This is a genomic window from Synechococcus sp. BO 8801 (assembly GCF_002252675.1).
Taxonomy (GTDB): domain Bacteria; phylum Cyanobacteriota; class Cyanobacteriia; order PCC-6307; family Cyanobiaceae; genus Cyanobium.
The window spans coordinates 1-55,162 of record NZ_NQKY01000009.1 but is presented as its reverse complement, the minus strand read 5'-3'; the positions used below and the strand labels follow the sequence as shown (position 1 = coordinate 55,162).

Annotated in this window: 56 protein-coding genes and 1 pseudogene (1 of these 57 cut by a window edge); 26 read left to right on the top strand and 31 right to left on the bottom strand. The window is 67.9% G+C overall.

Annotated features, from left to right (window positions below; all coding sequences use genetic code 11):
• From apcA to CJZ86_RS08695, 6 genes are all read left to right on the top strand, one after another.
• On the top strand, positions 1–275 hold the 3' portion of the coding sequence (apcA, locus tag CJZ86_RS08720) for an allophycocyanin subunit alpha (protein ID WP_015110589.1). The gene continues 211 nt to the left of window position 1, outside the view; the window shows 275 of its 486 coding nt (coding positions 212–486); its start codon lies beyond the left edge, outside the window; it ends in the stop codon at positions 273–275.
• 43 nt (positions 276–318) lie between these two features.
• Positions 319–807 carry an allophycocyanin subunit beta gene (gene apcB / locus CJZ86_RS08715; RefSeq protein ID WP_094585562.1) on the top strand — a complete coding sequence of 163 codons (489 nt, stop codon included), beginning with the start codon at positions 319–321 and terminating at the stop codon, positions 805–807.
• Between the two features lie 46 nt (positions 808–853).
• A complete protein-coding gene (locus CJZ86_RS08710; protein ID WP_015110587.1) occupies positions 854–1,054 on the top strand; it encodes a rod-capping linker protein CpcD domain-containing protein in 201 nt (66 codons plus the stop codon).
• Positions 1,055–1,184: 130 nt separating this feature from the next.
• A complete protein-coding gene (locus tag CJZ86_RS08705) occupies positions 1,185–2,411 on the top strand; it encodes an FtsW/RodA/SpoVE family cell cycle protein (protein WP_094585561.1) in 1,227 nt (408 codons plus the stop codon).
• 25 nt (positions 2,412–2,436) lie between these two features.
• Complete coding sequence (locus CJZ86_RS08700) at positions 2,437–3,165, top strand: cytochrome c biogenesis CcdA family protein (RefSeq protein WP_094585560.1); 729 nt, start codon at positions 2,437–2,439, stop codon at positions 3,163–3,165.
• Positions 3,162–4,481, top strand: a complete 1,320-nt coding sequence (locus CJZ86_RS08695) for a cytochrome c biogenesis ResB family protein (RefSeq protein WP_094585559.1) — start codon at positions 3,162–3,164, stop codon at positions 4,479–4,481. Before CJZ86_RS08700 ends, CJZ86_RS08695 begins: the two co-directional genes overlap by 4 nt.
• A 1-nt stretch (position 4,482) precedes the next feature.
• On the opposite strand, the gene queF is transcribed toward CJZ86_RS08695, so the two are convergent.
• Positions 4,483–4,899, bottom strand: a complete 417-nt coding sequence (queF, locus tag CJZ86_RS08690; protein WP_094585558.1) for a preQ(1) synthase — start codon at positions 4,897–4,899, stop codon at positions 4,483–4,485.
• 215 nt (positions 4,900–5,114) lie between these two features.
• Here queF and CJZ86_RS08685 point away from each other — a divergent pair, with 215 nt between their 5' ends.
• Positions 5,115–5,453 (top strand): P-II family nitrogen regulator, encoded by a 339-nt coding sequence (locus CJZ86_RS08685; RefSeq protein ID WP_015110582.1) that lies wholly within the window; start codon positions 5,115–5,117, stop codon positions 5,451–5,453.
• A gap of 39 nt (positions 5,454–5,492) precedes the next feature.
• Here the strand turns inward: CJZ86_RS08685 and CJZ86_RS08680 are convergent, their stop codons facing one another.
• Positions 5,493–6,323 carry a TlyA family RNA methyltransferase gene (locus tag CJZ86_RS08680; RefSeq protein WP_094585645.1) on the bottom strand — a complete coding sequence of 277 codons (831 nt, stop codon included), beginning with the start codon at positions 6,321–6,323 and terminating at the stop codon, positions 5,493–5,495.
• Between the two features lie 159 nt (positions 6,324–6,482).
• On the opposite strand from CJZ86_RS08680, the gene CJZ86_RS08675 reads away from it, so the two are divergent.
• Positions 6,483–6,677, top strand: a complete 195-nt coding sequence (locus CJZ86_RS08675) for a hypothetical protein (RefSeq protein ID WP_233133925.1) — start codon at positions 6,483–6,485, stop codon at positions 6,675–6,677.
• A gap of 52 nt (positions 6,678–6,729) precedes the next feature.
• Entirely contained in the window at positions 6,730–8,025 is a 1,296-nt protein-coding gene (gene purB, locus CJZ86_RS08670; RefSeq protein ID WP_094585556.1) for an adenylosuccinate lyase, read from the top strand.
• A gap of 93 nt (positions 8,026–8,118) precedes the next feature.
• Here purB and CJZ86_RS08665 read toward each other — a convergent pair whose 3' ends face one another.
• Both CJZ86_RS08665 and CJZ86_RS08660 read right to left on the bottom strand, forming a co-directional pair.
• A complete protein-coding gene (locus tag CJZ86_RS08665; protein ID WP_094585555.1) occupies positions 8,119–9,387 on the bottom strand; it encodes an ATP-binding protein in 1,269 nt (422 codons plus the stop codon).
• A gap of 121 nt (positions 9,388–9,508) precedes the next feature.
• Positions 9,509–12,298: a DEAD/DEAH box helicase gene (locus tag CJZ86_RS08660; protein ID WP_233133924.1), complete on the bottom strand. Its 2,790-nt coding sequence runs from the start codon at positions 12,296–12,298 to the stop codon at positions 9,509–9,511.
• Between the two features lie 251 nt (positions 12,299–12,549).
• Here CJZ86_RS08660 and CJZ86_RS08655 point away from each other — a divergent pair, with 251 nt between their 5' ends.
• Both CJZ86_RS08655 and CJZ86_RS08650 read left to right on the top strand, forming a co-directional pair.
• Positions 12,550–12,777, top strand: a complete 228-nt coding sequence (locus CJZ86_RS08655) for a hypothetical protein (protein WP_094585554.1) — start codon at positions 12,550–12,552, stop codon at positions 12,775–12,777.
• An 8-nt stretch (positions 12,778–12,785) separates the two neighbouring features.
• A complete protein-coding gene (locus CJZ86_RS08650) occupies positions 12,786–13,139 on the top strand; it encodes a hypothetical protein (RefSeq protein ID WP_143594109.1) in 354 nt (117 codons plus the stop codon).
• 298 nt (positions 13,140–13,437) lie between these two features.
• On the opposite strand, the gene CJZ86_RS16730 is transcribed toward CJZ86_RS08650, so the two are convergent.
• The 6 genes from CJZ86_RS16730 to CJZ86_RS16715 form a co-directional block, all read right to left on the bottom strand.
• Complete coding sequence (locus tag CJZ86_RS16730) at positions 13,438–14,583, bottom strand: hypothetical protein (RefSeq protein WP_233133923.1); 1,146 nt, start codon at positions 14,581–14,583, stop codon at positions 13,438–13,440.
• Entirely contained in the window at positions 14,580–15,098 is a 519-nt protein-coding gene (locus CJZ86_RS17620) for a DUF4365 domain-containing protein (RefSeq protein WP_094585551.1), read from the bottom strand. The genes CJZ86_RS16730 and CJZ86_RS17620 overlap by 4 nt, the downstream gene beginning before the upstream one ends.
• Positions 15,099–15,619: 521 nt before the next feature.
• Positions 15,620–16,588, bottom strand: a complete 969-nt coding sequence (locus tag CJZ86_RS16725; RefSeq protein ID WP_143594107.1) for a tetratricopeptide repeat protein — start codon at positions 16,586–16,588, stop codon at positions 15,620–15,622.
• An 89-nt stretch (positions 16,589–16,677) separates the two neighbouring features.
• Positions 16,678–17,637 carry a S1 family peptidase gene (locus CJZ86_RS08635; RefSeq protein WP_158219532.1) on the bottom strand — a complete coding sequence of 320 codons (960 nt, stop codon included), beginning with the start codon at positions 17,635–17,637 and terminating at the stop codon, positions 16,678–16,680.
• A 186-nt stretch (positions 17,638–17,823) separates the two neighbouring features.
• Positions 17,824–18,981: an AAA family ATPase gene (locus tag CJZ86_RS16720; RefSeq protein WP_143594106.1), complete on the bottom strand. Its 1,158-nt coding sequence runs from the start codon at positions 18,979–18,981 to the stop codon at positions 17,824–17,826.
• A 90-nt stretch (positions 18,982–19,071) separates the two neighbouring features.
• Complete coding sequence (locus CJZ86_RS16715) at positions 19,072–19,575, bottom strand: hypothetical protein (protein WP_143594105.1); 504 nt, start codon at positions 19,573–19,575, stop codon at positions 19,072–19,074.
• A 1,070-nt stretch (positions 19,576–20,645) separates the two neighbouring features.
• Here CJZ86_RS16715 and CJZ86_RS08625 point away from each other — a divergent pair.
• The 7 genes from CJZ86_RS08625 to bioA are packed head-to-tail and all read left to right on the top strand — an operon-like array spanning position 20,646 to position 25,345.
• On the top strand, positions 20,646–21,821 hold the full coding sequence (locus tag CJZ86_RS08625; protein ID WP_198960107.1) for an aminotransferase class I/II-fold pyridoxal phosphate-dependent enzyme: 1,176 nt from the start codon (positions 20,646–20,648) through the stop codon (positions 21,819–21,821).
• Positions 21,805–22,551: an alpha/beta fold hydrolase gene (locus CJZ86_RS08620; protein WP_094585547.1), complete on the top strand. Its 747-nt coding sequence runs from the start codon at positions 21,805–21,807 to the stop codon at positions 22,549–22,551. Before CJZ86_RS08625 ends, CJZ86_RS08620 begins: the two co-directional genes overlap by 17 nt.
• Positions 22,548–23,057 (top strand): methyltransferase domain-containing protein, encoded by a 510-nt coding sequence (locus CJZ86_RS08615; RefSeq protein WP_094585546.1) that lies wholly within the window; start codon positions 22,548–22,550, stop codon positions 23,055–23,057. The genes CJZ86_RS08620 and CJZ86_RS08615 overlap by 4 nt, the downstream gene beginning before the upstream one ends.
• Positions 23,015–23,290, top strand: a complete 276-nt coding sequence (locus CJZ86_RS08610; protein ID WP_094585545.1) for a hypothetical protein — start codon at positions 23,015–23,017, stop codon at positions 23,288–23,290. Before CJZ86_RS08615 ends, CJZ86_RS08610 begins: the two co-directional genes overlap by 43 nt.
• Positions 23,287–23,910, top strand: a complete 624-nt coding sequence (gene bioD, locus CJZ86_RS08605) for a dethiobiotin synthase (protein ID WP_094585544.1) — start codon at positions 23,287–23,289, stop codon at positions 23,908–23,910. The genes CJZ86_RS08610 and bioD overlap by 4 nt, the downstream gene beginning before the upstream one ends.
• Positions 23,907–24,062 (top strand): hypothetical protein, encoded by a 156-nt coding sequence (locus CJZ86_RS17120; RefSeq protein WP_181280039.1) that lies wholly within the window; start codon positions 23,907–23,909, stop codon positions 24,060–24,062. The genes bioD and CJZ86_RS17120 overlap by 4 nt, the downstream gene beginning before the upstream one ends.
• Before the next feature lie 8 nt (positions 24,063–24,070).
• Positions 24,071–25,345, top strand: a complete 1,275-nt coding sequence (bioA, locus tag CJZ86_RS08600) for an adenosylmethionine--8-amino-7-oxononanoate transaminase (protein ID WP_094585543.1) — start codon at positions 24,071–24,073, stop codon at positions 25,343–25,345.
• Between the two features lie 40 nt (positions 25,346–25,385).
• On the opposite strand, the gene CJZ86_RS08595 is transcribed toward bioA, so the two are convergent.
• The gene (locus tag CJZ86_RS08595; RefSeq protein ID WP_094585542.1) at positions 25,386–25,655 is read right to left on the bottom strand and encodes a DUF3143 domain-containing protein; all 270 of its coding nucleotides are present in this window, start codon (positions 25,653–25,655) and stop codon (positions 25,386–25,388) included.
• A gap of 23 nt (positions 25,656–25,678) precedes the next feature.
• Positions 25,679–26,218: a J domain-containing protein gene (locus CJZ86_RS08590; protein ID WP_094585541.1), complete on the bottom strand. Its 540-nt coding sequence runs from the start codon at positions 26,216–26,218 to the stop codon at positions 25,679–25,681.
• A 71-nt stretch (positions 26,219–26,289) separates the two neighbouring features.
• Here CJZ86_RS08590 and CJZ86_RS08585 point away from each other — a divergent pair, with 71 nt between their 5' ends.
• Positions 26,290–27,066 carry a 16S rRNA (guanine(527)-N(7))-methyltransferase RsmG gene (locus tag CJZ86_RS08585; protein ID WP_094585540.1) on the top strand — a complete coding sequence of 259 codons (777 nt, stop codon included), beginning with the start codon at positions 26,290–26,292 and terminating at the stop codon, positions 27,064–27,066.
• Here CJZ86_RS08585 and CJZ86_RS08580 read toward each other — a convergent pair.
• The 6 genes from CJZ86_RS08580 to CJZ86_RS17515 form a co-directional block, all read right to left on the bottom strand.
• Positions 27,063–28,250, bottom strand: coding sequence for an aldo/keto reductase (locus CJZ86_RS08580; protein ID WP_198960106.1), 1,188 nt, complete (start codon positions 28,248–28,250; stop codon positions 27,063–27,065). The genes CJZ86_RS08585 and CJZ86_RS08580 overlap by 4 nt on opposite strands.
• Before the next feature lie 38 nt (positions 28,251–28,288).
• Positions 28,289–28,711, bottom strand: a complete 423-nt coding sequence (locus CJZ86_RS08575) for a ferredoxin (RefSeq protein WP_094585538.1) — start codon at positions 28,709–28,711, stop codon at positions 28,289–28,291.
• Between the two features lie 4 nt (positions 28,712–28,715).
• Positions 28,716–29,108: a DUF1257 domain-containing protein gene (locus tag CJZ86_RS08570; protein WP_094585537.1), complete on the bottom strand. Its 393-nt coding sequence runs from the start codon at positions 29,106–29,108 to the stop codon at positions 28,716–28,718.
• Positions 29,109–29,136: 28 nt separating this feature from the next.
• Positions 29,137–29,352, bottom strand: coding sequence for a DUF2997 domain-containing protein (locus CJZ86_RS08565; protein ID WP_015110555.1), 216 nt, complete (start codon positions 29,350–29,352; stop codon positions 29,137–29,139).
• Between the two features lie 85 nt (positions 29,353–29,437).
• Positions 29,438–30,238: a HEAT repeat domain-containing protein gene (locus CJZ86_RS08560; RefSeq protein ID WP_094585536.1), complete on the bottom strand. Its 801-nt coding sequence runs from the start codon at positions 30,236–30,238 to the stop codon at positions 29,438–29,440.
• A 64-nt stretch (positions 30,239–30,302) separates the two neighbouring features.
• On the bottom strand, positions 30,303–30,428 hold the full coding sequence (locus CJZ86_RS17515; protein ID WP_254944288.1) for a DUF8624 family small hydrophobic protein: 126 nt from the start codon (positions 30,426–30,428) through the stop codon (positions 30,303–30,305).
• Positions 30,429–30,505: 77 nt separating this feature from the next.
• On the opposite strand from CJZ86_RS17515, the gene CJZ86_RS08555 reads away from it, so the two are divergent.
• Positions 30,506–31,786 carry an AmpG family muropeptide MFS transporter gene (locus CJZ86_RS08555; RefSeq protein WP_094585535.1) on the top strand — a complete coding sequence of 427 codons (1,281 nt, stop codon included), beginning with the start codon at positions 30,506–30,508 and terminating at the stop codon, positions 31,784–31,786.
• 28 nt (positions 31,787–31,814) lie between these two features.
• Here the strand turns inward: CJZ86_RS08555 and CJZ86_RS08550 are convergent, their stop codons facing one another.
• The 9 genes from CJZ86_RS08550 to rpsT form a co-directional block, all read right to left on the bottom strand.
• A complete protein-coding gene (locus CJZ86_RS08550; RefSeq protein WP_094585534.1) occupies positions 31,815–32,540 on the bottom strand; it encodes an AIM24 family protein in 726 nt (241 codons plus the stop codon).
• A 191-nt stretch (positions 32,541–32,731) separates the two neighbouring features.
• The gene (locus CJZ86_RS08545) at positions 32,732–33,517 is read right to left on the bottom strand and encodes an alpha/beta hydrolase (protein WP_094585643.1); all 786 of its coding nucleotides are present in this window, start codon (positions 33,515–33,517) and stop codon (positions 32,732–32,734) included.
• A gap of 11 nt (positions 33,518–33,528) precedes the next feature.
• Positions 33,529–34,587: a dual-specificity RNA methyltransferase RlmN gene (gene rlmN / locus CJZ86_RS08540; RefSeq protein WP_094585533.1), complete on the bottom strand. Its 1,059-nt coding sequence runs from the start codon at positions 34,585–34,587 to the stop codon at positions 33,529–33,531.
• Positions 34,587–34,775: a CAB/ELIP/HLIP family chlorophyll-binding protein gene (locus CJZ86_RS08535; RefSeq protein ID WP_094585532.1), complete on the bottom strand. Its 189-nt coding sequence runs from the start codon at positions 34,773–34,775 to the stop codon at positions 34,587–34,589. The genes rlmN and CJZ86_RS08535 overlap by 1 nt, the downstream gene beginning before the upstream one ends.
• The gene (locus tag CJZ86_RS08530; RefSeq protein ID WP_094585531.1) at positions 34,768–38,883 is read right to left on the bottom strand and encodes a DNA-directed RNA polymerase subunit beta'; all 4,116 of its coding nucleotides are present in this window, start codon (positions 38,881–38,883) and stop codon (positions 34,768–34,770) included. Before CJZ86_RS08530 ends, CJZ86_RS08535 begins: the two co-directional genes overlap by 8 nt.
• Positions 38,884–38,956: 73 nt before the next feature.
• A complete protein-coding gene (locus CJZ86_RS08525; protein ID WP_094585530.1) occupies positions 38,957–40,861 on the bottom strand; it encodes a DNA-directed RNA polymerase subunit gamma in 1,905 nt (634 codons plus the stop codon).
• Positions 40,862–40,919: 58 nt separating this feature from the next.
• Positions 40,920–44,210, bottom strand: coding sequence for a DNA-directed RNA polymerase subunit beta (gene rpoB, locus CJZ86_RS08520; protein ID WP_094585529.1), 3,291 nt, complete (start codon positions 44,208–44,210; stop codon positions 40,920–40,922).
• 215 nt (positions 44,211–44,425) lie between these two features.
• Positions 44,426–45,241: a TatD family hydrolase gene (locus tag CJZ86_RS08515; RefSeq protein ID WP_094585528.1), complete on the bottom strand. Its 816-nt coding sequence runs from the start codon at positions 45,239–45,241 to the stop codon at positions 44,426–44,428.
• 10 nt (positions 45,242–45,251) lie between these two features.
• Positions 45,252–45,563, bottom strand: a complete 312-nt coding sequence (rpsT, locus tag CJZ86_RS08510; protein WP_094585527.1) for a 30S ribosomal protein S20 — start codon at positions 45,561–45,563, stop codon at positions 45,252–45,254.
• Between the two features lie 205 nt (positions 45,564–45,768).
• Here rpsT and hisD point away from each other — a divergent pair, with 205 nt between their 5' ends.
• Entirely contained in the window at positions 45,769–47,070 is a 1,302-nt protein-coding gene (hisD, locus tag CJZ86_RS08505; protein ID WP_094585642.1) for a histidinol dehydrogenase, read from the top strand.
• A 12-nt stretch (positions 47,071–47,082) separates the two neighbouring features.
• Here the strand turns inward: hisD and CJZ86_RS08500 are convergent, their stop codons facing one another.
• The 4 genes from CJZ86_RS08500 to CJZ86_RS08485 form a co-directional block, all read right to left on the bottom strand.
• Complete coding sequence (locus tag CJZ86_RS08500; protein WP_094585526.1) at positions 47,083–48,930, bottom strand: putative bifunctional diguanylate cyclase/phosphodiesterase; 1,848 nt, start codon at positions 48,928–48,930, stop codon at positions 47,083–47,085.
• Positions 48,931–49,001: 71 nt separating this feature from the next.
• A complete protein-coding gene (gene rpiA, locus CJZ86_RS08495; protein ID WP_094585525.1) occupies positions 49,002–49,715 on the bottom strand; it encodes a ribose-5-phosphate isomerase RpiA in 714 nt (237 codons plus the stop codon).
• A gap of 61 nt (positions 49,716–49,776) precedes the next feature.
• A complete protein-coding gene (locus CJZ86_RS08490) occupies positions 49,777–50,925 on the bottom strand; it encodes a trypsin-like peptidase domain-containing protein (protein WP_094585524.1) in 1,149 nt (382 codons plus the stop codon).
• Complete coding sequence (locus CJZ86_RS08485; protein WP_094585523.1) at positions 50,925–51,722, bottom strand: metallophosphoesterase; 798 nt, start codon at positions 51,720–51,722, stop codon at positions 50,925–50,927. Before CJZ86_RS08485 ends, CJZ86_RS08490 begins: the two co-directional genes overlap by 1 nt.
• A gap of 80 nt (positions 51,723–51,802) precedes the next feature.
• Between CJZ86_RS08485 and nblD the strand changes: the two genes are divergently transcribed.
• The 5 genes and pseudogenes from nblD to CJZ86_RS08460 form a co-directional block, all read left to right on the top strand.
• The gene (gene nblD, locus CJZ86_RS08480; RefSeq protein WP_094585522.1) at positions 51,803–52,087 is read left to right on the top strand and encodes an NblD family protein; all 285 of its coding nucleotides are present in this window, start codon (positions 51,803–51,805) and stop codon (positions 52,085–52,087) included.
• A gap of 141 nt (positions 52,088–52,228) precedes the next feature.
• A complete protein-coding gene (locus CJZ86_RS08475) occupies positions 52,229–52,702 on the top strand; it encodes an LSm family protein (RefSeq protein WP_094585521.1) in 474 nt (157 codons plus the stop codon).
• A 52-nt stretch (positions 52,703–52,754) separates the two neighbouring features.
• Positions 52,755–54,194, top strand: coding sequence for a transcription termination factor NusA (gene nusA / locus CJZ86_RS08470; protein WP_094585520.1), 1,440 nt, complete (start codon positions 52,755–52,757; stop codon positions 54,192–54,194).
• Positions 54,191–54,442: pseudogene (locus tag CJZ86_RS08465) on the top strand (YlxR family protein); the annotation flags it as partial. The gene nusA and the pseudogene CJZ86_RS08465, both read left to right, overlap by 4 nt.
• 101 nt (positions 54,443–54,543) lie before the next feature.
• Positions 54,544–55,162, top strand: a 619-nt coding sequence (locus tag CJZ86_RS08460) for a translation initiation factor IF-2 N-terminal domain-containing protein (protein WP_198960103.1), incomplete at its 3' end; no start/stop codon positions are given.

The window sequence follows — 55,162 nt, the reverse complement described above, 5'->3', positions numbered from 1 at the left end:
ACGCCTACGGGGAAGAGATGACGGCTTCCTGCCTGCGCGACATGGACTACTACCTCCGCCTGGTCACCTACGGCGTGGTCGCCGGGGATGTGACCCCGATCGAAGAGATCGGCGTCATCGGGGCCCGCGAGATGTATCGCGCCCTCGGCACTCCCCTCGAAGCCATGGCGGAAGCCGTGCGCGAGATGAAGACCGCAGCCACGGGCCTCCTCACCGGCTCCGATGCCGAAGAGGCCGGCTTCTACTTCGACTACGTGGTCGGCGCCCTCTCCTGAGGTTTCACCTCCCTATCGTCCAAAGCCATCAAACCCAGGATCCATGCAAGACGCCATCACCAACGTCATCAACCAGGCCGACGTCCAGGGGCTCTATCTCGACGGAGGCTCCATGGGCCGCCTCGAGCAGTACTTCGCCAGCGGTGAGCTGCGGGTGCGTGCCGCCGCCACCATCAGCGCCAACGCTTCGGCCATCATCAAAGAAGCCGTCGCCAAGGCCCTGCTGTACTCGGACATCACCCGTCCGGGCGGCAACATGTACACCACCCGTCGTTACGCGGCCTGCATCCGCGACCTCGACTACTACCTGCGCTATGCCACCTACGCCATGCTGGCCGGTGACACGTCGATCCTCGACGAGCGTGTGCTGAACGGCCTCAAGGAGACCTACAACTCCCTGGGTGTGCCCATCGGCGCCACGGTGCAGTCGATCCAGGCCATGAAAGAAGCCACCGCCTCCCTCGTCGGCCCCGATGCCGGTCGTGAGATGGGCGTCTACTTCGACTACATCAGCTCCGGCCTGGGCAACTGATCCCCAGCAACGCCCTCAACACGGCACGTTTTCCGAGGATCAACCCATGCGCCTGTTCAAGATCACGGCCTGCATCCCCTGCCCCGAGAAGGTGCGCAGTCAGAGGGAGCTGCAGAACACCTACTTCACCAAGTGGGTGCCCTATCACAGCTGGTTCGCCGAGCAGCAGCGGATCATGAAGCAGGGCGGCAGGATCCTGAAGGTGGAACTGGCCACCGGCCGTCGTCAGCAGAATTGCGGCAACTGAGGACGCCACGGCGTTCCCACCCACTCGCCCGGCCCATGGCCGGGCTTTTTTGTTGCCCTCGAGCGAAGCCAGCGGCGCAGGCGGCGAATTGTTCACCGCGGCTCGACAAACCCACCCCGGTCACGGCTGAATGGGCCATTCCCGGAACCCTCCCGCGGCCTTGTCCACCCCAGCACCCCGCCTGCTCCACGGCCGTCCCGGCGCCGGCTTCCTGCCGCTGCCCTGGCAGCAGTGGCCCGCGGAAGCCCGCCTTCTGCTCGGCCTTGTGGCCCTCTGGAGCCTGGTGGGCCTGCTGGTGCTCACGTCCGCCAGCTGGTGGGTGGCCGAGCGGGAGATGGGGGACGGGGCCTATTACGTCAAGCGCCAGGCCATCTGGCTGGTGGCCAGCTGGGGGCTCCTCTGGCTGGGCATGCGCACCTCCATGCGCCGCTGGCTGCACCTGGCCGCGCCGGCCCTTCTGGTCGGGGCCCTGATGGTGGCCGCCACCCTGGTGGTGGGCACCACCGTCAACGGGGCCAGCCGCTGGCTGGTGCTCGGCCCGGTGCAGCTGCAGCCCTCGGAACTGATCAAGCCCTTCATCGTGCTGCAGGGGGCCGTGATCTTCTCCCACTGGCGCCGCATCGCCCTCGACCAGAAACTGCTCTGGCTCGGCATCTTCGGGGTGGTGATCCTGCTGATCCTCAAGCAGCCCAACCTCAGCACCGCCGCCCTGCTGGGCCTGCTGCTGTGGCTGATGGCCCTGGCCGGCGGCCTGCCCCTGACGCTGCTGCTGGGGGCCGCGGGCGGCGGGATCGTGCTGGGCAGCATCAGCATCATGATCAACCCCTACCAGCTCGACCGGGTCACCTCCTTCCTCAACCCCTGGCGCGTCGCCCAGGGGGACGGCTACCAGCTGGTGCAGAGCCTGCTGGCCATCGGTTCGGGGGGCGTGCTCGGCTCGGGCTTCGGGCTCTCCACCCAGAAGCTCCAGTACCTGCCGATCCAGACCACCGACTTCATCTTCGCGGTCTTCGCCGAGGAGTTCGGCTACGTCGGCTCGGTGATGCTGCTGATGTTCCTGATGATCTTCGGGTTCGTGGGCCTGCGGGTGGCCATGGCCTGCCGGAGCAATCAGCACCGCCTGGTGGCCATCGGCTGCACCACCCTTCTGGTGGGCCAGTCGATCCTCAACATCGCCGTGGCCAGCGGCTCGATGCCCACCACCGGCCTTCCCCTGCCGATGATCAGCTACGGCGGCAACTCCCTGCTCAGCAGCCTGTTCCTGGCGGGCCTGCTGCTGCGCTGCTCCCTGGAGTCCTCCGGACTCGAGCCGGTCCGGCCCCGCCGGCGGGCCCCCCGGCCTGCCCCGATAGGCTGAGCCCTGCTGAAAATCTGGATCGGCCATGTTCAGCCCCGGGCTGCCGTTCGCCGACTGGGCCCGCAGCAGCGAACTGCTGCTCCAGGGTTCCCTGGCCCACCCCGGCCCCCTGACCCTGGCGGTGGTGTTCAGCGGCGGCCTGCTCACCAGCCTCGGCCCCTGCTCCCTCTCGCTGCTGCCCGTCACCCTGGCCTACCTGGCCGGCTTCGGCACTGAGGACCAGGGGCGTCCCCCCTGGCAGCGCAGCGCCAGCTTCGCGGCCGGCATCGTGGCGGCCCTGGTGCTGCTCGGCCTGGCCAGTGGCCTGATGGGCCGCCTCTACGGCCGCATCCCCGGCCAGCTGCCGCTGCTGGTGGCCGTCGTGGCCGTGGTCATGGGCCTCAACCTGCTGGGCCTGCTGCGGTTGCCGTTGCCGGCCGGGCCCGACCCCGAGCGCTGGCGGCGGCGGGTGCCGGCTCCTCTGGCCCCGCTGGCGGCCGGCCTGGCCTTCGGCCTGGCCGCCACCCCCTGCACCACCCCGGTGCTGGCCGTGCTGCTGGCCTGGATGGCCCAGGCCGGCAAGCCACTGGTGGGCATGGCGCTGCTCACCAGCTTCGGTGCCGGCCAGGTGATGCCCCTGCTGCTGGCCGGCACGGTGGCCGCCTCCCTGCCCGGACTGCTCCAGCTGCGCCGCCTGGGCCAGTGGGTGCCGCCGATCAGCGGCGTGGTGCTGCTCGCCAGCGGCGGCCTCACCCTGCTGTCGGTGCTGCCATGAGCGGCACGGCAGCCTCACCCTGGCGCCCCCTGCAGCGCCTGGCCGCCTGGATCTCCGACCTGCGCCTGGCGATCGGCCTGCTGTTGGTCATCGCCATCGCCAGCGGCATCGGCACGGCCATTCCCCAGAAGGAGGAGGCCGCCTTCTACCACCAGCTCTACGACCCCACCCCCTGGCTGGGGCTGCTGCACGGGGATGGGGTGCTGCAGCTGCAGCTGGATCACGTCTATTCCAGTGGCTGGTTCCTGGCCCTGCTCGCCTGGCTGGGCCTGTCGCTGATCCTGTGCAGCTGGCGCCGCCAGTGGCCCGCCCTGCAGGCCTCCCTGCGCTGGATCGACTACCGCAGCCCCCGCCAGCTCAGCAAGCTGAGCGTGGCCGAAACCCTCGTCACCGCCGAGCCCGTCGCCGGCCTCGGGCGGCTGGAGGCCGAACTGCGCGGTTCGGGCTGGCAGATCCATCGCCAGGACGACCGCCTGGCGGCCCGCCGGGGGGTGCTCGGACGGGTGGGTCCCCTGCTGGTCCATGCCGGCATGGTGGTGCTGATGGTGGGGGCGGCCTGGGGCGCCCTGGGGGGCCAGCGGCTGGAGCGCTTCCTGGCCCCGGGTCGGGAGCTGGAGCTGCTCGACAGCCGCGGCAGCACCCAGGTGACCCTGGCCCTCGACGACTTCCGCATCCAGCGTGATCCCGCCGGCCGGCCGGAGCAGTTCTCCTCCAACCTGCGGCTGATCACCCCCGGCGATGCGGCCACCACCACCGAAGCCGCCATCAGCGTCAACCACCCCCTGCGCTACCGGGGCATGACGCTTTATCAGGCCGACTGGTCCCTGGCGACGATCAGCCTGCAGCTGGGCCGCAGTCCGGTGCTGGAGCTGCCGCTGCAGACCTTCCCCCAGCTGGGCGACCAGCTCTGGGGGCTGGTGCTGCCCACCCGCCCCGATGGCACCGAGCCGGTGCTGCTGAGCCTCACCAGCGAACAGGGGCCGGTGCAGGTGTTCGGCCCCGATGGCGTGGCCCTGGCCCAGCTGGTGCCCGGCGGCGAGGCCCAGGAGGTGAAGGGTCTGCCGATCCGGGTGGCGAGCGTGCTGCCCGCCAGCGGCATCCTGTTCAAACGGGATCCCGGCGTTCCCCTGGTGTACACCGGCTTCGCCATCGCCCTGGCGGGCGGTGCCCTGAGCCTGGTGGCCACCCGGCAGCTCTGGGCCATCGCCGATGGGCCCGGCGGCCGGCTGCACGTGGCGGGCCTCTGCAACCGCAACCTCACGGCCTTCGCCGCCGAGCTGCCGGCGCTGCTGCAGCGGCTGGAACCCCAGCCCTGACTCAGCAGGGCCGGCGCTCGCCGTGGCTGACCCGCACCACGGTGTGGACGTTGCCGCGGGGGTTGAAATCGGCCTCCAGCTGCATCCAGAGGGGATCGCAGGCGGCCACCAGGTCATCGAGGATCCGGTTGGCCGCCTCCTCGTGGGAGATGGAGCGATGGCGGTAGCTGTTGACGTAGAGCTTGAGGGCCTTGAGTTCCAGCACCCGGGGGCCGGGCTGATACAGCAGCCGCAGGACGGCGAAATCGGGATAGCCGGAGAAGGGGCAGGTGCAGGTGAACTCCGGCAGTTCGATGGACACCTCGTAGGCGCGACCCTCGCGGGGATTGGCGAAGCAGATCAGCTGGGCCTCGGCGATGGCCCGCTCCCCGTACAGGGGGGTCACGGTCTGGGGCTGGTCGGCGACACCGGAAGCCATGGTCAGCAGGACTGGGAGACGGTTTTTGACCGTACAGGAGCTGGCCCATGGCGCGGAGCCCACGTCAAGGGCCCCGGCCGCCCGTCAGCGCCCCGGAGCTCGCGTAGCAACCGTTACGACGACCCCGGCAAGGCTCGGCGGTAATGGAGCCGTCCCCTCCTCAGGCGGGGACTCTGAGAGACTCCAACCGTCGCCTTCCTGACCGCAGCACAGCCATGAAGAAAATCGAGGCCATCATCCGCCCCTTCAAGCTCGAGGACGTGAAGATCGCCCTTGTCAATGCGGGCATCGTCGGCATGACCGTGAGCGAGGTGCGCGGATTCGGCCGGCAGAAGGGGCAGGTGGAGCGCTATCGCGGATCCGAATTCACGGTGGAATTCCTGCAGAAACTCAAGCTCGAGATCGTCGTCGACGACGACCGGGTGGCCACTGTGGTCCAGGCGGTGCAGGACGCGGCCCGCACCGGCGAGATCGGTGACGGCAAGATCTTCATCAGCACCGTGGATTCGGTGATCCGGATCCGCACCGGCGACCTCGACAGCGGCGCCATCTGAGCCCCCGCCCCTGCCTCCCTGACCCTGGCCGTGGGCCCCTCAGGCCCCGGCCAGGGTGTCCTTCACCAGGGCTGCGATCCTTTCGGGCCAGTCCATGCCATCGGAGGCGAGCTCGGCGCCCTCCCCGGGGGGCACCAGCCAGAGCAGGTATTCGTGGTTGCCGGCGGGCCCGGTCAGGGGTGAAGCCACCAGCCCTGCCGGGTGCCAGTCCAGTTCCCTTGCCGCCGTGATCACGGTGGCGATGGCATCGGCGTGGGCCGCCGGATCCCGCACCACTCCCCCCTTGCCCACCCGCTGGCGGCCCACCTCGAACTGGGGCTTGACCAGCAGCAGCGCCTCACCCGCCCCCGTCAGCAGGGCCCGCAGGGCCGGCAGCACCCGGGTGAGGGAAATGAACGACACATCGGCCACGGCCAGGTCGGGCCAGGCATCGCCGTCGCCATAGAGCAGCTCCGGGGTGAGGTGGCGCAGGTTGGTGCGCTCCCGCAGCACCACCCGTTCATCCGTGCGCAGGCTCCAGGCCGTCTGGCCGTAGCCCACATCGATCCCGTACACCCGCACGGCCCCGTGCTGCAGCAGGCAATCGGTGAAGCCGCCGGTGGAGATGCCGCCGTCGAGGCACACCCGGCCCTCCACCCGGATCGGCAGGGCCGAAAGGGCCCCCTCCAGCTTCTCGCCCCCCCGGGAGACGTACCGGGGGGGCTGCTCCACCTCCAGCGGCAGGGAGTCGGCCACCTCGGTGCCGGGCTTGTCGAGCACCTCGCCACCCCCGCGCACCCGGCCGGCGCGGATCAGCTGCTGGGCCTGCTGGCGGCTGGCCACCAGGCCCAGATCCACCAGCCGGCGATCGAGCCGCTGCTTACGGGCCATGCTGCTTTTCGGCCATGGGTCCTGCCGCTCCACCGGCATGTTGTCACCGAACAGCGACCCAAACCGAACAAAAACCGATGGGCAGACGGTTCGGCGCGGAACAGTCGCAGGATGGCTCCAGTCTTTTCCCGGTTCCCTCCCATGGCTGCCCCCGGATCCATGGCTGCCAACAGATCCAACGTGGTGGAGCTGCTCCACCCGGGAAGCTTCGTGCGGTTGCGGGACCATCCGGAGGATCTGCCCCCCTTCCAGCTGATCCGGCGCCGCGGCACCCGTTGCTGGGTGCGACAGCAGGCCTGGGGGTCGATGGTGCACCTGGAGCTGCCCTACCGCCGCCTCACCGCCGCCGCCTGAGCCGGTAAGGGCGGCTCGATAGGTTGGTGGATCGTTCGCCACCGCCCGGCCCTTGATCGAGCGTTACACCCTGCCCGAAATGGGCCGCCTCTGGAGCGAGGAAGCGAAGTTCCAGAGCTGGCTTGAGGTGGAGATCGCCGCCACCGCCGCCAACGTGGAGCTGGGCCGGGTGCCCGCCGAGGCGCTGGCCACGATCCGCGAGAAGGCGGCCTTCGAGGTGCCGCGGATCCTGGAGATCGAGGCGGAAGTGCGCCACGACGTCATCGCCTTCCTCACCAACGTCAACGAGCACGTCGGTGATGCGGGCCGCTACATCCACGTGGGCATGACCAGCTCCGACGTGCTGGACACCGGCCTGGCCCTGCAGCTGAAGGCCTCGGTGGCCCTGCTGCGCACCGAGCTCGATGGCCTGGCCGACGCCCTGCGCCGGCTGGCCCGGGCCCACAAGGACACGGTGATGATCGGCCGCTCCCACGCCATCCACGGCGAGCCGATCACCTTCGGCTTCAAGGTGGCCGGCTGGCTGGCCGAGACCGAGCGCAACCGGGAGCGGCTGGAGCGGCTGGAGCGGGTGGTGGCCGTGGGCCAGATCAGCGGCGCCATGGGCACCTACGCCAACACCGACCCCGAGGTGGAGGCGATCACCTGCCGGCTGCTGGGCCTGGAGCCCGACACCGCCAGCACCCAGGTGATCGGCCGCGACCGCCATGCCGAGTACGTCCAGACCCTGGCCCTGGTGGGCACCTCCCTGGAGCGCTTCTCCACCGAGATCCGCAACCTGCAGCGCTCCGACGTGCTGGAGGTGGAGGAGAACTTCGCCAAGGGCCAGAAGGGCAGCTCGGCCATGCCCCACAAGCGCAACCCGATCCGCAGCGAACGCATCAGCGGCCTGGCCCGGGTGCTGCGCAGCTACACCGTGGCCGCGCTGGAGAACGTGGCCCTCTGGCACGAGCGCGACATCAGCCACAGCTCGGTGGAGCGGATGATGCTGCCCGACTGCTCGGTCACCCTGCACTTCATGCTGCGGGAGATGACCGCCGTGGTCGAAGGGCTGGGGGTCTACCCCGAGAACATGGCCCGCAACATGAACGTCTACGGCGGCGTCGTGTTCAGCCAGCGGGTGCTGCTGGCCCTGGTGGAGGCGGGGCTGAGCCGGGAGGAGGCCTACCGGATCGTGCAGCGCCACGCCCACGCCGCCTGGAACACCGAGGGCGGCGACTTCCGCGCCAACCTGGCGGGCGATCCGGCGGTGACGGACCACCTGGGCCCCGAGCAGCTGGAGGCCTGCTTCGCCACCGACCTGCACCGGGCGAATCTGGACGTGATCTGGGAGCGGCTGAGGATCTGAGGGGGGCGGGCGGCGAGCAGGTGGGGTATTGGCTGGTGGCTGCCAACAGCCAATACGTCGCCGGTATTGGCCGATCAGCCAATACGTCGCCCTTCAGCTGAGGGCCAGCCGCGTCGCGCCGGTCAGCAGGTACTGAAGCGGTTCCCCTCCCCGGCGTGGCAGCACGTCCGCGGCACCCGAATGCACCAGTTGCTGCAACGTCTGGGACACCGAGGGCTGCTTGATCCCCCAGAGCTTCACCAGGTCGGCCTGGGTCAGCACCGCCTGCAGGTCCCGCTCGCCCCAGGCTTCCAACCGTTGCCAGAGGGTGGTGCCGAGCTGGTCCAGCAATTCCAGTCTGTAGCGACGGCTCAGCACGAGGGTGAGGTCGGCCAGGTCAATCGGCTGGGGGCCCTCACCGTCGCCGGTCAGACCGAGCAGGGCAGAGATGCCGTCCTCCAAGGCCTTGAGCAATCCGCGCAGATCGCCTCGGAACAGCTCATGCAACGCATCGATCACCGCACCCTGCACGGGCGCCTGCACCGGCAGGCTCGGTTCCAGTCGCAGGGATCGGTAGCGCGCCTCCAGCAACTGGTGAACCTCCTGCGGCTCCAGGGGTTCGAGCACCACCGGATCGCTGAACACCGAGCGCACCTGGGTGTGGCTCTGCACCACGATGCGGACGGCATCGGTGGTGCCCACCACGATCAAGTGCAGGCCATCGAGCAACAGGGCCTGGTCGCGGATGCTGCGCAGCAGATCGGCAGCACGGGTGGCATCGGCCTCACTGAGGTTCTCGAGATTGTTGAGGTGCAGCACCACACCGGAGGCGCCCTGCTCCAGCGCGAAGGCCAGCAGATCGCGCAAAACCCTGGGTCCATCAAGCAGCAGGGCCCCAGGGGGCGAGGAGACCGCCTGGGTGCTGGTGCCGCCCGCCCCAAAGCCGGCGGCCGACACCGTGAAGCCACCACCGCGCAGACGGATGGTGCGCACCAACTGCTGCGCAGCCTCCACGGCGGGTCCGCTCGCCTGCGGGCAGGAGGCGAGCACGGCATCAAAGGCGCCGGCGAGCAGTTGGCCGATCAGATCCTCACTGGTCAGATCCGCGGTGATCGGGATGATCTCGGCTGAGGTCCAGTAGCCGGCGGCCAGGGCGTCGGCCTTGGCGGCCTGCACCAGGGTGGTCTTGCCGATACCAGGCCGCCCCGCCACCGCCTGACGGGAACTGCGGGAGCCACCGATGGCGTTGAGCAGCCGCTGCCGCTCGTCCTGGCGCCCCACGAACAGGCTGAGGGGCGTGGCCTCCGAGTCCTGGCGGAGGGTGGCCTGGAAAAAGGGCGAGGAGCGAAGGTTGTAGAGCCTCCAGAGGTTCGGAAGTGCCATGGAGAGGGTATTGGCAGCGTCCGAACGCAAGCCAATACTGGCACCGTATTGGCCATTCCGCCAATAAAGGTCCTTCACCGCCAGCCCCGGCGGCCGCCCCTACCCCGCCGGCGGCCGCCCCCTAAGCCGCCGGCGGCCGCTCCGTCGCCGGATCCAGCTTGCCGTTGCCGCCCGCCAGCAGATCCTCGATCTCACAGACCGGGAAGCGGTTGATGGCCTTGAGGGCCAGCCGTGAGTTGCGGCGCAGCTGCTCGCTGATCGCCTCGCAGTAGGGAATCTGGGCCAGCAGATCGACGGTGCGGCGCAGGATCCGCACCACGTCGCCCTCGTCGAGGGAGGTGTTGGCGATCACGTCGTTCCAGCTGGCGCCCCTGGCCCAGGCGTGGACCAGGCCGGTGAGCTCGGGCTCCCACCACACCGGCACCACCACCGACGCCCGCTCCTGCTGGCGCTGCAGCTCGCGCCGCAGGCTGCGCAGGTCGTGGAGGGCCTCCTCGGAGGCCGGTGGCGGCGGGTAGCCGCACCAGAGGTCGGGCCGGTTCACCTCGGTGGAGATGGCCTCCAGCACTGCGGCCAGCTCGGCCGGATCCAGGGCATCGAGGTGGCCGCTCATCAGGGCCAGCCCCAGCCAGAGCTCGTTGTCGCCCCGCAGGGCCGCCACGGTGCGGCCCACCTCGGTGGGTTCCAGCCCCTCCTCGCCATCGAGGGCGCCGAAGAAGCGCAGGATGTCGATCAGGGACAGGAAGGTGTCCCAGTGGCGGTTGGCGCGGTGGTGCAGCAGCCGCTGCCGCTCGCCGATCTCCTCCTGGAGTTCCTCCATGCGGCGGCGGTGCTTCTTGAGGTGCTTGCGGTCGCCCCAGCGGTGGGCCGGGTGGGCCTCCAGCTCCTGCTCCAGCCGCTGCACCAGCTCACCCTGCTGGCGCACCTCGCCGGCCAGGTCGTAGCGGGGGGTGTGCATGTCGTGGCGGCGGGCCATCGAGGACACCGCCAGGGCCAGCCCGCCGCTGGCGTTGTCGCCATGGCGCAGTTCGTTGGCGTGGTGCAGCTCGGGCGGCTCCAGCTGGTCCACCTGCAAGCAGCTGAGCTCGGCGTGCAGGGTCACCACCGCGTGGCAGGGCAGCAGGATCCAGACGTTCTCGTCTGTGAGGCAGAGCAGCAGCGGGAACTGGCCGGATCCCGGCACCTTGGCCACGATCACCGCCGGCGTGACCCGGCTGCGCAGGGCCGGCGCCTTGACGCTCACCAGGGTGCCCTCGCTGGCGAACTGCAGCGCCAGGGTGAGCTCGTGGGCCAGGGTCTCCTCGGCCTGCTGCTGCAGGATCCTGTGCAGGCGGCGCTCCTCCCGCAGGCGGCCGCGGACCTTCTCGTAGTCCTCGAAATCGTCCCAGGGCACCTCGCCGCCGCTGGATTCGAGCGTGGCCAGCTGGGCCATCAGCTCGGCGATGCGGGCCTCGTCCTCGGCCAGATCCAGGCCCGCCAGGTAGCGGCCGAAGCTGCGCTCCACCAGCTCCCGGGCCTTGGCCAGGTCGTAGCGCTGCAGCAGGTTGAGCACCATGCCGTAGCTGGGGGTGAACTGGCTCACCAGCGGATCGGCCGGGCTGGTGGCCAGCGCCCCGGCCTCCCGCACCCCTTCGAAGCGGCTCTGGACCGTCACGACGTAGCCCTGGGTGTCGAGGCCGCGGCGGCCGGCGCGTCCCGCCATCTGCAGGAATTCGCTGCCCATCAGCGGCCGGTGGCCCCGCTCGGTGCGCTTGGAGAGGGCCGAGATCACCGTGGTGCGGGCGGGCATGTTGATGCCGGCGGCCAGGGTCTCGGTGGCGAACACCACCTTGATCAGCCCCTGCTGGAACAGCTCCTCGATCAGCTCCTTCCAGGCCGGCAGCACGCCGGCGTGGTGGGCGGCGATGCCCCGCAGCAGGGCATCGGCATGGCCGCCGTCGCGCACCGCCTCCGGGGTCACCGCCATGAAGGCGTCGAGCCGCTGGCGGATGCGCGCCTGCTCCTGGGGATCCACCAGGCACACCTTGGCCAGGTCGCGCACGGAGCGGTCGCAGTTGCGGCGGCTGAAGATGAAGTAGATGGCCGGCAGCATCTCGCGCTCCGCCATCTGGGCCACCACGAAGCCGATCGGCGGCGCCTCCGGCTGGGGCGGCCGCGGTTCCTTCGGTCCCTTGCGGCGGGTGGACTTTGGAGGGCGCCAGACCTTGCAGTTGGGGTGCAGGCCGGTGCCCTCGTCGTTGAGCAGGGGGTGCAGACCCTTGGCGCTGCAGAAGCTGAAGGCCAACGGGACGGGGCGGAAGTCGCTGTGGATCAGCCGGGTGGGGCCATGCACCCGCTCGATCCAGTCGGTGAGCTGGCCGGCATTGGCCACCGTGGCCGAGAGGGCCACCAGCTGCACCCGCGAGGGGCAGTGGATGATCGACTCCTCCCAGACCGTGCCCCGCTGGGTGTCGTTCATGTAGTGGCACTCGTCGAGCACCACGGCCTCCACATCGGCCAGGGGGTCGTCGTCGAGGTGGTCGATCTCCGCGTAGAGCATGTTGCGGAAGATCTCGGTGGTCATCACCACCACCTGGGCCTCCCGGTTCAGGCTCAGGTCGCCGGTGAGCAGGCCCACCTTCTCATCGCCGAACTGGTGGCGGAAATCGCGCAGCTTCTGGTTGGAGAGGGCCTTGAGGGGCGTGGTGTAGAAGACCTTCTGGCCATGGGCCAGGGCCCGATGGATGGCGTACTCGCCCACCAGGGTCTTGCCGGAGCCGGTGGGGGCGCTCACCACCACCGAGTGGCCCTGGTTCAGGGCATCGATCGCCTCGAGCTGGAAGCCGTCGAGGGGGAAGGGAAACAGCTGCTCCAGCGACGGCACGCCACCGGTGGTGGTGTCAGCGGAGCCGACGGTGGGGCTGGAGGGCATCGGGAGATCCTATGGCGCGGCCGCCCCGGGGCGCGCGGCTCAGGCGCCGTGGGCGCCGGTGTGCCGGTGCGCAGGAAGAGGTTGGTCACCAGTAAGCCTGCCCGTGGGCTCGTCCGGCGGCCCTGAAGGGGCGATCACGCTGGAAGGCCCAGAGGCGGTGGGCTGGACGGGGAGCGAGTGGGGCAACGGCCCGATCTGGCCGTCAGCCTTCATGCCGGGCGGCGCGCCCGGCCCTGGTCGCCCCCCATGACGTGACCGATTACCCCGAGCGCGGGCTCTGGTTCTGCGACAACGAGATCGACATTGGTGCCGCCTGCTGGCCGTTCGTGCGGCTGGCGCGAGCGCGCTATCAGCCCTGTTCCACCGAGGGGGGGCTCCTGTCCGAGGTGGTGCATGCCGAGGCGATGCAACTGGCCGCCGACCGCTCGCTGGTCGTGCGCGCGGCCGCGTACAGCAGCATTCCGACATCGACCCTCTGAGCAGGCAGGTGAATCAGGTGACGCCGTTGTCGCCACAACCGGTGGTGGAGGTGTGGCTGGAACGGCTGGCTCAGGGCCGCGAGCTGATCGCGGAGCGCCACTTCGCCGAAGCGCTGGACCTTGGGGTCGGGACGGAACACCTCTGCCTGCGCCCGCCGCTCTGGGAGGCTCGGATCGACCTGCCCGAGCCGGACAGAGCAGAACTACGCCTAGTGATCGCGGAGCACGAGGAGCACGCCATCGATACTCCAGCCCCGCGCCAGAGCAAGACAAGCACCAAAACCGGACGCCGGCTTGTGCTTGTGGAGCATGTGCCCATCTTCTGCGCACGCAAGCCCTGTATCGATCAGGCAGAAGGCTGATAAAGATACGGGGCTCCTAAAATGTCAAACGCGCAAGATCAGCGGCGGGAAGAAACACATTGCACCAATAAGACACTTCTGCGCCCGATTGCTGAATCTTTGTGCTCGCAGGCCTAAACACAATCTCTTTGCGAAAAGAAAGGCCATGTGAATACAAATACCAGAGGTGGGCCTAGGGACCCATCAAGAAATTTGGGACAATGCCATTCATGGCACTAATGTCGAAACTTCAATAAGTGACTAGGGTTATTCCAAGCCACTCAATATTATAGTTTTTAGACATAAAAGGAGATGACAGCTAATCATTAAAGCCATGAATTCTAAATCCGTGTACATTGTGAAGAGTCCAGACCTTTCCGTTCTTTTGGGGCTTTCCTGAGACTTGAATCATTTGGCCATCTCGGTGAGCATCACACGCCAGTTGATAGTCTTCTGCGGAGAGAGGGACCCGAATAGACTTGCCAGGAGCCCCTTCAGTGCTCCACTTGACTGTAATTACCCTATCAGCCTGCAGAAGCTCGAAAGCAGGAGTTACAGGCTCTTTAGACTTGAGCTGATATATCATTCCTTCAACAAGCTGATCTTCGCAATCATCCTTCTGCTCAAGCTGTAACGCAGTAGCCTTGGCAAACTCATAAGCTCTACCATCAAATACAAATGGATTAAGACCTGATAGGTCTTCTGCTACAGGAATTTCGGAGCTCCAGGCAAAAAGATATTCAATGCGTCTGCCATCTACGGCCTCATAAGCATCGGACAGTGCTCTACACATATTAGCGTTGAGACCAGTGCTATAAGATTCCAGCAGGATATCAATCGAATCCCCATTAACTGCATCACGCAAATTCCTTATACCCCTGGCAATTCTTTCGAACACTCTCCGCTCAAATGGTTGGCCTGCAGACGCCTCAAGCTCTGGAATAGATGGATTTACGAATACAGGAGATTCAATCGATAGTCCAAAGCTTCCCTTAAAAGTATGCCCAAACCTGCAGTGGTGGGCGAATTCAGAACCTAGCGCTCCTGTCTTTTCAAAAGATGGTCTGGGGTCATGCTCTGTATACGCTGAGGCAGCCAGCAATTGCTTCATCCGCAAAATCCATTCACTTGCAATATCCAGTGGCAGCGAGTCATCATGCCCTACCAGTCTAAACGATCTTGTACGAAGAACATCGGCAATATGCTGAACAAGAAATGCTGTCAGCGAGTTGACAGATATGTTAAGAGACTCTGACAACAAGGCCAGTGCATTAGATATAAGAGACTGAGCATCGACCAGGTCTGCCGTCGCCGGCAAAACTAGTTTGATATACTCCCCATTACGATCCAAGCCCTCAAAGACATTGATGCGTGCATTTGGATGATCCACTCTTTGCCAATCATTATCATCTAGTAAACGATAAAGCTTCTCGAGGCTAATTTGACCGGGGGATTGACTTGTCATGGCAAAAGGCTCCCGCATTCGATGTCATCAAGAAGTTGAATAACAGTGCCAGGGGAAAACGTATTGCTAGCCGGAATTTTCACTCGCTGCGAGGTCTGATTCAAACTAAAGCCAGAGCGTATTTGAAGCCAATATGAGCATTTTTGCAGTTTTAGCCTCCTAGTGTCAACATCGAGCCATCTGCCTTCCTCCCTATCGAGACACATTAGGATTAAAATGAGCGGCATTGCTCGATTGTCTTCGGATCGCTGTGCTAGATCGTTATAGTTATCTACTTCAAGGTCATAGATGACGTGGCCGTCGCGAAGCTCCCAGTCAGTAGACGCTTTTGCTTGGAAGTCAAATCCAAATCCTGCCTCGGTGCGTCTCCCGTTTCTGCTAATAATCCGTTTAACTTGCCCATCTACTCCGTAGTCATATTCGGAACCCCATTTCAATTGCTGTCGGGCACTGCCCACAATAGCTGTAATGTAAGCCCTGCTTAGACTCTCCTTGTAATGTTGAATCGTGAGCATAAAGCGGGAACATGAACTCACATAGTCTTCCGATTGTACAGGCTTCTAGGCCAATGCGCCAAGCCGTTTAGAGGATTCGCTTGGGCAGTAGTGAGCTTCTCATCCGCATGCCCGCAAGGCCATCATGAATTCTGGGCTTTCACTATACTGTTGAGGGGAAAGATGATGATGCTCCCACGTCAGCTCATCGCATTCTTGGAGGGTCGTCATCCCTTTTGATGTACTGAACTGATAAGCGATCTTCCAGGTTCTTCTCTTATGCGCAACTCGCAATGATTTACCACCCTCTTCTCGATAATGCATTTCCGGGCTCAAGGCAGCTTTAGACCTGTATTCTGTGTATGCTTGATTTTTCCGCAGAGCTAAGTTCGATTTACAATTACGCTTGACTTAGTCTATATAGTGCTAAACATAGATCCTTCGAACGCTCCAGATCAGAAGCGGGAAGATACGCACTGGCTGAAAAAGACAACTTCGCTCCCGTCTTCTGCATCTGGATGATAGACAGTGCAATATTAATGCTATTCGATTCTCATGGAACGCAGCCAAGCATACTTCACAGGATTTTTAGCCAGCAGATACTCAACGACAGCAACCCTGGCCTCCGGAGTTGATCTTTGAAGGGCAGACTTGATTTCATTATCCTGTTCTTCACGACTAGCCCCAAGGCTTATAGCAATTTCAAAGTGTTTGTCTCCAAGTTGCGGCTCCCCAGCTTGATAGTAAACTGCGCCCAGTAAGTTGTGCGGATGAAAGCTCTGAGGGTTAATCTTTACGGCTCCATGGCCATCACCCCTGGCACCCTCAAGGTCATGTAAATCACGTTTTGCCCCAGCTCTGTTTGTCAGCAGTGCACTTTTGACTTTGCAGGTTTGGATTCCAGATAGAAATTGATCCGTAACCAGCTCAATAACCTTGTCTGGCTTCCCAGCTTTTCTAAGACTCTTCCCAGACTTTGCGAGAGCCCAAAGATCTCCCGATTTCTGGAAGACCTTGTAACAAGCCCGGGCCGCCATTAGATATAGCTTTTTCTTGATTAGCCATTTGTAGTGTTCCTCAGATAATGAGCTTGCTTCATCGAGCTCTTGAAGAATGATTACTAGCGTGGAGGGCTCGTTGTCCTCAATAACCATTTCAGATGGAGCCCCATACTTCTCGGCCAAAGGTCCAAAGATGGCAATGGTCTGCTCCCTTATCAATCGCTTCTTGGCAATGATCTCTGCTTGTCTCTCTAGCTCTATTTCTCTTTCAATTTTTTGACGCCTTGCGCTTTCTTCAAGGTCTTTACGCTGTCGCTCGGCTAGGGGCCGGCAATAATTTATAATCGATATAACCTGTTCTTGAAAGCTGCTATCGCCTCTGCAGTCATTCCAAGACAGTATCGTCTCGGCACTACTTAGCGCACCAATAAAGTCGCCTATCTCCAGTCTAGGGCAAATCGCTTTTCTAGCAAGATAGCTCAATTTATTTGTTGGAGGATTGTCTCTCATGATCAATTAGCATTCTTGTCTAGCGTTGACACGTGAGGCAGGTCGAGGGCGTAGCCTTTATGCCGTCCTTACGATGGAACGGTTAGGCATCACTCGTAGTCCTCTATCGGAAGAATTATTGACTCATCGATTTCCCCAACTACTGAATTGATCGTGGACGCCTTGATACCGGCATGAAATGGCAACGATAATCGCGCTGACTCTGCGGTTAACTCTTCCGTGACGATGCCAAGCACATGGCCAGACGCGGAGATGATTGGACCGCCGCTGTTTCCGGGCCTTGCGATTGCAGAGTAGAGGAAGACTTCGGGGCCATGAAGCAAGGTCACCTCTGGTGAAGTTACTTCACCACTCTGCATGACCAAAGGCGCAGAACGAGCCAGCGGAACCCTTGGGTATCCCAGCGTATACAACTGATCAGCAAGACACGGGTCCCGAAATGCCAAGGATGGGAGCACTTGCAGCGTAGGCTCAACCTTGACTAGGCCGACGTCTATTGACTCATGCGGGAGTACGTCGATTACTTGATAGCTCTGCCCACCAAACTGCTGAGTATCATACACTGTCATGTCACGAATAACATGTGCACAAGTGAGAATACAGTTCGGTGCTATGGCGAGGCCAGTGCCTGCATGAACATCACCAGCTTCTGTTTCACCAGTTATCTGAACTGTGATCGAAGCGTACTGGCTGCGGACGAACTGGGGCCCAAGTGCTTCGGAAAGCCAGAGTAAGCCTTTCTTCTCCAGAGTCGTGAATTCTTTCAAGAAGTAGTACTTCTTTCCCAAGAAGAGGTCGTTGCCTTGGCCAAAGGGAATAAGCAACCCAGCACGCTCCAGACGCGAGAGCAATTCGGCAATCCGGACTTGATATCTACGCGGCTCAAATAAGGCGCCGGTTTTTTCTAGGTACGTCAGTAGCTTTGAGCCATCTAATGGCTCTGTTCTTCCTGGGGTGGGAGCGTGCCCGGTGATTTCGCAATTCTTCTCATACTCTATCGGGGAGAAGAATTTTAACGCGGCAATCGCGAGATTCGTCTGATCTTGCACGGATAAAGGTGCCAGCCGAGAGAAACGCGGGGGTCTTGGGATGTCATCCATGTGATTTCAGATGCCTAACGTCCGAGTTAACCTGCACGCGGAGGCAGACGACGACTGGCCGCGGAAGGCATCATGCCACGGGCGCCTGGAGCGGCCAGGTATTGGCTGCCGTAGCGCGTCAGGTTGAACGAGGGGTTAGGCATCACCGCGCAACGATTCTCTGAGCGGTCCAATCGCAACGGTAAAGCGGTCGTCCTGCTTACTGAGAATGTGTTCCGCTACCAGCGTCGACAGTACCGCTGCTGCGGCTCGCTTTGGAGCCTTTGACCCAAGCTCACTCTTCAGCAGCTTGTCTACCTGCTCTTTGGTTAGTCCAGTCTCTGATTTGCTTATCTCCTTCAGGATCTGCATCGTGGCGTCGGAGTACTGCGGGCCGACTTGCGAGGAGACGATCGCGGTGATACGAGGTATGAATGTCGAAGTGTCCAGAGCAAGGCGCTCAAACACCGCGTCAATGTCTGCGCGAGTTACGATGTTGGCGCCGGTCGGCGCGATTCGCGAGAGCGTGTGAGCGAACGCCTGAAGGAAGTAGGGATAGGTTGTTCCTAGGCGCTTGATAGCGTATAGCCGATCGTCCTCCTGAACCTCCAAACCACTCGATGCTAACGCTGTGTAAAGAAAATCCCCAGCAGTTGATTCATCGAAAGGCCGAAGCTCCACATAGTAGAGGTCATGTAACGCATTCCGGCTACTGTGCTCAAGCACATACTGGTGTAGCCGATGATTGCTCGTAAACAGCCAGCTAGCGGAGTTGCTCTGCCGTCCTATCTCGCACATCGCTCGGAACCAAGACAAGAACTCGGGCAAAGCTGATTGTTCTAAAGATTCGAGAAAACAGTCAAAATCGTCGACGATTATCACTGTATTGGACTTGAGCGACTCGAGCGAAGATAGGAGAACCTCGCCTGCGACCTTCCAGTCGCCCTCTTGTCGTCCCTTTGCCTCTTTATCGAACTCAAGCTTTAGCCCAGATAGTGAAACCTCAACTGCTGCAATCCCGGCTAAGCCGCTCTTGAGCTTTCTAGTTGCCTCCTTGATCGCGACCTCTGCGCTTGGGATCGCCTTAGCAGCCTTGTATAGACCAGAGACAAACTCTGATGGATTGCGTGCAACTCCAGCGTTTATGAAGGCGGCTGCAAAGCGTCGCTCTGCGGCACCGTCCCGAATCCTGTAAAGCAACGTGGTTTTCCCGCTACCGCGTGGTCCGTGAAGCGCGACGTCCCTGCCTGAGGAAAGCGCAGCCCAAATCTCTGCTATCTCTTGTGTGTAGCCAACAACGAAGGGGCGATACATATGCAGTTGGGGTGAGGGAGATGGGTTGATTGTGACGCCTAACGCTCAGCATCAACGGCGGCGAGGAGCGCCGTCCGCTGCATGCTGTTGTTAGCCATTCGCACCACCGGCCGCCCCCCAGTGAACGTGAAGGGCCCGAAGTTGTTCTGGTGTCACTCGCGTCCTGAACAGGCGCTCGACCTGGGCACCGAGTTCGGTATCTGGGGTCGCGAGATACCTTCGCGCAACACGATGCAGCACGCGCACGCGCCACGAGTAGAACGCGCGTGTGCCCGTTTGGGCCAGGACCTTAAGCAGTCCGTTCAGGCTTACCGCGTTAAAGGCATCTCCTTCGATTGCACTGTTGAGGTCAGGAATGTCAAGAGCATTACTGGCGAACTCAACCTGGCTGGACCCGTCGCTGTAGCTCCGTAGAGTCGCCCATGAGCGCCGCCAGGAGGAGATCGCCCCCAGTTTCTTCTTTGGCGAGAGCGTGTCGTCCGCCAAGTCGCTTCGCAATGATCGAAGCGAAGCGCGAAGGTCCGCATAGTCCTCTCGGATGTCCAGCGCGCGTGGGACGATATCATCGTACGACGAACACAGCTTCAGGACCATCAGCGGCAACGGAGGGACCGGCACCTCAAGAAATGAGGCCATAGAGAGCCGTGTTCGTGATCGCAGTTCGCCAAGTGCGGACGCCAAGTCTTGATACCGACCCATGAGGTCACATACGGTGTGCCGAGGCGCGGTTTGGCCACCCCGCTCATAAAATGGACGTTGTCGGATGAGGGCGAGGGGGGGACATCCAAGATCTTGCTCGGCACCGATAAGCCGTCCAGCCTCGTACCACGAATCAAGTTCCGTTGACCTCGCAATCATCGGAGCAGAGCCTCGACTAAGGTGTGCGCGGACATTAAAACCGCGTTCGCCTGCACTATCGGCTGGCTTCGGTCCAGCGTTGCCGGGACGAGTGCGTGGAGCCGCGACAAGCACGCCAGCATCTACAAGCGGTTTGACGAGACTGCGCCATCTCTCCATGCCCTGAGACCGAACGACTCCTGGTAGCGTTTGACGGGATGGAACCGACTGTTGATGAGGCTGTGTATCTAAAGGTCCAGAGACCAGCGAGTCGCCACCTACCACAACCAGGCGGTCGTGCAGAACGATACCTTCCAGAACTGCGCAGAGGTCAAGGAACTCTAGGAGCGAGAACGAGTGCCCAAGATCCCCGAGCGTCTTGCTTAGACCGCTGTAGTCCACCAAGGCGTCCGAGTAATGGCCTGCTGTCTGGTTCATCGCTTCTTGTCTCGACATGGCTAACAAGTCATTAGACGGTTCCGAGAACCACGCCCCAGTCACCTTTCCTTTCCGTGAACCACAGGTGCACCCCGAACATCAGCACGGCCAGAACACAGTCAGCCCACAGAGTATCCACCCCACTCACAAAGAGCTTGCCCCTGGTTCTCGGACCCGAGAACCACCGGTATCCCGGGCTACACCTATGAGGTGCACGTTTGCAGTGACGCGGCCCACGCGTTAACCCCATCAACGTCCAAACCGAGCCTCCATCCCACCCCCCATCCCAGACTGCCCCCTGTCATTGGTATCGGGCCGCCCTGATCCCTCCTCCCCCCACCACGGAGAGCGGCGACCCCACCGCCCCCCAGCCCCCCTGGCGACGGCAGCTGCGCGACGCCCTCGCGGCCCTGCCCGCCGTCCGCAGCCGCGCCCTGCGCACCCTTGAGCCCGCCGCCGCCGCCAGCCTCCAGCCCGCACCCCCTAGCGACGCGCTCCCCCTGCTGGATCTGGCCAGCAACGACTACCTCGGCCTGAGCCGCCATCCCGCCGTGCTCGCGGCCGCCGCGGCCGAACTGGCCGCCAGCGGCCTGGGGGCCGGGGCCTCCCGCCTGGTCACCGGCACCCGGCCCATCCACCAGCAGCTGGAGGCCGCCCTGGCCACCTGGCTCGGCCGCGAGCGGGTGCTGCTCTTTCCCAGCGGCTTCCAGGCCAACCTCGCCGCCGTGGCGTCCCTGGCGGAACGCCACACCCTGGTGCTGGCCGATCGGCTCATCCACCACTCCCTGCTGGTGGGCGTGCGCGCCAGCGGTGCCCGCCTGCAGCGCTTCGCCCACAACGACACCTCAGACCTGGAACGTCGCCTGGTCGCCGCCCGGCGCGAACGGCCCGGTGGCCGGTTGCTGGTGCTCTGCGAAAGCCTCTACAGCATGGAAGGCACCAGCGCGCCCGTCGCCGCCCTGGCGGCCCTCTGCCTCCGTCACGACGCGCCCCTGCTGGTGGATGAGGCCCATGCCCTCGGCGTGCTCGGCCCCGGCGGCCGCGGCCTCGCCCATGGCCTCGGCTCCGTGGCGATCGTGAGCGGCACCTTCGGCAAGGCCTTCGGCAGCGGCGGCGCCTTCCTCGCCGCCGACGCCCTGGTGGGCGACTGGTTGCTGCAGAGCAGCGGCGCCTTCCGCTACACCACCGCCCTCGCCCCGCCGCTGGCGGCCGGCGCCCTGGCGGCCCTCCATCACCTCCAGGCCACGCCGTCCGTGGGCCTGGCCCTGGCGGAGCGAGCCGCCCGCTGGCGCGACGCCATCGAAGCCGCGGGCTGGCCCCGGCCCCCCGGCGTCGGGCCGATCCTGGCGCTGCTCCTCGGCGTCGACGCCGAGGCCCTGGCGGCCCAGCGTCGGCTGGAGGCGGCCGGCCTGCTCACCGTGGCGATCCGGCCGCCCACCGTGCCGGAAGGCACCGCCAGGTTGCGGTTGGTGCTGCGCCAGGATCTCCCCACCGGCTCCCTCGATCGGCTGCTGGCCGCGCTCGGGCCCGGCCCCCTCGCCCCCCGCCATGCCCTCGCCCCCTGAGGCCACCCCGGCGTCGTCCCTGCAGGTGATCGCCATGCACGGCTGGGCCGGCGACGGCCTGGGCTGGGACCTGCTGCGCCAGGCCCTGGCCGCGCCGGACTGGCACTGGCAGTGCGGCGAACGGGGTTACGGCGGCCGCACGCCCGAGCGTCCCCAGTGGGCCCCCGGCGGCCGGCGGCTGCTGATCGGCCATTCGATGGGGCCCCACCTGCTGCCCCCGTCGCTGCTGGCCCAGGCCGAGGCCGTGGTGCTGCTGGCCAGCTTCGCCCGCTTCCTGCCCCCGGGCCGCGAGGGCCGCCGGCTGCAGACCGCCCTCGCCGGCATGGCGGCCCAGCTCGCCGAAGGACCAGACGAGTCCGACACGGCCCGCCGCGCCCAGCGCATGCTGCAGGCCTTCCTGGAGAAGGCGGCCTCCCCTGATCCGCCCGAACTCCTGCCCCACGGCCCCGCCAGCCAGCCGGTGGGACCCGAGGGCCGGCGGCGGCTGCGCGACGACCTGGAGCGTCTGGCGGCCTGCGCCGATCTGCCGCCCGGCTTTCCCGAGGACGTGCCGGTGCTGATCGTGGAGGCCGGCGCCGATCGGATCGTGGGGCCCGAGGCGCGGGCCCTGCTGCGCCAACGCCTGCCCCACGCGGAGGTGCTCAGCTTCGAGGGGGCGGGCCACTGCCTGCTGCAGGCGCCCCTGCCGAGGGAACTGCGCCGCTGGATCACCGGCACCCTCGGCCCATGACCGCCTTCCCCCTGCAGGTGTGCGGGGCCTTTGGCCGCCATGCCGCCGATTACGAGGGCCAGGCCGGCCTGCAGCGGGGCATCGCCTGGCGGCTCGCCCGCCTCTGCCGCGACCTGCCGGCCCCACCGCCCGACGCCCCCCGGGCCGATCTGGGCGCCGGCAGCGGTCTGCTCAGCCGCGCGTTGCTGCACCACTGCCCCGGCCTGGCCAGCCACCCCCTGCTGCAGCTCGATCTCTGCCCCGAGCTGCTCGCCCGCAATCCCCTCGCCACCGCCGGCCCGGCGCCGCTGGTGTGGGACCTCAACGGCGGCCTGCCCGCCGCCCTGGAGCCGGCGGGGCTGCTGGTGTCGAGCTTCGCGCTGCAGTGGCTGGAGGCGCCGGCCCGGGAACTGGAGCGCTGGGGGCGCGCCCTGGCCCCGGGCGGCTGGTTGGCGCTGGCGGTGCCCGTGCCGCCGCCGCCGGGGTGCCCTGCACCGCCCTGGAGCTGCCCGACGCCGACGATCTGATCGGTGCCCTGGCCCGCGCCGGCCTGGCCACCACCCTCCAGCAACGGCTGCGCTTCAGCCGCCCGGCCGGCAGCGGCCTGGCCACCCTGCGGCGCCTGCGCGATCTGGGCGCCGGCAGCAGCCGCACCGCGCCGCTGAGCCCCGCCCAGCTGCGCCGCCTGCTGCGCCACTGGCCCTCCGGTGCGGCAATGTCGTGGGACGTGCTGCTGCTGGTGGGCCGGAGGATCGCATGAGGCTGGTGGTCTGCGGCACCGACACCGACGTGGGCAAGACGGTGGTGAGCGCCCTGCTGGTGCAGGGGCTGGGGGCGACCTACTGGAAGCCGGTGCAGAGCGGGATGGAGGGGGGCGGCGACACGGGCCGGGTCCAGCAGCTGCTGGGGCTGCCGCCGGAGCGGGTGGTACCCGAGGCCTACCGCCTCACGGCCCCCGTCTCCCCCCACTGGGCGGCCGAGCGCGACGGGCTCAGCATCGACCCGGCCCGGCTGGCCCTGCCGACCGGGGACGGCCCCCTAGTGGTGGAGACGGCCGGCGGCCTGCTGGTGCCCCTACGGCGCAACTGGCTGCAGATCGAGCAGCTCGCCGTCTGGGGCTTGCCGGTGCTGCTGGTGGCGCGCAGCGGCCTGGGCACCCTCAACCACACCCTGCTCTCCCTTGAGGCCCTGCAGCGGCGCTCAATCCCCGTCCTCGGGCTGGTGCTCAACGGCGATCCCCACCCCGACAATCCCCGCACCCTGGCGGCCCTCGGCGGCGTGCCGGTGCTGGCGGAGCTGCCGCCCCTGGATCCCCTCGACCGGGTGGGTCTGGAGCGGCAATGGCAGCGCAGTGGCCTGGCCCGTAGCCTGCAGCCATGAGCCGCAAGCATCTGCTCGTGACAGCTGCCGTGGCCGCGCTCTGTGCGGGCATCCTGGTGCTGTTCACCGACATCGAGACCAGCGTCACCCGCTGGGTCAACTGCGGGCCGATCGCCACCGAGGGCGAACGCCGTTCGGAGGTCTGCCGCTGAGCCCCACCGTGACCGGACCCGGCTGGCATCCCCACCTCTGGCACCCCTTCACCCAGGTGGCCACCGCCGACCCGCCCCTGCGGGTGGTGCGGGGCGAAGGGGCCCTGCTGGAACTGGAGGACGGCCGCCAACTGATCGATGCCATCAGCAGCTGGTGGGTGACCCTGCACGGCCACGGCGAGCCCGCCATCGCCGAGGCCCTGGCCCGCCAGGCCCGCACCCTGGAGCAGGTGGGCTTCTCCGATTTCCGCCACCCGGCCGCCGAGCAGCTGGCCGAACGCCTGGCCGCCTGCAGCGGACTGGAGCGGCTGTTCTTCTCCGACAACGGCTCCACGGCGGTGGAGGTGGCCCTGAAGATCGCCTGGCAGTGGTGGCGCAACCGGGGCGAACCGCGCCGGCAGCTGATCGCCTTCGATGGGGCCTATCACGGCGACACCTTCGGCGCCATGGCGGTGGGGGAGCGCTCCCTGTTCTCCGAGGCCTTCGAGCCGCTGCTGTTCGCCGTGGCCCGGGCCCCCTGGCCCGCCACCTGGTGGGGCGACGACGGGGTGGAGGCGCGGGAGGCGGCGGCCCTGGAGCGGCTGGAGCAACTCCTGGAGACGCCCACCGCGGCGGTGATCCTTGAGCCGCTGCTGCAGGGGGCCGGCGGCATGGCCCTGGTGCGGGAGGAGTTCCTGCGCCGGGTGGAGGCGCTGGTGCGTGCCAGCGGGGCCCTGCTGATCGCCGATGAGGTGATGACAGGCTTCGGCCGCAGCGGCCAGCTGTTCGCCTGCCAACGGGCCGGCATCCACCCCGACCTGATGGCCCTCTCCAAGGGGCTCACCGGCGGTTTCCTGCCCATGGGCGTCACCCTGGCCCGGGAGGCCATCTTCGAAGGCTTCATCGGCACCACCCCCGGCCTGACCCTCTTCCACGGCCACAGCTTCACCGCCAACCCCCTCGGTTGCGCCGCCGCCCTGGCCAGCCTTGAGCTGCTGCAGGAGCGGCCGGAGCGCCACCAGGGGTTCGAGGCGCGCCACCGTCCCCACCTGGAGGCCCTGGCGCGCCACCCCCTGGTGCGGCGGCCGCGGCTGATGGGCAGCGTGGCCGCCTTCGAGGTGGCCACGGATCAGCCCGGCTACCTCAATCCCGTCGGCCAGCGGCTGCAGCGGCAGGCCCTGGAGCGGGGGGTGTTCCTACGGCCCCTGGGGCAGGTGGTCTATCTGTTGCCGCCGCTCTGCCTCGACGACGACCAACTGGCCCACTGCTATGCGGTGATCGAGGCGGCCCTCTCCAGCCTCTGAGCGGGCGCCGGATCCTGGGCGAGGGCGCGGGGGCGGGAGTTCAGGGGCCCGCCAGGATCGCGGCCTCCACATCGGCCCGCGAGAGTCCGTAGGGGAACTGGCGCGCCGTGGTGCGGCCCTCCTGGTGCCAGCTCACCCGCAGTTCCTCCACGTCCATCTCGATCCGGGCGCTCCACTCGGGGCGGTGCAGGTCCCAGTGGGCCACATTGCTGCGCGACTGGCTGGCGCCCAGCTGCCGCAGCCAGTCCTCCAGGGCGGGCAGGGGGTGGTTGTAGAGGGGGGTGGTGGGCTGGGGGGGCAGGGTCGCCATCGGATCGACAGGGGGAGGGATGGTCAGGCGGCGGGCGGCTCGGGGAGCGGGGGCGTCTCGGGCGCTGGAGCCAGGGGGGCCGGGGGCGCAGGCTCCAGGGTGGCCGGGGGGACTGATGCCGCCTCCAGCTCCGACCACCAGCTGGGCCAGGCCATCAGTTCGGTGCCGCGGGCCCAAGCCACCCCGAGCCCCAGCACCAGGCTGAGCACCAGGGCCAGGGCCAGCAGCAGCAGGGCGAACCACTCGCCGCCGGACAGGGCACGGCGCACGGGCACGGGCCGGACGACGGGCGCCGGGGGAGGCCGCAGCGGCGCCGGGGGGGGCGGCTGGGCCAGGGCGGCGTCGTAGAGCCGTCGGGCGGCCGGGTCGCTCAACACGGCGTAGGCCTGACGCAACTGCCGGAAGGCCACCTCGGCCTCGCTCGCCGGCAGGGCGGTGGTGTCGGGGTGGTAGCGCTTGCTGAGGCCCCGGAACGCCTGGCGCAGCTCCTGGTCGGTGGCGGTGGGCTGCAGCTGCAGCACCTGGTAGTGGGTGGGGGTGGAGGGCTTGGCTGTGGAGGACATGGTCCCTGAGGCGGCGGTGGCAGCCTGCCCGGCGTGAGGGATCCTAGGGAGAAGCACCACTGCCGTAGCGGATGGCCGCCAGCCCCGACCCCAGCCCCCCCGCCGATGCCGGCCTCTGGCAGGCGCTGGGCTGGACCCCCACCGATGACCAGCTGGCGGCGCTGGTGGCCCTGCAGGAGCAGCTGCGGCTGTGGAACGGCCGGGTCAACCTCACCCGCCTCGTGGAGGGCGACGATTTCTGGATCGCCCAGGTGTTCGACAGCCTCTGGCCCTGGGTGCCGCTGCTCACGGCCCCGGGCGGCGTTCCGGACGGCCTGGAGCTGATCGACGTGGGCACCGGCGGCGGTTTCCCCGGGCTGGCCCTGGCGATCGCCATGCCCACGGCCCGGATCACCCTGGTGGATTCGGTGGGTCGCAAGCTGGAGGCGGTGCGGGCCATGGCCCGCAGCCTGGGGCTGGAGGGGCGGCTGCGGTTGCGCTGCGAGCGGGTCGAGCGCACCGGCCGCTCCCGCGACTGCCGGGGACGCTTCGATCGCGCCATGGCCCGCGCCGTGGCCAGCGCACCGGTGGTGGCCGAATACCTGGTGCCCCTGCTGAAGCCCGACGGCCTGGCCCTGCTCTACCGGGGCCAATGGGGGACCGACGACCAGCGGGATCTGGAGGCGGCCGTGGGGGTGCTGCGGGCGTCGGTGGATCCCGTGCAGCGCCGCGACCTGCCGGCGGGCCGGGGCGTGCGCCACGGCCTCTGGCTGCGGCCGGTCGGCCCCTGTCCGGCCGCCTACCCCCGGGCCGTGGGAGTGCCCCAGAAAACACCGATCGCGCCGGGGGCCATCACGCCAGGGGCCTAGGCCACCTGCAGCCGCTTGACGGCCTCACCGCCCAGCCGCTGCCGCAGGCGCCGCAGCAGGCCTGGGATCTCGGCGGCCCAGGGGCTGGCCTGCAGCGCCGCCAGCAGCTCGGCCTCGCTGACGCTGCCATCGAGGGCCTCGGCGTTCTCCCCAGGAAACCAGTGGCTGCCCTGGCCCAGCAGGCCGTAGCGGGCGCGGCCGTAGGCCTCCAGATCCCAGGCCTCCAGAAGGTTGTGCAGCCAGAGCAGCACCGGCAGGTTGATCCGGCCGGGGGTGTCCTCCCAGGCGGGCAGGCCCCGGTCCCAGCTGGCCAGCCAGTCGTCCCCGAGGGCCTCACGGCGGGCCTCCTGGAGGCGGGCCAGGATCGGCGGCAGCAGCTCCCCGGCCCTGGGCAGCAGCGCCACCGCCTCCAGGTGCAGGTCCAGGTCCTGGGGGGACGCGGCGCCGACGCTGATCGTGTGGATGCCGGGGGCCGACAGGCAGAACAGGTCGTTGAAGACGATCGGATGCAGCGGCGCGCAGAGCTCGCAGAGGCGCTGGGAGGGGCTGTGCAGGTGGCCGCCCTTGTCGGTGGGGCTGATCACGAACACCCCCATGTCGTGGGCGGTGGCGGCCTCGATCGCCGCCAGGTTGTCCTGGCGGATGAAGTACCAGTGCAGGTTGATGAAGTCGAACTGGTCGCTGGCGATCGCCTCCAGGATCAGGGGCAGCGGCGCATGGGTGGAGAAGCCCACGTGGCCGATCCGGCCCGCCTCCTGCCAGCGGCGGGCCACCGCCAGGCAGCCGCCGGGGCGCAGGGTCTGATCGAGCAGCTCCGGGGTGTTGAGGCCATGGATGGCCAGCAGATCGACCCGGCCCTCTTTGCCATCCAGCCCCGCCTCGCCGTCCAGGCCCAGCCGCTCGAAACTGGTCCGCAGGTCGGCCTCGAAGGCGGCCGGGTCCGCGGCCGGGGGCACCTTGGTCTGGAGGATGCGCCGGGGATCCGGCAGCCGGGGCAGCAACCATCCCAGCTGCCGTTCCGAGGTGCCGTAGTGGCGGGCGGTCTCGATGTGGTGCAGCCCCGCCCCCATGGCGGCTCGCAGCGTGGCCTCAAGATTGGCCTGGCTGCCGGCCTCCACCGCCTCGGCCGGCAGGTCGCTCCAGCTCTGCTGGAAGCGCATCCCCCCCAGGGAGAGCACCGGCATGGCCAGTCCCGTGCGGCCGAAACGCCGGCTGGGGATCGTCACGGCGATGGCGCGACGGAGCGGGGCAGGGTGCGGCGGCGGCGACCATGGGAGGGGAGCCCCAGGGGCTGGATCTCCTGGTCGTCGAGCTGGGCCCTCAGGACCGGCAGCTGCTCGTAGGGAACCCAGTGGATGCAGTCCACGGGGCAGGTGTCGATCGCCTCCTGGATCCGCTCGGTGCTGTCGCCGTCCTGGCGCAGGGCCCGGGAGCGGCCCCAGTCGGGTTCCACCACGAAGGTGTTGCCGGCCACATGGGCGCAGTAGCGGCAGCCGATGCAGACGGCCTCATCGACCCAGACGGCCTGTTGGCGCAGGGCCCCACCCAGCACGGGCTCCCGGCCGGTAGCTGCCGACTCGGGGGCTACCGCGGTGCGGAAGGCGAGGGCGGGGTCGAGACCGGCGGAGGGGCCCGTCGCGCTCACGGGATCAGGCGTCCCAGCGAGTCACCACCAGTTCGATGCTGCCGTCCTGGTGGTTGGTCTGCTCGCTCACCTGAAAGCCCTCCTCGACGGTGCTGGCCAGGATGGTGCGCAGGGCATAGCGCTGGGTGAGCTTGGCCAGGAAGCGCTCCACCGGGATGGGCTGCTTCCAGAGCTCCAGGTCGGTGACCAGCTCGTAGCTGCCGCTGTCGGGGTTGAAGCGGAAGCCGATGTCGACACCGTCGGCCTGGGGGATGGCGAGATCGGCGGTCACCGTCTGGCCGCGGTAGCCGCGCACCTGGCAGGAGCCCTCGGCCGGAGGGTGGCCCAGGTCGCGGAGGGCTTCCACCAGGGCCTGGCGATCGCGCAGCTCGGTCTTGACGGTGCTGAAGTGCGACATGGGACGAAAGGGAAGGGGGAGCGGGGGCTCAGGGGCCGTGGTGCTGAACGACCACCTGGGGGTCCTGGAGAACGAGGGGGGGCGTCTGGAACGCTTCCGAGGTGCTGCGTCGTTGCTGCACGCTGCCCAGCCGGGCCTCGATCCGCTCCGTCAGCTGGGAGCACCCCTCGCCCTGCACGCCCTCCACGAGTTCCTCCACGCGCCCGTCGGGGCGAATGCGGAAGCGGATGGTGCGTTGGGCCATCCCGGATGGGCTGCACAGGTGAGACCGGGATCTTAACCGCGATTTCCGGAGCTCGCGGCCGCCGGACAGCCCTGGCCGGCGGCCATCAGCTGATCAGTCCCTCGTCCACCAGGGTCTGCAGCCGTTCGAGCACCTCGGGCTGTTCCAGCTGCTCGAGGGCCATGCGGGCTTCGTCCCGCACGGTGGGGTCGCCGTCGTGCAGCATCGTGTGCAGCAGGGCTTCCACCACGTCCAGCTGGCGCGGCTCCACCAGATCGGTGTAGAGGCGGCCCAGGGACCAGGCGCAGTTGCTGCGCACCGCCGGCTCGCTGTCGATGCGCAGGCTCAGCAGCAGCTGGGCGGCGGCGGGGTCGGCCTTGGCCACGCCGGTGGCGCCGGCATCGGCCAGGGAGCTGGCCGCCCACAGCCGCACCGCGGCGATGTCGAGCTCCAGGGCCCGGATCAGCGGGTTGAGCACCGGAGCCTCGGGGTAGTTTCCGAGGCTCCAGGCCACCGCCTTGCGGACGTAGCCGTTGTCGTCGGCCGCCAGCAGGCCCAGCAGGGGCTCCACCGCCAGGGGGTGGGGGTTGCGGCCGAGGGCGTAGACGGCACTCATCCGCACGATCGGGCAGCCGGCCTTCAGCAGCGGCAGCAGCAGGGGAATGGCCCGGGGGTCGCGGTGCTCGCAGAAGATGCGCAGGCCCTGCAGGCGCTCCTCCCGTCCCCCCTTCAGCAGCTCGATGCCGAGGTCGCACTCGGCGGCCACGTCGGAGCTGGAGGGGGCGACGCTGTCGATTTCATCGAGGGGATCACCCAGGAGCTCCTGCGCCAGTTCCCGGGCCAGCACCTCCGGATCGAGGGCCAGCGCGTGGGTGGTTTCGGGAAAGGGCAGGCCGTCGTCCGGCATGGAGCCATCCAGGTGAAGGCATCGTAAAAGCCGGGCGGCGCCGGATCAGCCCAGGGGGGCGGGATCAGCCCAGCGGGGCTGGGGCGGCCATGTCGCCGGGCAGCCAGATGCGGGCGCTGACGGCGAACAGGGCCAGGCCGAACAGCAGCACGATCGCGACCGGCAGCAGCGTGGAGCGCAGGAAGGACATGGGGGATAGGGACGGGGGTGCTGGCTGCATTGTGGTCCGACCGGTCGCCCCTAGGGTTCGGCGATCCGCGAGCGGCCATGGCCAGCCCTGCCTCCAGCAGTGTCCGCCCCTGGCGTCGCCTCCTGGCGGTGGCCGCCGAGGGGGTGGCCAGCGGCACCCCCTACATGGTGGGCACCAAGCTGCTGCAGGGCTGGCTCACCGCCAGCCAGATCCCCCTGGGCCTGATCGGCCTGCTGGGGCTGGCGGAGCTGCCGTACACCCTGAAGATGTTCTGGGCGCCGGCCCTGGACCGCTGGCCCCTGCCCTGGCCGGACCGCCGCCGCGGTTGGCTGCTGGTGCTGCAGCTCACCCTGGTGGCGGTGATCGGCGCCATGGCCCTGCTGCGGCCCTCGAGCGATCCGGCCAGCCTCACGGCGATCGGGGTGATGGCGGTGCTGCTGGCGGTGGTCAGCGCCACCCAGGACATCGCCGTGGATGCCTACCGCACCGACCTGTTGCCCGACCTCGAGCGGGGTGCCGGGGCCGCCGCCTCCAACCTGGGCTACCGCACGGCGATGCTGGCGGTGGGGGCCGGCGGCTTCATCCTGGCCGGCCGCTTCGACTGGCCCCTGGCCTTCCTGTTCTCGGCCCTGCTGATGCTGGTGGTGGTGCCCTTCACCCTCACGGCGCCGCGGCTGGAACCCCTGGCGGTGCCGGTGACCAGCCTGCGCCAGGCGGTGCTGGGTCCGGCGCGGGAGTTCCTGCACCGCAGCGGCGGCCCCCGGGCCGTGGCCCTGCTCACCCTGGTGCTGCTCTACCGCTGGCCCGACGGGTTGCTCGGCCTGATGGCGGTGCCGTTCCTGATCCAGAAGGGCTTCAGCCCTGAGGTGGTGGGGTCGGTGCTGGCCGGCTGGGGCATCGGCGCCACCATCGTGGGCACGGTGCTGGGGGGCGTGCTGTTCGGCCGGCTGGGCATGAACCGCTCCCTGTGGCTGTTCGCCCTGGTGGGGGCGGCGGGCAACCTGGCCTATTGGGGCCTGGCCCGCTTCGACGGCGGCATGCCGGCCCTGCTGACGGCCGTGGCCCTCGAGAACATCGGCGGCGGCATGGTGGGCGCCGCCTTCGTGGCGCTGCTGATGAGCCTCTGCAACCCCCGCTTCTCCGCCACCCAGTACGCCCTGCTCTCGGGCGTCTATGCCCTGAGCCGCTCCCTGCTGGCCGCCCCGGCCGGCCTGGTGGCCGAGCGGCTGGGCTGGCCGGGCTTCTTCCTGGCCACCGCCGCCGCGGCCCTGCCGGCCTTCCTGCTGATGCTGCGGCTCACCCCCTGGAACGGCCAGGGCGCCCGCGGGGCCTACAGCGCCGAGCGGGACGGCGGCTGAGCGCGCCGTTTCATGGGCGCGGTCACGCTCATTGCCGTGGCACTTGCTCCACGATCTGATGCACGACCCTGTGCCACGGCAGGCTGTTGATCAGCACACTGCCGTGCCCACGCAACGTGACCAAAAACAGACCTTCGCCGCCGAACAGCATGGTCTTGAGGTCTCCAGCCCGCTCGATCGAATAGTCCAGATCCGCGGAAAACGCCACCAGGGCACCCGGCTCGATGCGCAAGGATTCACCCCTCAACTCACGCCGCAACAGGGAACCGGTGGCATGGAGGAAGACCAGACCATCCCCTGAGATTTTCTGCAAGATAAAACCATATCCTCCGTAGAATCCGACGGTAGGTTTTTTCACCAGGGCGGCATCCAATTTCGTGCCCATCTCGGCACACACAAAGCTGCTGGCTGCACACAGAATCTGACCGCCCCAGGACGGCAGTTCTACCGGAACTAGCTTGCCGGGATTACTCGCACCGAAGACAACCTTACGACTGTTCTGAGTCAGATTGGTGAAGTGAGTGAGAAAGAGCCCGGCCTGGGACCCCATCCGCTTGGCGGCCCCCTTGAGGCTACCGAGAAGTCCCTGGCCGGCGGGCTCGCTCCCATCGGCCATCAGGGCCTGATACGTGATGCCCTCCTCCAGAAGGATCAGGGTGCCGGCTTCCGCGATCACTGCCTGGCCTGGGGCCAGGTCAATCTCGACGGCCTGCATGTCATCGCCAATCACCTGGAAGGACGGTGGAGAGCCCATCAGCAACTCACACAGAAGACAAAGTTTGCTGGCCCATACTGACCGAATCCCATCGCGCCAGAATCCACCACAAACAGTTTTCTCTCCGGCACAAAGAGCGGCATCAATGATTCATCCACGAGGTTATTCCGCTGAGAATCGGGTGTGAAGTTTCAGGCTCAGGATGTCACCGAGCCTCGAAGAGCTGCAGCTCAGGGGTCGCCGCGCAGCAGGCCGATGTAGCGCGGGGAGCCCTCCACGGCGTTGTGGCCCTCGACCGGCAGCACCACCAGGGACGCCACCCCGGGCCTGAAGCTGGACAGCAGGGCGTCGGTGTTGGCGCGGGGGATCACCTCGTCCCGTTCGGCCGCGATCAGCAGGGTGGGCGCCCCGACCCGGGGAGCCGCCTGGTCGGAGCGGTACCGGTCCTGGAGCAGCAGCCCCACCGGCACCAGGGGGAAACGCTGGGCCGCCACCGCCTCGATGCTGTCGAACGGCGTGACCAGCACCAGCCGGGCGACGGGGCGCCGGGACGCTAGGTGCACCGCCACGCCGCTGCCGAGGCTGCGGCCGATCACGGCGATCTGGTCGTGGTCAGGCCGGACCCGGTCGAAGAGGGCGAGGGCATCGGCGAACAGGGCCCGCTCCGAGGGCTGGCCGCTGCTGCCGCCGTAGCCCCGGTAGTGCAGCAGATAGAGGGCGTGCTCCGGAAAGGCGGCCGCCAGCAGGGGCAGCTGGCCCGCCACAGCCTCGGCATTGCCGCCGAAGTAGAGGAGCGCCTTCGGGCCGGGGCGGTGGCGGACCGTCACCAACACCCGGGCCCCCGGCGGGCCGCCTGTGATCGGCAGGGCCAGCAGCTCGCCGGGCGCATCGGCGGAGCGGGGCTGGGGGAAATAGAGCAGGGAGCGCTGGCGCAGGAACAGAAGGCCGCACAGGGCCCCGTAGGCCAGTCCGCCGGCCAGGAGGACCGCCAGGGCCGTGGCAGCGCGTGGCGGCATCGAAATGGCGATCACCCCGCCGGGGCGTCCATCAGCCTGCGGCGAAGCTGGCCGCAGGCGGCGTCCTGGTCGAGGCCGCGGCTGGCCCGCACGCTGACGGCGATGTGGCGCCGCTCCAGCTGGGCGCGGAAGGCCTCCACCGCCTCCGGAGCGGGGCGCCGGAAGTCCTCCTCGGCGATCGGGTTGTAGGCGATCAGGTTGACGTGGCTCTGGAAGCCCCGCAGCAGGCGAGCCAGGGCATCGGCCTGGCGGGGATGGTCGTTGACGCCCCCCAGCAGGATGTACTCGAAGCTGACCCGCCGGCCGGTGATGGCCACGTAGTGGCGGCAGTCGTCCAGCAGCGCCTCGAGGGGATAGGCGTGGGCGGTGGGGATCAGCTCCTCCCGCAGGCGCTGGTCGGGGGCATGGAGGCTCACGGCCAGGGTGAACTGGGCCCGCCCCAGCCGCTCAAGGGCCCGCTCCGCCAGGGTGGGCAGGGTGCGGGGCACCCCCACCGTGCTGACGGTGATCTGGCGCTGGGCCATGCCCAGGTCGGTGCAGAGGCAGGCGATGGCCTCCAGCACCGCTTCGGTGTTCAGCAGGGGTTCGCCCATACCCATGAACACCACGTGGGAGGGGCGCCGGTCCATGGCCTCGCGGATGCTGAGCACCTGGTCGACGATCTCGTGCACCGCCAGGGAGCGCTGCAGCCCGCCCTTGCCGGTGGCGCAGAAGCGGCAGGCCATGGGGCAGCCCACCTGGCTGCTGACGCAGACCGTGAGCCGGTCGCCGCTGGGGATGCCGACGGTCTCGAGGCTGAGGCCATCGGCGGTGGCCAGCAGCAGCTTGGTGGTGCCGTCGCTGGCGTCACTGCGGTGCAGCAGGGCCGAGCGGCCGATGCCGGTGCCGGCCGCCGCCAGCCCCTCGCGCCAGGCCTTGGGCAGCACCGTGATCGCGTCGAGGCTGCGGGCCCCCCTGGCGTAGATCCAGTCGTGCAGCTGCCGGCCCCGGAAGGCCGGCTGGCCCTGGTCACCGGCCCAGGCCTCCAGGGCCGCCTGGCCCATCCCCAGCAGGGGGGCAGGCCCGGCCATCAGGGCCAGATCAGCAGGCCGTGGCCCAGCTTCCACTCCACCGCCAGCAGGGCGATGAAGCCGAGCATGGCCACCCGGCCGTTGAGGCGTTCGGTGTGGGTGTGGAAGCCGAAGCGCGGCAGGCGGCGCACCGGCACGGGGGTGGCCCGGGCGGGGGCGGCAGGGGTGGCGACGGCGGGATCAGTCATCGCTGAGCAGTCCCTCCTCCTGCAGACCCTCGAGGGCGGCCGGATCGGCGATCAGCTCCTCCTCGAGGCCCTCCTCGGCGGTGGGACGGGCGAAGGCGGCGAAGCCGCTGGCGGCCGCTTCGATGCCGTGGCGGCTGCGGGTGGCCTCCAGATCCTCCTCGGAGGGGTCGTCCAGCACGGCGGCGGTGACCGCCGGGGCCGGCATCTCGACCGTGTAGTCGGGACGCAGGTTCTGGTTGCGGCGGTAGCCGGCGGCCTCCTCCTCGAGGATGTCGGGGTGGGGTCCGGCCTCGGCGCGCAGCTCCTCCTCGAAGCCACCGAAACCGGTGCCGGCGGGGATCAGGCGGCCGATGATCACGTTCTCCTTGAGACCCCGCAGCCAGTCGCTCTTGCCTTCGATGGCCGCTTCGGTCAGCACCCGGGTGGTCTCCTGGAAGGAGGCCGCCGAGATGAACGAATCGGTGTTCAGGGAGGCCTTGGTGATGCCCAGCAGCACGGGGGTGAACTCGGCGGGGGCGCCGCCGGTGATGCCCATGGCGGAGTTCACCTGCTCCACCTGACGCAGCTCGATCAGCTCGCCGGGAAGCAGGGTGGTGTCACCGGCATCCTCGATGCGGACCTTGCTGGTCATCTGGCGCACGATCACTTCGATGTGCTTGTCGCTGATCGAGACCCCCTGCGATTTGTAGACGTTCTGCACCTCCGTCACCATGCGGAACTGCAGCTTGGAAATCGCCTCCTGGGCCGCCTCCATGGTGGGCTTGCGGCTGCGCAGGTCCTCGAAGAAGCAGTCGAGCAGTTCGTGGGGGTTGATCGGTCCGTCGGTGAGCATCTCGCCGGCGCTCACCTGCTGGCCATCGGAGACCATCACGTTGCGGCCGAGCAGGATCGGGTACTCGGTGATGACGTCGTCGGTCTCGATCACCGACACCGTGATCGAATCGTCGTCCTCGCCCTGCTTGATCTGCACGGTGCCGCTCTTGCGGCAGAGCACCGCCGATTCCCGCGGGCGGCGGGCTTCGAGCAGTTCCTCGATCCGGGGCAGACCCTGAACGATGTCGCCGGTCTTCTGACGCTCGAACACCAGCAGAGCCAGGGGATCGCCACGCTGCACGAGTTCGCCGTCCCGGACGTGCAGCACCGAATCGGGCGACACCATGTAGGGCCGGCCCAGACGGATGGTGAGGGTCTTGCCGTCGATGGCCTCCACCTGGCCGCAGCAGGGGGAGAGCACCCCGTCGGCGAGCACTTTGCCGTCGACGATGCGATCGCCCACCGCCACCATCGGGGCGGCCGTGCCGAGATCCAGGCTGAGGGTGTCGTTGGCCCGCTCCACGATCAGGCGGCGGATCGGTTCACCGACGACGGGCTCGGGCAGTTGCACCACCCCGTCCCCGTTCTCCTTGCAGAGGATCTGGGTGGTGGCCACCACATCGCCCCGTTTGACGGTCATGCCGTCTTCCACCTGCAGTTCGGTGTGGGTGGAGCCGTGGCTGGCGTCGGAGAGGGTGTCGCGCCGCACCAGCAGGGTTTCCAGGATCACCAGCTGCAGCCGCTCGATGGTCTTGGCCCGCTTGTCGGCCACCGCCTCCACATCCACCGTCATCTGGGGGGTGGTGTCGAAGGTTTCCAGGATCAGCTGGGTGCGCAGCAGTTCCACCCCTTCCACCGACTTGATCAGCTCGCCGTCCTTGAAGGTGAGGCGCTGGGTGGCCTTCAGCCCCAGGGAGGGACCGCCGGTCTGCTTGACGGTGGACAGCTCGGGCAGGTGGGCGGCATCGGGAATGGCGTATTCCTCGACGGGGCGCAGCAGCAGGGCGCCGCCCTCGGGAGTGTCGACCTTCTCGACGAATTTCATCGCCTCGGCCTTGAGGCCGGGGGCGATCTCCTCGCCGGGGTTGACCATCTTGCCGTCCTCGCCATAGCGGCCGAGCACCTTGGCATCGGAGACCAGGTGCAGCTCACCGGAGCGCACGATGATCTCCCGCAGGATGTCGTTCTTCTGGGTGACGGTGACGATGCCCGCGGTCTGGCTGAAGATGTCCTTCACCACCTCGGTGCCGGCCTCGATCCACTGGCCGTCCTCGATCATCAGCAGGGAGATGTCCTTGTTGATCTCGTGGGTCTCCTGGGGAATCCACAGCAGGGTGCCGCCCTTGCTCACCTCGAAACCGTGTTTGGCGGAGCGGGCCTTCTTGATCGAGAGGCCGGGGGCGAATTTCACCATGCCGCCGGTCTGGGTGCGGAAGCGGTCGTCGGTGAGTTCGGCGATCACCTCACCGGCGCCGATCTTGGTGCCGGGCTGGGTCTTGACCAGGTAGCGGGTGTTGTCCTTGCCCTCCAGGTGCCAGCTCTCGCCGGTGTGGCTGGATTCACCCACCAGCTTGCAGTCCTTGAGGGTGAGGCTGGCGGTGACGATCTGCACCTCGCGGGAGTCGCCGGTGGACTCCCGCAGCCGCACGGCGCCGCCGTATTCGCTCTGCAGCCGGCTCTCGGCCAGCACATCGCCGGCGGTCACCGGCTTGTCGGTCTCGACGACGGGGAGGGCGTTGGGCGGCAGGTTGTAGACGTCGCCGCTGAACACCCAGAGGCGCCCGAGGCGCTGGGCCTTGTGGGTGATGTTGCCCTGGCGGTCGGTGACCTCCCGGGGCTGGATCACATCCTCGAAGCGCACCTGGCCGGGAAGGTCGCAGATGACATCCTTGGTGGCCTTCTCCACGCTCTTCTTCACCGCCGAGCCCGAGGAGATCTGGGCCAGGATGATGTCGTTGGCGACGGGATCGCCATCGGCCACGAACAGGATCGACCCGTTGGTGATGTCGATCTTCTGCACCTTGCCCTTGCCCGAGGGCTTGAGGGTGAGGGTGAAGTCGGTTTCGGCCAGCTTGGCCTCGACGCCGTGGGGGGTGCGGTGGTCGCGGACCCGGGCCTTGGGCCCGAATTCCACTACGCCATCCACCAGCGAGCGCACCACGCCGGTCTCGGCCGTGGACACACCACCGGTGTGGAAGGTGCGCATGGTGAGCTGGGTGCCCGGTTCACCGATCGACTGGGCGGCGATGATGCCGACGGCTTCACCCAGGTCGACCAGTTCGTTGTGGGCCAGGGCCCAGCCGTAGCACTTGCGGCAGACCGAACGGGAGGCCTCGCAGGTGAGGGGCGAGCGCACCATCACGGTGGCGATCGCCGCCTTCTCGATGGCGGCCGAAATCGCCGGGTCGATCTCACCGTTGCGGTCGACGATGACGACGCCGTCGCTGTCGACGACGGGCTGGGCGGCCAGACGGCCCACCAGCTTGGTGCCGAAGCGGCCCCGTTCGTCGGCGTTGATGGGGATGAAGCGGTGGGTGCCGCAGTCCTCCTCCCGCACGATCACGTCCTGGGCCACGTCCACCAGACGGCGGGTGAGGTAGCCGGAGTCGGCGGTGCGCAGGGCGGTGTCCACCAGGCCCTTGCGGGCGCCGTAGGAGGAGATCACGTACTCGGTGACCGTGAGGCCCTCACGGAAGTTGGTGCGGATCGGCAGGTCGATGATCTCCCCCTGGGGGTTAGCCATCAGGCCGCGCATGCCCACCAGCTGACGCACCTGGGACATGTTCCCCCGGGCGCCGGAGTTGGCCATCATCCACACCGAGTTGAGTGGATCGTTGTCGTTGAAGTTGCGGCGCACGGCCGCCACCAGGCGCTCGTTGGTCTCGGTCCAGGTGTCGATCACCTTGGTGTGGCGCTCCACCTCGGTGATCTCACCGAGCCGGTAGCGCTCCTCGGTGGCCGTGATCTGCTCCTCGGCCTCCTCCAGCAGGACGGCCTTGTCGCCGGGGATGCGCAGGTCGTCGACCGAGATCGACACCGCCGCCTGGGTGGCGTAGTGGAAGCCCAGATCCTTCAGCTCGTCGGCCATCGCCGCGGTGGCCGCGGTGCCGTGGTGCTTGTAGGCCCAGGAGACCAGGTTGCGCAGCGCCTTCTTGTCGATGATCCGGTTGCGGAACGGCGGCGCCTGCTTGCTGAGGGCCGAGGCGGCGAGTTCGGCGGCGGCGGTGGCGGCCGCCAGTTCGGCGGCGGCCTTGGCGCTCTTCTTGCTGATCTTCTTGGCGGGGGTGGCGGTCATGGCGGCGCGCGATGGAGAAGGCTGGAGGGAATCGGAAGACACGGGGCGCGGGTCTCGGCCCGGCCGGTGGAACTCAGGAGGCGGCCACGGCGTCGATGATCGTGTGGTTGATGACGACCCGACCCACGGTGGTCAGCAGGTAGCGGCTGATCAGGGCGCCGTCCTCATCGAAGCGGTCGCGGCGGAACTTCCACTGCTCGACGCGGGTGCCATCGGAGAGGGTGTCGGTGGAGACGGGCTCGTTGTCCTCGTCGTCGCTCTCCACCTCGCCGTTGAAGCGCACCCAGACCCAGTCGTGCAGGGTGAGGTGCTTCTCCTCGAAGGCGGCGATCACGTCCTCGAGGTCGGCGAAGGTGCGGGAACGGTCGCCGAAGGCGGGCTGCGCCTTCTCCCGGTCGACGGCGGTGAGGTAGTAGGCACCGAGCACCATGTCCTGGGACGGGGTGATGATCGGCTCGCCGGTGGCGGGGGAGAGCACGTTGTTGCTCGCCAGCATCAGCATGCGGGCCTCGGTCTGGGCCTCGATCGCCAGGGGCACGTGCACGGCCATCTGGTCACCGTCGAAGTCGGCGTTGAAGGCGGGGCAGACCAGGGGATGGAGCTGGATGGCGCGGCCATCGACCAGCTTGGGCTCGAAGGCCTGGATGCCGAGCCGGTGCAGGGTCGGGGCCCGGTTGAGCAGGATCGGGTGTCCTTCGATCACTTCCTGCAGCACCTGCATCACCTCGTCGTCGGCCCGCTGGATCAGCTTCTTGGCCGCCTTGATGTTGTTGACGATGTTCTGGCGGATCAGGCGATGGATCACGAACGGCTGGAACAGCTCGATCGCCATCTCCTTGGGCAGGCCGCACTGGTGCATCTTCAGCTTGGGGCCCACCACGATCACGGAACGACCGGAGTAGTCGACCCGCTTGCCGAGCAGGTTCTGGCGGAAGCGGCCCTGCTTGCCCTCGATGATGTCGCTGAGCGACTTGAGGGCCCGGTTGTTGGCCCCCACCACGGTGCGGCCGCGGCGGCCGTTGTCGATCAGGGCATCGACGGCCTCCTGCAGCATCCGCTTCTCGTTGCGGACGATGATCTCGGGGGCAAGGATCTCCTGGAGGCGCGCCAGGCGGTTGTTGCGGTTGATCACCCGCCGGTAGAGGTCGTTGAGATCACTGGTGGCGAAACGGCCGCCGTCGAGCTGCACCATGGGGCGCAGATCGGGGGGGATCACCGGGATCACATCCAGCACCATCCACTCGGGGCGGGCGTTGGTGGCGATGAAGTTATCGATCACCCGCAGGCGCTTGATCAGCTTGGCCCGCTTCTGGCCCTTGGAGTTGTTGATGTCCTCGCGGAGCTGCTCGGCCTCCTTCTCGAGGTCGAGGTCCTCAAGCAGCTGCTTGAGGGCCTCGGCGCCGATGCCCACCATGGGCTCGTTCTCGATCTCGGAATCCTCGGCGAAGATCTGGTCCTCGATCTCCAGCCATTCGTCTTCGGTGAGCAGCTGCTTGTAGGTGAGGTCCTTGTGGTCACCCTTGTCGAGCACCACGTAGCAGTTGAAGTAGACGATCTGCTCCACGTCCCGCAGGGGCATGTCGAGCAGGATCGCCACATAGCTGGGGATGCCCTTGAGGTACCAGACGTGGGAGACCGGAGCCGCCAGCTTGATGAAGCCCATGCGGTGGCGCCGCACCCGGCTCTCGGTGACTTCGACGCCGCAGCGCTCACAGACGATGCCGCGGTGCCGCACCCGCTTGTACTTGCCGCAGTGGCATTCCCAGTCCTTGGACGGGCCGAAGATCTTCTCGCAGAAGAGCCCGTCCATCTCGGGCTTGAGGGTCCGGTAGTTGATCGTTTCCGGCTTGGTGACCTCACCCACCACCTGTCCGTTGGGCAGCGTGCGCTGCCCCCACTGCATGATCCGCTCGGGGGAAGCGAGCGTGATCTTCACGTAGTCGAAGTGGTTTTCGGTGCGGAGGTTGCTGTTGGACATGGCGGGGACGCAGGGTGATCGAGAGAGACGGAGAAATCAGAGCCGGTGAATCAAGCGATCAGTCATCGTCGTAATCCGCGACACCGAGGGATTCGTAGGTGGGACGGCTGGGGGTGCTGCGGCGCGGGTTGACGTCCTGCATCAGGTCGACCTCCTCGCCGGCATCGGTGTAGACGGCGATGTCGAGGCCGAGGGACTGCAGCTCCCGCATCAGCACCTTGAACGACTCCGGCGTGCCCGGCCGGGGGATGGGCTTGCCCTTGACGATGGCGTTGAGGGCCTCGTTGCGGCCCTGCATGTCGTCGGACTTGACGGTGAGCAGTTCCTGCAGGGTGTAGGCGGCGCCGTAGGCCTCCAGGGCCCACACCTCCATCTCCCCGAGTCGCTGGCCGCCCTGCTGGGCCTTGCCGCCCAGGGGCTGCTGGGTCACCAGGGAGTAGGGGCCGGTGGAGCGGGCGTGGATCTTGTCGTCCACCAGGTGCACCAGCTTGAGGATGTGGGCGTAGCCCACGGTCACCGGCTGGTCGAAGGGTTCGCCGCTGCGGCCATCGATCAGCTGGATCTTGCCGGGGTTGGCGGGGTTGTAGACCCAGTCCTTGCCGGGCAGCTTGGCGGCTTCCTCGAGGTAGGCCTGCACCGTCTGCTTCGACTTCTCGGGGCCGTACATCTCATCGAACGGCACCACCTTGACGCGGCAGTCGAGGTGGGAGGAGGCCCAGCCCATCAGGCACTCAAACACCTGGCCCACGTTCATGCGGCTCGGCACCCCCAGGGGGTTGAGCACGATGTCGATGGGGGTGCCGTCGGGCAGGTAGGGCATGTCCTCCCGGGGAAGGATGCGGCTGATGATGCCCTTGTTGCCGTGGCGGCCGGCCATCTTGTCGCCCACCTGGATCTTGCGGCGCTGGGCCACGTAGACCCGCACGACCATGTTCGCGCCCGGCGGCAGTTCGTCGCCCTGCTCGCGGGTGTAGATGCGCACGTCGACCACCCGGCCCCGTTCGGTGCTGGGCACCCGCAGGGAGTTGTCGCGCACGTCGCGGGCCTTCTCACCGAAGATGGCGCGCAGCAGCTTCTCTTCCGGCGGCTGATCCGACTCGCCCTTGGGGGTCACCTTGCCCACCAGGATGTCGCCGGATTCGACATACGCGCCAATGCGGATGATGCCCATCTCATCGAGGTGGCCCAGGCTCTCCTCGGCCACGTTCGGGATTTCCCGGGTGATCTCCTCGGGACCGAGCTTGGTCTGGCGGGCTTCGATCTCGTACTTCTCGATGTGCACCGAGGTGTAGAGGTCGTCCTGGACCAGTCGGTCGCTCACCAGGATGGCGTCCTCGTAGTTGTAGCCCTCCCAGGGCATGTAGGCGATCAGCACGTTCTGGCCGAGGGCGATCTCGCCGCCTTCGCAGGCGGAGCCGTTGGCCAGCACCTGGCCGGCGATCACCGGATCGCCCTGGCGGACGATCGGCCGCTGGTTGAGGCAGGTGTCCTGGTTGGAGCGCTGGTACTTCTGCAGGAAGTGGGTGTGGTCGCGGCCCTGGTCGTCACGGATGACGATGGCGGTGGCATCGACGAAGGAGACGGTGCCGTTCACCTTGGTGATGGGCACCATGCCGGAGTCGCGGGCAACCTGGGTTTCCAGGCCGGTGCCCACCAAGGGCCGTTCGGGGCGCAGGAGGGGCACGGCCTGGCGCTGCATGTTCGAGCCCATCAGGGCCCGGTTGGCGTCGTCGTGCTCGAGGAAGGGGATCAGGGAGGTGGCCACCGAGATCACCTGCACCGGTGACAGCTGGACGTAGTCCACCTGCTCGGGGGGCACCTTCTCGAAGTCCTGGCGGTAGCGCACCGGCACCAGATCGACGGTGATGCGTCCGGTGGCGTCGGTCGGCACGTCACCCGGGGCCACCCGGCACTCGTCTTCGAGGTCGGCGGAGAGGTAGAGGGGATCGCCCTGCTTGAGGACGATGCCGTTCTCGACGCGCCAGAAAGGGGTTTCGATGAAGCCGTACTCGTTCACCCGGGCGTGGGTGGCAAGCGAGCCGATCAGGCCGGCGTTGGGTCCTTCGGGGGTCTCGATCGGGCAGATGCGGCCGTAGTGGGAGGGGTGGATGTCGCGCACGGCGAAGCCGGCCCGCTCCCGGGTGAGGCCGCCGGGGCCGAGGGCGCTGATGCGGCGCTTGTGGGTCAGCTCGGCCAGGGGGTTGGTCTGGTCCATGAACTGGCTCAGCTGGCTGGAGCCGAAGAACTCCTTGACCGCCGCCACCAGGGGTTTGGGGTTGACCAGCTGGGCGGGGGTGAGGGATTCGGTCTCGCCGACGGTCATCCGTTCCTTGATGATCCGCTCCAGGCGGTTAAGGCCAACGCGGACCTGGTTCTGCAGCAGCTCGCCCACCGAGCGCACCCGGCGGTTGCCCAGGTGGTCGATGTCGTCGAGGCAGGCGCCGCCCACATCGAGCTCCAGGTTGATCAGGTAGTCGATCGTGGAGAGGACGTCCTCGGCGGTGAGGGTGCGCACCGCATCGGGGATGGTGAGACGCAGCTTCTTGTTGATCTTGTAGCGACCCACCCGGCCCAGGTCGTAGCGCTTGGGATCGAAGAAGCGGCTGTGCAGCAGTTGCTGGCCGCCGCTCACCGAGGGGGGTTCACCGGGACGCAGCTTCTTGTAGAGCTCCAGCAGGGCCTGGTCTTCCGAGGAGATGCCCTCCTCGTTGGAGGCCTCGATCGACTTCTGGTAGTACTCCGGGTGCCGCAGCTTGTCGAGGACGTCGTTGTCGGACAGGCCGATGGCCCGCATCAGCACGTGGGCGTTGATCTTGCGGGTCTTGTCGACGCGCACGTGCAGCAGGTCGTTCTTGTCGGTCTCGAACTTGAGCCAGGCGCCCCGGTTGGGGATCAGGCTGGCGTTGAAGGTCTTGCGGCCGTTCTTGTCCTGCTCGTCCTTGAAGTAGACGCCGGGGCTGCGGACGATCTGGTTGACGATCACCCGCTCGGCGCCGTTGATGATGAAGGTGCCGCGCTCGGTCATCAGGGGAAGCTCCCCGATGAAGACCTCCTGCTCCTTGATCTCACCGGTCTCCTTGTTGACCAGGCGGCAGGTGACGTACATCTGGGAGGCGAAGGTCGCATCGCGACGCTTGGCCTCTTCCACGTCGTGGCGAGGGCGTTTCAGGCGATACTGATCGCCGATGAAATGCAGCTCCAGCTTGCCGGTGTAGTCGGTGATCGGGGAGAAGCTGTCCAGCTCCTCGATCAGGCCCTTCTCCAGGAACCATTTGAAGCTCGCCCTCTGTACCTCCACGAGATCGGGAAGGTAAGTGACGGTCTTGGCGACCTGGATCGCGCTGCTCATGCGGTGAACCTGCAGGAACGAGGTGGTGGGGCGGACCTGGACGGGGACGGACGGCGGGACGGGCCATGCCAACAGGCGCTCAGCCGAAACGTCCGCCCCTGGAACAGGGACGAACGATCCGGCGGGGGCGCTTACAGGGCTCGCTGCTGGTTTGCCGACTCAATTGATGCCGTCGTGGACAAAAGGAGCGCTTCCGCTTCCAGGCCAATAAGACATCATACAACCTGGAGGGGCAGCCTAAAAAGACGGGCCGCATTGGCAGTGGTGGTCGTCGCCACCTCGTGGAGCGTCTCGCCCCGGAGTTCGGCCACCCGGGCGGCCACCGAAGCCACGTAGGCGGGCTCGTTGCGCTTGCCGCGGCGGGGCACCGGCGCCAGGAAGGGGCAGTCGGTCTCGACGAGGTAGCGGTCGGCCGGCACCAGCCGGGCGCATTCATGGATGGGCTCGGCCCTGGGGAAGGTGACCGTGCCGCTGAAGCTGATGAACATCCCGAGTTCGAGGAAGCCGGCCATCTCCTCGGGGGTGCCCCCCCAGCAGTGCATAACCCCACGGGGGCAGCGGCCCTCAGACTCGCGCCGGCGCAGCTCGGCGAGCATCGGTTCGGCCGCATCCCGGCAGTGGATGATCACCGGCAGATCCAGGGCCACCGCCAGGTCCAGCTGGGGCCCCAGGGCCGCCAGCTGCTCGTCGAGGTTCGTGGCCTTGAAAAGATCAAGACCCAGTTCGCCGATCGCCACCACCCGGTCGTCGGAACGGGCCGCCGCCTCGAGGGTGGCGGCGGTGTCGCCATGCCAGTGCTGGGTGTCGAGGGGGTGGACCCCGACGGCATAGCGCAGTTCGGGGAAGCGATCGGCCAGGGCCCGGATCGCCGGAATCTCCGCCGGCTCCACGCAGGCATGGACCAGCGCCTTCACCCCCGCCTCACGCCAGCGGCCGGCCACCTCGTCGAGATCCGCCTCGAAGTTGCGGAACACGATGTGGCAGTGGCTGTCGACCAGGGATGGGGCGGCCTGCTGGGAGCTCACGGCCATGGGGAGGGCTTCAGGCGCCGGTGCTGCCGGCGGCGGGCTCGAGCACCTTCTTCACCGCCACGCTCAGACGCGACTTCTGGTTGGCGCCGGTGTTGCGGTGCACCACACCCACCTTGACCGCCTTGTCGATCTTGCTGAAGGCGGCGCTCATGCTGGACTGGACAGCGGCCTTGGCCTCCTCGCCGGGCTGCTGGCCATAGGCGCTGCAGGCGGTGAGGCAGCGCTTCATCAGGGTGCGCAGGGCGGACTTGTAGGTGCGGTTGCGCAGGCGATTGCGTTCGGCGATCTCGATGCGCTTCTTCGAAGACTTGTTATTGGCCACAGGCGTAGGGGCGCTGACTCGGCAAACGCGGATCCTACCGTGTGGGCCCCGGCCGTTTCCAGGCCCTAGTTTCAAGGCAGCCCTCCGCCTCCGGCACAGCCCCGTGGTCGCTTCCACCCCAACCGGCAGCAGCCCTGCCGGCACCACCCCCGCCCGTGCCGTCGCCCCTGCCGCCACCGGTGACGCCGATGGAGTCCGGCCGGCGCTGCGGATCACCTGCCTGCGGGACCGCCAGCGGGCCGGCGAACGGCTCGAAGCGATCGCCGCCCGCACCGAGGGTGGCCGGATGCGCGAGGAGGAGGCGCGGGTCGCGGCGATCCTGGCCGAGGTGCGGGAGCGCGGCGACGCGGCCCTGCTCGACTTCAGCGAGCGCTTCGACGGCCTGCGGCCCGATCCCCTGCGGGTGCCCCCCGAGCGGCTGGCCCAGGCCTGGCACGACTGTCCCGAACCCCTGCGCCGGGCCCTCGACCTGGCCCACGACCGGATCCTGGAGTTCCACCGCCGCCAGATGCCGGCGGATCTGGCCGTGACCGGCCCCCATGGCGAGCGGCTGGGGCGCCGTTGGCGCCCGGTGCAGCGGGCGGGGATCTACGTCCCCGGCGGCCGGGCCTCCTACCCCAGCACGGTGCTGATGAATGCGATTCCCGCCCGGGTGGCGGGTGTGGAACGGCTGGTGATGGTCACCCCGCCCGGCGCCGGCGGCGAGCCGAACGCCACCGTTCTGGCCGCCGCCCACCGCGCCGGGGTGGAGGAGGTCTACCGGGTGGGGGGCGCCCAGGCGGTCGGGGCCCTGGCCTACGGCACCGAAACGATCCCTGCGGTCGATGTGATCAGCGGCCCCGGCAACCTCTACGTGACCCTGGCCAAGAAGGCGGTCTACGGAACGGTGGGCATCGATTCCCTGGCCGGCCCCAGCGAGGTGCTGGTGATCGCCGACCACACCGCCCGGCCCGCCCAGGTGGCCGCCGACCTGATGGCCCAGGCGGAGCACGATCCCCTGGCGGCGGCGATCCTGATCACCACCAGCGAGGCGCTGGCCGCGGCCGTGCCGGCCGCCATCGAAGCCCAGCTGGAGCGGCACCCCCGGGCCGCCATCACCCTGCAGGCCCTCAACGACTGGGGCCTGATCGTGGTCTGCGACGATCTCACCGAGGCGGCGGCCCTCAGCGACCGGTTCGCCCCGGAGCACCTCGAGCTGCTGGTGGACGATCCCGAATCCCTGGCGGATCGGATCACCCATGCCGGCGCCATCTTCCTCGGCCCCTGGTCGCCCGAGGCGGTGGGCGACTACCTGGCCGGCCCCAACCACACCCTGCCCACCTCGGGCACCGCCCGGTTCGCCGGCGCCCTCAGCGTCGAGACCTTCCTGCGCCACACCAGCCTGATCCACTTCAACCGGGCGGCCCTGGAGGCCACCGGTCCGGCGGTGGTCACCCTGGCCGAGAGCGAGGGGCTGCACAGCCACGCCGAATCGGTGCGCCAGCGGCTCGGGGCCCCGGACAGCTGAGCGAACCGCTGCTCATCCGCCTGCGGAGGGCGGGAGCTTCCAGCCGGGCAGGTCCTCCGCCGGCATCGGCCGGGCGATGACGAACCCCTGGGCCAGTTCACAGCCCATCGCCCGCAACGCCTGCAGGTGCTCAGGCGTCTCCACCCCTTCGGCCACGCAGGTGCGGCCGAAGGCATGGGCCAGATCCACCACGGCCTTGACGATGGCCCGATCGGCGGGGTCCACCAACATCCTGGCCACGAACGAGCGGTCGATCTTGATCGTGGAGATCGGCAGCCTGCGCAGGTAGGTGAGCGAGGAGTAGCCGGTGCCGAAGTCGTCGAGGGCAAAGCTCACACCCAGCTCGCGGCAGTGGGCGATGTTCTGGGCCACCTGCTCCAGATCCTCCAGGGCGGCTGTTTCCAGCACCTCCAGCCTCAACGCCGAGGCAGGCAGATCGGGATGGCGGGCCAGGGCCGCGCCGATCCGCTCCGCGAAACCTGGATCGCGCAGCTCCCGGGCCGACATGTTCACGCTCACCGCCACAGCCAGCCCTGCCCGCATCCAGGCGGAGCAGTGGCGCAGGGCCTGCTCCAGCACCCAGTCTCCGAGGCGGCTGATCTCCGGTTGATCCTCGATCCAGCCCAGCCAGGCCTCCGGCAACAGCAGCCCCTGCTGGGGGTGCTGCCAGCGCACAAGGGCTTCGGCAAAGCACAGCTGCCCGGTGGCCAGATCGATCACCGGCTGCACGAACAGGCGCAGCTGCTGCTCTTCGATCGCCTGGCGCACCCGCTCCAGACGGAAGCGCTGCAGCGACTGGCGCCGTTCCAGCTCCACGTCGAAGTGGTGCATCCGCCCCGGACCATCTCGCTTGGCGGCATACATGGCCTGGTCGGCCTGGCGCAGCAAGGTATCCGGATCGGCATCGTCGGGAGGCACCAGCCGGAAGCCGATGCTGGTGCTCAAGGCCACGCAGAGCGTCTCGCCGATGAGCGTGGGCTCGGCCACCGCGCTGAGCAGCTGTTCCCCCAGCGACTCCAGCTCGGCCAGGCTGCTGAGGCCGGGAAGGATCACCACAAATTCGTCCCCCCCCAGCCTGCCCACCGTGTCGCCGGGTCGCAGGCAACGGCAGAGGCGCTCGGCGACGGCCACCAGCAACTGGTCTCCGACGGCATGGCCGTGGCTGTCATTGATGGGCTTGAAGTTGTCCAGATCGAGGTAGCCCACCGCCAGGTGGGTGCCGTTGCGCCTGGCCCGCTCCAGCTCCTCGCCGAGACGCTGACTCAGCAGGGAGCGATTGGGCAGGCGAGTGAGCGGATCCTCGTAGGCCAGCTGACGCAGTTGCTGGTCAATCAGACGACGTTCGAATCCCTGGGCGAAGCCGCTCACCACGATCGAGAGCACGGCCACTTCCTGCTCGCTCCAGCGGCGGCAGCCGCGGATGTGGTCAAAGCCCGCGAACCCCTCCAGCTCGCCTCGCCGCACCAGGGGAAGAACCAGCAGCGACTGAATGCCCTGGGAGCTGAGATGGGCACGCTCGGCATCGGCCCCGACGGGGAGATCGACCAGCGACTCGAGATTGATCGCCCGCCCCGCCCGCATTTCCCCCATCAACCAGGCGATGGACACCTCCGACACGTGCTGGAGATGCTGGACCTGCGGTTCCACCCCGGGCGCGCACCATTCGTGGGTGTTGCTGGCGAAACCCGGATAGCGCGTCAGGGAGAACACATAGGCCCGATCCACATCGAACAGGCCGCCGATGGACGCCAGGGTGCGATCAATCGTGGCGTCCAGTTCACTCGTGGGCTCGACGATGAACGCCTCTGCCGTCTCCGCCAGAAGCTGGAGCAGCGGCTTGCTGAGGTCGCCGTGGGGCACCGCTCGCCCAGCCCACAGAGGATCGCCCCATTCTGGGGGCCAACCGCCAGGCAGCCCAGCAGAAGAGCCGCTCAGCGCCTCGCCAAGTCGCGCACCCCGGCCTCGCCGTCCACGACCTCACCCACCAGCACCTGATCGGCGAGGTTCACGAACAGCCCGTTCTCGAGCACCCCGGGGATGTTGTTGATCGTTGCCTCCAGGGCGGCGGGATCGTCGATGCCCCCGTCGAAGGCCACATCCAGCACCAGATTGCCCTGGTCGGTGACCACCGGACCGGCCTTGCGCACGGCCATGCGCAGCTCGACGCGGCTGCCCATGGCAGTGAGTTCATCCCGCACCTGGCGCCAGGCCCCGGGCAGCACCTCCACCGGCAGCAGGAAGCCCAGGTTGAGGCGCTCCACCAGTTTGGTGGCATCCACCACCACCACGAAGCGGTCGGCCCGGCGGGCCACCAGCTTCTCCTGCACGTGGCAGGCCCCACCCCCCTTGATCAGCTGGAAGGAGGGATCCACCTCATCGGCGCCGTCGATGGCCAGATCGATGCGCTGCACGGCGTTCAGCGTCTGCAGGGGGATGCCCAGCTCGGCGGCCAGCACCTCCCCCTGGAAAGAGGTGGTGACCCCGACGATGCCGCTGAGTTCGCCCTGCTGCAGCTTGCGGCCGAGGGCCCGGATCATCAGGGCCGCCGTGGAGCCCGAGCCCAGCCCCACCACCATGCCGTCACGGATCTGATCCACCGCCGCCGTGGCCACGGCCTCCTTCATTCGGTCCTGAAGATCGGACATCGGGGTCTGCCGGAAATGGCGCAGACCGTAGCAAGGGGGACAGTCCAGCCCCCCCTGGCTCCTAGCCCGCCTGGGGCAGGGCCGCCGGCCGGATCGAGAGCTGCAGCTCCCGCTGGCCGCGCACCACTTTCAGCGGCAGGGGCTGTCCCACCTGGGACCGCTCCACCTGCTGGAGCAGGGCCGAGGGGGTATTGACCGGCTGGTCGGCGATGGCCACCACCAGGTCGCCGCGGTGCAGCCCGGCCGCCTCCGCCGGGCTTTCCGGCAGCACCCGCTGCACCAGGGCGCCGTCCCGCTCGGGGAGCTGCAGCAGGGCATCCGGATCTTTGTTGTTGTCGCGGGCCATCCGGGCCGTGAGCGGCACCAGCTGGAGGCCGAGGTAGGGGTGAACAACGCTGCCACCCTCGCCGAGCTGGTCGGCCACCTTCTTGGCCAGGTTGATGGGGATGGCGAAGCCCAGGCCGGCCCCCGGGCCGGAGCGCACCAAGGTGTTGATGCCGATCACCTCGCCGGCGGCGTTGATCAGGGGGCCACCGGAGTTGCCCGGATTGATGGCTGCATCCGTCTGGATCAGGTCGAGGCGCTTGTCGGCGAAGCCCAGGCTGTTGATGTCCCGATGCAGGCTGCTGACGATCCCCAGGGTGACGGTGCGCTCGAGGCCGTAGGGGCTGCCCAGGGCGATGGCCCAGTCGCCCACCTCCAGGGCCTCGGAATCCCCCAGGGGGGCGGCGCTCAGGCTGCCCTGGCCGGTGAGGCGCACCACCGCCAGGTCGGTCACCGGGTCGGTGCCCACCACGGTCCCGTCCAGCTGGCGGCCATCGGCCAGGGTGACGGTGACCCGGTCCACGCTGTCGACCACGTGGGCGTTGGTGAGCACCAGGGCGCGGCGGCTGTCGATCACCACCCCCGAGCCCTGGCCGCGTTCGCGCGTGCTGCCGGAGGGATCGCCGAACAGATCCCGCAGCAGGGGATCCAGCAGGGCCGGATCGAACGGGGGCCGGGCCACGTTGCGCTCGGTGTCGATCCGCACCACCGCCGGCCCCACCCGCCGGGCCGCGTCGGCCACGAAGCTGTGGGGGGTCAGGAGCGGGGGGGCCTCCTCGAGGGCCGCCGCCGGCAGGGGCAGGGCGGCGAACACCAGCAGCAGGGCCACCGCCATCAGGCCCCGCAGCCGCCGGAGCAGGGAAGACAGGGGGAAGGGACGTTGCATCAGGGGAGGCTAGGGCCGTCGCATGGCGCCCAGCGCAGCAACCGCTGCCCCAGGACGCCGTCGTCCCCCAGCGCCAGCCAGCGCCCGCCGGGATCGGCCGGCCGCCCCAGGGGACAGGGCTGCACGGGCCCGAAGCTGCGCAGGGTGGAAGGACAGCCCAGCAGGGGCACCGCCGGGCGCCCGGGCAACCCCGCCTGCCAGTGCTGGTGGACGTGGCCGAAGACCAGCCCCCGCAGGGCGGCCACCGGCCGCAGCAGATCCAGCAGGGCCTCACCGTCCCGCAGGCGGATCGCATCCATCTCGGCATCGCCGATCGGCACCGGGGGATGGTGCACCGCCACCACCAGGGGCCGCTCCCCATCGGCCGATCCGGCGGCCAGGCGGCGCCGCGCCCAGTCCAGCTGGAGCCGGCCCAGCTCGCCGGCTGTGTCGCCACTGCGGTGGCTGTCGAGCAGCAGCAGCTGCCCGCTGCCGCAGCGGATCAGGGCCGGAGCCACCACGGCGCGGCGCCCCAGGTCGGCCCGCAGCAGGGCGGGGTGGTCGTGGTTGCCCGCCAGCAGGGCCACCGGCAGCGGGAATTCCTGCAGCAGCTCCCCGAGGCGGGCGTACCCGCCCCAGCTCTCGTCATCGCAGAGATCGCCGCTGATCAGCAGCAGATCAGGGGCCTCGCCGGCGCTGCGGAGCTGGCCGAGGGCCTCGCGGAGCCCGTGGCGGAGCAGGGCCAGCGCCGGCCGGCCGTGGCAGCGACCGGCGGGATCGGCGAGCAGATGGGGATCGCTGAGTTGAAGAATTCGCATCGGAGACGGCTCCGGCCGGCCCGGGGCGGGACCACGCGACCTGAATCGGCTTAACTTTGCCCCCACTCCTCCCCGAGGCCATGGCCCCGATCCCCCCCGGCACGCGGCAGCGCTGCACCCTCTGCAAGGTGGAGATCCAGGGGATGGCCGGAGGCAACGACCTGGTCCACTTCAGCCAGGGGGCCCCGGGCAGCCGCGCCAAGCTCTGGGCCCGGGTGTGTCAGTACCTGCGCACGCCCGAGCAGTGCGGCCAGTGCCTCAACCAGGACCTCAGCCTGCGGGGCGAAGTCACCGCCAACGACTACTACGCCGAGGCTCCCATCCTGGAGATTCCGAGGCCACCGGAGGCCAATCCTCTAGGGTGAATTGGTGCCCGCCGGGCCTCACCCTTGTTCCGCACGGCCTTCCCCCTGACGGGAGGCAGCCTGGTGGTTGGGGGCAGTGAACACTGCAGCGCGCGGCGGACCATCCCGCCAGCGGGAGACCTCTCCCTACGCCGCCCGTCCTTGCCCCATCCCCTCACTGACGACCTGGAGACGCTGGCTCGGCCGGTGGTCGAGGCGGCGCATCTCCAGGTGCAGTCGGTCGAGGTGCTGGCCCACCGCATCCCCCTGACGGTCGTCGTGCGGGTGCAGCGGGCCGACGGGAGCGATGTCAATCTCGATGAGTGTGCCGCCGTGAGCGGTCCCCTCGCCGAGGCCATCGAGGCCTCCGGGCTGCTGACGATGGCCTACGTCCTGGAGGTGAGCAGCCCCGGCATCGGGGAGGATCTCCACTCCGACCGGGATTTCGTCAGCTTCCGGGGCTTTCCGGTGGAGGTGATCCGCCGGGACGCTGACGGTGCAGAAGTGCGGCGAATGGGCCTCCTGCTCGGCCGCGATGCCGAGGTGGTGCAGCTCAACGAACGCGGCCGCATCCTGCGCATCCCCCGCGACGACGTGCTGCGGGTGCGGCTCACCCAGGCGCCTCCCGATTCCTGAACCGCTCGGTTCACCCCCCCGTTCCCTTTCCTGCCCCCACGCCCCCGAGTTCATGGCCCTGGTTCTGCTCCCCGGTCTCAACAACCTGATCGAGGACATCAGCGACGAGAAGAAGCTGGCTCCCCAGGTGGTGGAGGCGGCCCTGCGGGAGGCGCTGCTGAAGGGCTACGAGCGTTACCGCCGCACCCTTTACCTGGGCATCAGCGAGGACCCCTTCGAAGAGGACTACTTCAGCAACTTCGACGTCGCCCTCGATCTGGAGGAGGAGGGCTACCGGGTGCTGGCCAGCAAGATCATCGTCGAGGAGGTGGAGAGCGACGACCACCAGATCGCCATCGAGGAAGTGCGCCAGGTGGCGGAGGACGCCCAGATCGGCGACACGGTGGTGCTGGATGTGACCCCGGAGAAGGACGATTTCGGCCGCATGGCCGCATCCACCACCAAGCAGGTGCTGGCCCAGAAGCTGCGGGACCAGCAACGCCGCATGATCCAGGAGGAATTCGCCGACCTGGAGGATCCGGTGCTCACCGCCCGGGTGATCCGGTTCGAGCGCCAGAGCGTGATCATGGCCGTCAGCAGCGGCCTGGGCCGGCCGGAGGTGGAGGCGGAGCTGCCCCGCCGCGACCAGCTGCCCAACGACAACTACCGCGCCAACGCCACCTTCAAGGTGTTCCTCAAGGAGGTCAGCGAGGTGCCCCGCCGCGGTCCCCAGCTGTTCGTCTCCCGGGCCAATGCGGGCCTGGTGGTCTATCTGTTCGAGAACGAAGTGCCCGAGATCCAGGAGGGTTCGGTGCGGATCGTCGCCGTGGCCCGTGAGGCCAATCCCCCCTCCCGCGCCGTCGGCCCCCGCACCAAGGTGGCCGTCGACAGCGTCGAACGGGAAGTGGATCCGGTGGGGGCCTGCATCGGTGCCCGCGGCTCCCGCATCCAGCAGGTGGTGAACGAACTGCGGGGCGAGAAGATCGACGTCATCCGCTGGTCCCCGGACCCGGCCCAGTACCTGGCCAACTCCCTCAGCCCGGCGCGGGTGGAGATGGTGCGCCTGGTGGATCCCGAAGGGCACCACGCCCATGTGCTCGTGCCCCACGATCAGCTGAGCCTGGCCATCGGCCGGGAGGGCCAGAACGTGCGCCTGGCGGCCCGCCTCACCGGCTGGAAGATCGACATCAAGGATGCCCAGGAGTACGACCAGGTCAGCGAGGACGAGAGGGTGGCGACCCTGATCGCCCAGCGCCAGGAGGAGGAGGCCCTGCAGGCCGAGGCCGAGGCCCGTCTGGAGGCCGAACAGGCCACCCGCGCCGAGGAGGACGCCCGCCTGCGGGAGCTCTACCCCCTGCCGGAAGACGATGAGTCCTACGGCGAGGGTGATGGCGAGGAGGGCGGCGAGGACGTCGCCCCATCCGAAGCCGAGCCGGACGACCAGCCGGAGCCCCCCATCGACGAGGCCGTCGACGGGGCCACCGAGGAGACCCCTGGTGAGGACGTCCGGTGACGGCGCCGACCGGGCGGCCGGTGCTGCGGCGCTGCGTCTCCTGCCGCCGCCTGTGCGACCGCACCCAGCTCTGGCGTGTGGTGCGCCAGGCGGACGGGACGGTGAGCCTGGATGGGGGGATGGGCCGATCGGCCTATCTCTGCCCGCAACCGAGCTGCCTGGAGGAAGCCCGCCGCCGTCGCCGTCTCCAGCGCGGCCTGCGCTGCGCCGTCAGCGAGGCCATCCTCGCCAGCCTCGAGGCACGTCTCGAGCGATCGGCACCGCGACCTCTGAGGCAAGATGAACCATGGTCGCCACGTGCGTGCGGCCCCGGGGTCCTTTCGGCCCCACCGTACGGAGACCTTTCTGAATGACCAGCAGCGGCAAAGTGAGAATCTACGAGCTGTCGAAGGACCTGGGCCTGGACAACAAGGACGTGCTCGATGCCGCCGAGAAGCTCTCCATTGCGGCCAAGAGCCACAGCAGCTCCATCAGTGATGACGAGGCCTCCCGGATCCGTTCCCTGATCGCTGTGACCGTCACCACCCCGTCACCGGCACGGCCCGAACCGCCGGCGCCCACCCCCCCGGCCAAGGCGATCCTGGCGGTGAAGAAGGCCGCTCCGGCTCCGGTGAGCGCCCCCAGGGCCAGCGCTGCGTCCCCAGCTCCGGCCAACGCCGCTTCAGCCGCCGCACCCCCGGCTCCCCCCGCCAGCCGGCCCCCCGCGCCCCGCCCGGTGGCCGCTACTTCGCCACCGGCCCCGGCCCCGTCCCGCCCCGAGCCCCCGGCGGCGCGGCCCAGGCCCGCTGGGGCCCCGGCACCCGCCCCGGCGCGCCCACGGCCTGTCGAGGCCGGCAAACCGGCCGGCCGGCCGCCCACGATCATGGGCAAACCCTCCGCCGCACCCCCGGCCTCCGGCCCGGCGGCGACGCCGCCCTCCCCCGGCGGCCCACCGGCCCGACCGGTCCCGGCGGCACCCGCCCGCCCGG

Excerpts from the sequence above, each read along its gene's own strand:
- apcB (WP_094585562.1), top strand. The coding sequence starts at position 319 with ATGCAAGACGCCATCACCAACGTCATCAACCAGGCCGACGTCCAGGGG.
- CJZ86_RS08710 (WP_015110587.1), top strand. The coding sequence starts at position 854 with ATGCGCCTGTTCAAGATCACGGCCTGCATCCCCTGCCCCGAGAAGGTG.
- CJZ86_RS08705 (WP_094585561.1), top strand. The coding sequence starts at position 1,185 with ATGGGCCATTCCCGGAACCCTCCCGCGGCCTTGTCCACCCCAGCACCC.
- CJZ86_RS08700 (WP_094585560.1), top strand. The coding sequence starts at position 2,437 with ATGTTCAGCCCCGGGCTGCCGTTCGCCGACTGGGCCCGCAGCAGCGAA.
- CJZ86_RS08695 (WP_094585559.1), top strand. The coding sequence starts at position 3,162 with ATGAGCGGCACGGCAGCCTCACCCTGGCGCCCCCTGCAGCGCCTGGCC.
- queF (WP_094585558.1), bottom strand. The coding sequence starts at position 4,899 with ATGGCTTCCGGTGTCGCCGACCAGCCCCAGACCGTGACCCCCCTGTAC.
- CJZ86_RS08685 (WP_015110582.1), top strand. The coding sequence starts at position 5,115 with ATGAAGAAAATCGAGGCCATCATCCGCCCCTTCAAGCTCGAGGACGTG.
- CJZ86_RS08680 (WP_094585645.1), bottom strand. The coding sequence starts at position 6,323 with ATGGCCCGTAAGCAGCGGCTCGATCGCCGGCTGGTGGATCTGGGCCTG.
- CJZ86_RS08675 (WP_233133925.1), top strand. The coding sequence starts at position 6,483 with ATGGCTGCCAACAGATCCAACGTGGTGGAGCTGCTCCACCCGGGAAGC.
- CJZ86_RS08665 (WP_094585555.1), bottom strand. The coding sequence starts at position 9,387 with ATGGCACTTCCGAACCTCTGGAGGCTCTACAACCTTCGCTCCTCGCCC.
- CJZ86_RS08660 (WP_233133924.1), bottom strand. The coding sequence starts at position 12,298 with ATGCCCTCCAGCCCCACCGTCGGCTCCGCTGACACCACCACCGGTGGC.
- CJZ86_RS16730 (WP_233133923.1), bottom strand. The coding sequence starts at position 14,583 with ATGACAAGTCAATCCCCCGGTCAAATTAGCCTCGAGAAGCTTTATCGT.
- CJZ86_RS17620 (WP_094585551.1), bottom strand. The coding sequence starts at position 15,098 with ATGCTCACGATTCAACATTACAAGGAGAGTCTAAGCAGGGCTTACATT.
- CJZ86_RS16725 (WP_143594107.1), bottom strand. The coding sequence starts at position 16,588 with ATGAGAGACAATCCTCCAACAAATAAATTGAGCTATCTTGCTAGAAAA.
- CJZ86_RS16720 (WP_143594106.1), bottom strand. The coding sequence starts at position 18,981 with ATGTATCGCCCCTTCGTTGTTGGCTACACACAAGAGATAGCAGAGATT.
- CJZ86_RS16715 (WP_143594105.1), bottom strand. The coding sequence starts at position 19,575 with ATGGTCCTGAAGCTGTGTTCGTCGTACGATGATATCGTCCCACGCGCG.
- CJZ86_RS08620 (WP_094585547.1), top strand. The coding sequence starts at position 21,805 with ATGCCCTCGCCCCCTGAGGCCACCCCGGCGTCGTCCCTGCAGGTGATC.
- CJZ86_RS08615 (WP_094585546.1), top strand. The coding sequence starts at position 22,548 with ATGACCGCCTTCCCCCTGCAGGTGTGCGGGGCCTTTGGCCGCCATGCC.
- bioD (WP_094585544.1), top strand. The coding sequence starts at position 23,287 with ATGAGGCTGGTGGTCTGCGGCACCGACACCGACGTGGGCAAGACGGTG.
- CJZ86_RS17120 (WP_181280039.1), top strand. The coding sequence starts at position 23,907 with ATGAGCCGCAAGCATCTGCTCGTGACAGCTGCCGTGGCCGCGCTCTGT.
- CJZ86_RS08595 (WP_094585542.1), bottom strand. The coding sequence starts at position 25,655 with ATGGCGACCCTGCCCCCCCAGCCCACCACCCCCCTCTACAACCACCCC.
- CJZ86_RS08590 (WP_094585541.1), bottom strand. The coding sequence starts at position 26,218 with ATGTCCTCCACAGCCAAGCCCTCCACCCCCACCCACTACCAGGTGCTG.
- CJZ86_RS08585 (WP_094585540.1), top strand. The coding sequence starts at position 26,290 with ATGGCCGCCAGCCCCGACCCCAGCCCCCCCGCCGATGCCGGCCTCTGG.
- CJZ86_RS08580 (WP_198960106.1), bottom strand. The coding sequence starts at position 28,250 with ATGCCGGTGCTCTCCCTGGGGGGGATGCGCTTCCAGCAGAGCTGGAGC.
- CJZ86_RS08570 (WP_094585537.1), bottom strand. The coding sequence starts at position 29,108 with ATGTCGCACTTCAGCACCGTCAAGACCGAGCTGCGCGATCGCCAGGCC.
- CJZ86_RS08565 (WP_015110555.1), bottom strand. The coding sequence starts at position 29,352 with ATGGCCCAACGCACCATCCGCTTCCGCATTCGCCCCGACGGGCGCGTG.
- CJZ86_RS08560 (WP_094585536.1), bottom strand. The coding sequence starts at position 30,238 with ATGCCGGACGACGGCCTGCCCTTTCCCGAAACCACCCACGCGCTGGCC.
- CJZ86_RS17515 (WP_254944288.1), bottom strand. The coding sequence starts at position 30,428 with ATGTCCTTCCTGCGCTCCACGCTGCTGCCGGTCGCGATCGTGCTGCTG.
- CJZ86_RS08555 (WP_094585535.1), top strand. The coding sequence starts at position 30,506 with ATGGCCAGCCCTGCCTCCAGCAGTGTCCGCCCCTGGCGTCGCCTCCTG.
- CJZ86_RS08550 (WP_094585534.1), bottom strand. The coding sequence starts at position 32,540 with ATGGGCTCTCCACCGTCCTTCCAGGTGATTGGCGATGACATGCAGGCC.
- CJZ86_RS08545 (WP_094585643.1), bottom strand. The coding sequence starts at position 33,517 with ATGCCGCCACGCGCTGCCACGGCCCTGGCGGTCCTCCTGGCCGGCGGA.
- rlmN (WP_094585533.1), bottom strand. The coding sequence starts at position 34,587 with ATGGCCGGGCCTGCCCCCCTGCTGGGGATGGGCCAGGCGGCCCTGGAG.
- CJZ86_RS08535 (WP_094585532.1), bottom strand. The coding sequence starts at position 34,775 with ATGACTGATCCCGCCGTCGCCACCCCTGCCGCCCCCGCCCGGGCCACC.
- CJZ86_RS08530 (WP_094585531.1), bottom strand. The coding sequence starts at position 38,883 with ATGACCGCCACCCCCGCCAAGAAGATCAGCAAGAAGAGCGCCAAGGCC.
- CJZ86_RS08525 (WP_094585530.1), bottom strand. The coding sequence starts at position 40,861 with ATGTCCAACAGCAACCTCCGCACCGAAAACCACTTCGACTACGTGAAG.
- rpoB (WP_094585529.1), bottom strand. The coding sequence starts at position 44,210 with ATGAGCAGCGCGATCCAGGTCGCCAAGACCGTCACTTACCTTCCCGAT.
- CJZ86_RS08515 (WP_094585528.1), bottom strand. The coding sequence starts at position 45,241 with ATGGCCGTGAGCTCCCAGCAGGCCGCCCCATCCCTGGTCGACAGCCAC.
- rpiA (WP_094585525.1), bottom strand. The coding sequence starts at position 49,715 with ATGTCCGATCTTCAGGACCGAATGAAGGAGGCCGTGGCCACGGCGGCG.
- CJZ86_RS08490 (WP_094585524.1), bottom strand. The coding sequence starts at position 50,925 with ATGCAACGTCCCTTCCCCCTGTCTTCCCTGCTCCGGCGGCTGCGGGGC.
- CJZ86_RS08485 (WP_094585523.1), bottom strand. The coding sequence starts at position 51,722 with ATGCGAATTCTTCAACTCAGCGATCCCCATCTGCTCGCCGATCCCGCC.
- nblD (WP_094585522.1), top strand. The coding sequence starts at position 51,803 with ATGGCCCCGATCCCCCCCGGCACGCGGCAGCGCTGCACCCTCTGCAAG.
- nusA (WP_094585520.1), top strand. The coding sequence starts at position 52,755 with ATGGCCCTGGTTCTGCTCCCCGGTCTCAACAACCTGATCGAGGACATC.